The sequence below is a fragment of the Micromonospora sp. NPDC023737 genome (genome assembly GCF_040639715.1).
Classification (GTDB): domain Bacteria; phylum Actinomycetota; class Actinomycetes; order Mycobacteriales; family Micromonosporaceae; genus Micromonospora.
The window spans coordinates 508,580-566,250 of the sequence record NZ_JBFAAL010000003.1; the positions used below are offsets into that span (position 1 = coordinate 508,580).

The window sequence follows — 57,671 nt, forward strand, 5'->3', positions numbered from 1 at the left end:
CCGTAGCTGAGGCCTTCCTTCTGCGGGTAGCGCAACATCACGGCGAGACTCCACTTGCCGGTGACGGCGAGACAGTTGACGTGCCAGTTGCCGTCGTAGTTGAGCGGGGTCCAACCGTTCTTGATGCTGACCGGACCCTGCGACTTGATCGACGCGGGCAGGCCGTCGATGATCCCCCACTTGCCGCCGCCGGACTTCTCCTGCTGGTCCTTCACGCTGCCGCGGACCTTGCTCATCTCGGTGAGCACCCACTTGGTCCACTGCGGGCCGGCCGCCTTGCCGTCGGCGATGCAGTCGCCGAGCCGGACGGCGTCCCGCGGCGACATCCGGGTGAAGCTCCACCAGCCTTCCCAGGGCGGCACGTTGCCGCGCTTGGTGTCGGTGAGGCCGCAGATGCTGATCGCCCGCTTGATCACCGGGCTCGGCTGGCCGTTCGGCAGCTTCTGATACGAGCCGCCGGCGGCGTAGTAGACCTTGTTGGCCGCGTCGTCGTTGCTGTCCCGGATGGCGAGGCTGGCCGCCTTCAGCATGTCGGTCGGAGGCTTCTCGTCATCGAGCTGGCGCAGGTAGTCGCTGACGATCCAGGCTTTGATCATCGACTCGGTCGAGCTGGTCGAGGCCATGTTCTTCGACCCGGAGATCTTGCCGGTCTTCCGGTCCATGAGGGCCCACGAGAAGAACTCGCCGTCGAAGTCCACCGTGACCGGGCCGGCGGCCAGGGTCGGCGGTGGCGGTGGAGTGGGTGCGGGCGCGGCGACACTGGCCCCGCCACCCCCACCGCTGCTGCCGCCGTCGCCGCTGGAAAGGCGGGCGTAGGCGGTCGGAACGATCAAGGCGCTACCGAGGAGGACTGCCGCGACGGCGAGCACCATGGTCACGCGGGAACGCATGAGTGGGTGAACTCCAGATGTAGGGGCCGGGGGGACCGGCTTTCTGTCAGGACGGACCGGTTGATCGCCCAGGCCGGGGAGGGTCCACAGCCCGTGGGGACGGCGATCGTCGCCAGCCGATCGGTGTGACGTCGGAAGTCTACGTCCGCAACTGCGATATGCCAGAACCTGGCACCTGGCAAGTTGCCGTGAAGACGGGATATCGAACCGTTATGCGACTTGTGGGGGCATTCATGATTCTTTTGGAGGGCACGTTATCCCGACTGTCCGTAAAAGTTCCGTAAGTGGGGCGCGCCTCGACTGACGATCCGATTCGGAAGATGTGCTCGGATTCCTATTACACCCCCTGGTGTATCCGGTCGTGAGCTGTAACACTTGTCGTCATGTATGGCAACGACTTCGGCGCCCCGGAGGAGGCATCCGGCGGCGGCCTGCTCGGTGAGGTCGAGGCGGCCGAGGCCGCCCTGCGGGAGGCGGCGGCCCGACAGCGGCGGGGTGCGCCCGCGTCCGACGACGACCTGGCGGGGTTCTTCGCCGAGGTCGTCGAGGCGGACCAGAAGATCGAGCCACGCGACTGGATGCCGGAGGCGTACCGCAAGACGCTGATCCGGCAGATCGCCCAGCACGCCCACTCCGAGATCATCGGCATGCAGCCGGAAGGAAACTGGATCAGCCGGGCGCCGTCGCTCAAGCGCAAGGCCATCCTGCTTGCCAAGGTCCAGGACGAGGCCGGGCACGGGCTCTACCTCTACGCCGCCGCCGAGACCCTCGGGATCAGCCGCGACGAGCTGGTCGACCTGCTCCTGAACGGCCGGCAGAAGTACAGCTCGATCTTCAACTACCCCACCCTCACCTGGGCGGACGTCGGCGCCATCGGCTGGCTGGTCGACGGCGCTGCGATCGTCAACCAGGTGCCGCTGTGCCGGTGCTCCTACGGTCCGTACGCCCGCGCGATGATCCGCATCTGCAAGGAGGAGTCGTTCCACCAGCGGCAGGGTTACGAGATCCTGCACACACTTTCCCACGGCACCGCTGAACAGAAGGCGATGGCCCAGGACGCGCTGGACCGCTGGTGGTATCCGTCCCTGGCGATGTTCGGCCCGCCGGACGGCGAGTCGACGCACTCCACGCAGTCGATGGCCTGGAAGATCAAGCGCTTCTCGAACGACGAGCTGCGCCAGCGCTTCGTCGACATGTGCGTCCAGCAGGCCGAGATCCTCGGCCTGACCATTCCCGACCCCGACCTGCGCTGGAACGACGAACGGCAGGCGTACGACTACACCCAGCCCGACTACGACGAGCTGATGCGGGTCATCAAGGGCGACGGGCCGTGCAACCGGCAGCGGATGACCCACCGCCGCCAGGCCCACGCCGACGGCGCCTGGGTACGCGAGGCCGCCACGGCGTACGCCGCCAAGCGGGCGGCGGAGAACAAGGAGAAGGTGGCAGCGTGACCGATCCGTCGCCTCTGTGGGAGGTCTTCGTCCGGGCCCGGCGTGGGTTGTCGCACACCCACGTCGGCAGCCTGCACGCCCCGGACGCGGAGCTGGCCCTGCGCAACGCCCGCGACCTCTACACCCGACGGCAGGAGGGTGTGTCGATCTGGGTGGTGCCGGCGAGCGCGATCACCGCGTCGAGCCCGGACGAGAAGGACGCCTTCTTCGACCCGGCGGCCGACAAGGTCTACCGCCACCCCACCTTCTACGAGGTGCCGGACGGGGTGGCGCACCTGTGAACGGCCCCTTCGAATTCACCCTCGGCCTCGGCGACGACGCGCTGATCGCCGCGCAGCGGCTCGCCGAGTGGACCACCCGCGCCCCCGAGATGGAAGAGGACATCGCGCTGGCGAACATCGCCCTCGACCAGCTCGGCGCGGCCCGGCTGCTGCTGACGTACGCGGGTGAGCTGGAGGGCGCCGGCCGGGACGAGGACGCGCTCGCCTACCTGCGCGACGACCGGGAGTTCCGCAACTGCCTACTGGTCGAGCAGCCCAACGGCGACTTCGCGGTCACCATGGCGAAGCTGCTCTTCCTGTCGGCGTACCAGCTGCCGCTCTACACCGCGCTCGCGGAGTGCGCCGACGAGCGGCTCGCCGCCATCGGGTCCAAGACGCGCAAGGAGTCGGCGTACCACCTCGATCACGCCTCGCTCTGGGTGAAGCGGCTCGGTGACGGCACCGAGGAGTCGCACCGCCGGATGCAGGCGGCGGTCGACCAGGTCTGGCCGTACGTCGCGGAACTCTTCGCCGCCGCCCCCGGCGCGCCGGTCGACCCGGCCACCCTGCGGCCGGAGTTCGACGCGACCGTGGCGGCCGTGCTGACCGAGGCCACCCTGACCCGGCCGGAGACCGGCTGGGCGCCGGCCGGCGGGCGGGACGGCGTGCACACCGAGCACCTGTCGTACCTGCTCGCCGAGATGCAGGTGCTGCACCGTGCCCACCCGGGGGCGAAGTGGTGAACAGCCCCGCGGTCGTGGACGGAGGGTGGCGGCGGTGAATCCGAGGGAGGCCGCGGCAGCGGTGGTGGACCCGGAGATCCGGGTTCTCACCATCGACGAGCTGGGCATCCTGCGGTCGGTCGACGAGGACCCGGCGACCGGCCGAGTGGTCGTCACCATCACCCCCACGTACACGGGCTGCCCGGCGATGGACGTGATCCGCGCCGACATCCGCCGCGCGCTGACCGCTGCCGGCCATCCGGACGCCGAGGTCCGCACCGTCCACGCCCCGGCGTGGAGCACCGACTGGATCTCCGAGTCCGGCCGGGCGAAGCTGGCCGCCGCCGGCATCGCGCCGCCCCAGCCGGTGCGCGCGCCCGGCGTCGTACCGCTGACCCTCTCGGTGCGCTGCCCCCGCTGCGGCTCGCCGGAGACCGAACAGCTCAGCCACTTCGGCTCCACAGCGTGCAAATCGCTCTGGCGGTGCCGCTCCTGCTCCGAACCCTTCGACCACCTGAAGGCGCTGTGACAGTCACCATCACCCGGCCGGTCCGTCGCCGGCCCGTCTTCCACCCGCTTCCGGTCGCCGCCGTCGACCGGCTCACCGACGACGCCGTGGCGATCACCTTCGCCGTGCCCGAGGAGCTGCGGGACACGTTCGCGTTCCGCGCCGGGCAGCACCTGACCGTCCGGCGTGCCGCCGAGGACGGCACCGACGTGCGCCGGTCGTACTCGATCTGCTCCACCCCGGACGACCTGGTTCGGCACGGCCGGCTGCGGATCGGCGTGCGGGAGGTGCCCGGTGGCGCATTCTCCACGTTCGCCTGCGGAGTGCTGCGTGGCGGCGAGACCGTCGACGTGCTGCCCCCGCTCGGCCACTTCACGTCCGCGTTCGACCCGGGCCGCGCCCGCCACTACGGCGCGATCGTGGCCGGCTCCGGCATCACCCCGGTGCTCGCGCTGGTCTCGACCGCGCTCGCCGTGGAGCCGGCCAGCACCTTCACCCTGGTGTACGGCAACCGACGCACGAACACCGTGATGTTCGCCGAGGAACTGGCCGACCTGAAGGACCGGTACCCCACCCGGCTGCACCTGGTGCACGTGCTCTCCCGGGAACAGGGCGAATCGCCGCTGCTCTCCGGACGGATCGACGCCGACCGGATGGTCCGCCTGCTGGAGACGATCGTGCCGGGCGAGCGCGTCGAGGAGTGGTTCCTCTGCGGCCCGTACGGCATGGTGGTCGACGTCCGGGAGACGCTCGCCGCGCGTGGCGTTCCGGAGTCGGCGGTGCACACGGAACTGTTCCACGTCGACGGCCCGCCGGAGCCGCCGCGCCGGCCGGTGGACGAGGCCGGGGCCGGGACGGAGGTGACGATCGTGCTGGACGGCCGCTCGTCGAGCCTCACCATGCGTCGGGACGAGCGGGTGCTGGACGCGGCGCTGAAGGTCCGCGGCGAGCTGCCGTACGCCTGCAAGGGCGGGGTCTGCTCGACCTGCAAGGCGAAGGTGGTGGAGGGCGAGGTCGAGATGGCCCGCAACTACGCCCTGGAGCCCGACGAGATCGCCGCCGGCTACGTCCTGACCTGCCAGTCGAGTCCGGTCACCGACAAGCTGGTCGTCGACTACGACGCGTGAGGGCGACCTCTCGTCCCGTGGGTCGCGTCGGCGACCGACCCGCCGGCCCCGAGACGCGTCGCGGGCCGGAACGCCCGTCCAGAGCGCTCTGCGCCGGTCGGCGTAGGCTCGGGGTGTGATGGTGAGGGAGATCGACGACATCCTGCAGCGTGGCGCGGACGGCGGGCGGATCACGCCCGAGGAGGCTCTGCTTCTCTACACCGACGCGCCCTTCCACGCCCTCGGCGAGGCAGCCGACGCGGTGCGCCGCCGGCGCTACCCGGACAACATCGTCACGTACCTGATCGATCGCAACATCAACTACACGAACGTCTGCGTGACGGCGTGCAAGTTCTGCGCCTTCTACCGGGCGCCGAAGCACAGCGAGGGCTGGACCCACTCGACCGAGGAGATCCTGCGTCGCTGCGGCGAGGCGGTCGACCTGGGCGCCACCCAGGTGATGCTCCAGGGCGGGCACCACCCGGAGTACGGCGTGGAGTACTACGAGGAGCTCTTCTCCGCGGTCAAGCAGGCGTACCCCCAGCTGGCGATCCACTCGATCGGTCCGAGCGAGATCCTGCACATGGCCAAGGTCTCCGGAGTGAGCCTGGACGAGGCGATCGCCCGGATCAAGGCGGCGGGGCTCGACTCGATCGCGGGCGCCGGGGCGGAGATGCTGCCCGAGCGGCCGCGCAAGGCCATCGCCCCGCTGAAGGAGTCCGGCGAGCGCTGGCTGGAGGTCATGGAGCTGGCGCACCGGCAGGGCCTCGAGTCCACCGCGACGATGATGATGGGCACCGGCGAGACCAACGCCGAGCGGATCGAGCACCTGCGGATGATCCGCGACGTGCAGGACCGCACCGGTGGCTTCCGCGCGTTCATCCCGTGGACGTACCAGCCGGAGAACAACCACCTGAAGGGGCGTACCCAGGCGACCACGCTGGAGTACCTGCGCCTGATCGCGGTGGCCCGGCTCTTCTTCGAGACCGTGCCGCACCTGCAGGCGTCCTGGCTGACCACCGGCAAGGACGTCGGCCAGCTCTCGCTGCACATGGGAGTGGACGACCTCGGCTCGATCATGCTGGAGGAGAACGTCATCTCCTCGGCCGGGGCCCGGCACCGGTCCAACCTGCACGAGCTGATCTCGATGATCCGTACGGCCGGTCGGATCCCGGCCCAGCGGGACACTCTCTACCACCGGCTCGCCGTGCACTGGACTCCGGCGGACGACCCGACCGACGACCGGGTGGTGTCGCACTTCTCCTCGATCGCCCTCCCGGGTGGGGGTGTCGGGAAGTCCCTACCGCTGGTCCAGGCCAACTGAGGCGTGCTGCCCGCCCCGTCCATGTCGGCCGGTCCGGGGTGAACGAATTCCCGCGAGTTTTCCGGCGGCCCGGGGCCGCCGATCGCGGATGATGCCGAAGCGAGTGGGTGCGGGCGGGATGGTTGACCATTCCCGCCCGCACCGTTCATCCGACCCTGGACGGACGGATGAATTCGCAGCGTGGGCGCTGGCGCGACACATCGGCGTTCGATAACGTCCGCTCGGGTTCGTGAAGCACTTCTTCGATTTCTCTCCTCACCCCCGGGGGACCGATGAGACAGTTCCACCGATCCGCGTTCGCGCGCATCGGCACCGTGGCCATGGTCGTGGCCGGTGGCCTCGCCACCGTCGCCACCCAGGCGCACGCCGCCGACCAGGCGGAGCTGCAGCTGATTCCGTTGAGCTACGAGCTGGCCAAGGGCGTCAAGGAAGCCAAGGCCAAGCCGTTCAAGTTTCAGGTCAACAACACGAGCACGGTCGACGCCAAGGACGTCCGGGTCACCGTCGACATGAAGAAGCTCAAGGAGCACAAGGTCGGCGTCGTGATGCCTCCCGGGTGCGACGCGACGGGCGAGAACGTGTTCAGCTGCCCCCTCGGTGACGTCCCCGCGGGCACCACCGAGGACTTCGGCATCCCGCTCTTCTCGACCGGGGCTCGCGGGGCGGCCGGCAACCTACGCGTGACCATCACGGCCGCCAATTCGGACGGGGACGAGATCGCGCACCGGATCACCGTCGCCAAGCCCGGCTACGACCTGACCTCCTGGGTGCAGGACGTCCAGGCGAACGTCGTGGTCAACGGCGCGGTTCGGGATGAGCCGGACCTGAAGCCGGTGCCGCGTGGTGAGACGGTGCCGCTGGACTGGGCCGTCTACAACGACGGGAGTCGCAAGGCGACCAGCATCGCCTACGGCATCGCGCTGCCGCTCGGCGTGACGTTCGCGCAGCTGCCGGAGAGCTGCGAGGTCGCCGACCCGGAACTCGTCGGTGGTGGCGCGCAGGCGTACTGCGAGGACTCCGGCGCGGTGCTGGCACCGGGGCAGTACTACACCGCTGATGTCCGGGTGAAGGTCGGCGAGGACGTCACCGAGGCGCTGCTCCGCCCGGGCATCCTCTGGGCCGAGGGCGGGGTCGACGGCACCGAGGGGCAGCCGGAGGAGACGCCGCAGATCGCGAGCGAGACGCAGCGCAAGGCGTTCACCGAGACCGATCAGGGCGACAACACGGCACTGTTCGACGTCTTCGTGGATCTGTCGGCCCAGCCCACGCCGACCCCTTCGTCCACCGTCACGCCGACCCCTTCGCCCACCGTCACGCCGAGCGGCGAGCCGACGGCGACCCCGAGCCCGGGCAGCACGGCGACCACCACGCCGGCACCGGGCGCCGGCGGTGCCGGCGGTGGTGGTGCTGACGGCGGCCTGCCGGTGACCGGCGTGCAGGTCAGCCTGATCGGTGGCATCGGCGGGGCGATCCTGCTGACCGGTGGCGCGCTGCTGCTGATGTCGCGGCGGCGCCGGGTCGTGCTGGTGACGCCGGGCGACGAGAAGTCGACCGACTGACGCGTACCGCTGGAAGGGGCGGGGTGACGCACGTCACCCCGCCCCTTCGCGTACGTCGAACCCACCGGCGCTCCGGCGAAGGGCGGCTGGCAGAGTGGAGGGGTGAGTCGCACCCCTTACGGCCAGCGCGCCAGCCTGGACAAGCAGCCGCACGAGGTCGCCGCGATGTTTGACGGCGTGGCGGCGCGTTACGACCTGACGAACACGGTCCTCTCCTTCGGGCAGGACCGGTCCTGGCGGCGGGCCACCCGGGCCGCGCTCGGGCTGCGCCCCGGTGAGCGGGTGCTCGACGTGGGCGCCGGCACCGGGGTCTCGACCGAGGAACTGGCCCAGTCCGGGGCGTACGCGGTCGGTGCGGACCTCTCCCTCGGCATGCTGTACGCCGGCAAGCACAGCCGGCCCAGTGTGCCGCTGCTGGCCGGGGACGCGCTGCGGCTGCCGTTCGCCGCCGCCAGCTTCGACGCGGTGACCATCTCCTTCGCGCTGCGCAACGTCGCTGACGCCGATGCCGCGCTGCGTGAACTGGCCCGGGTCACCCGGCCTGGTGGCCGGCTGGTGGTGTGCGAGTTCAGCACCCCGGTCAACCCGGCTTTCCGTACCGTCTACCTCTCCTACCTGATGCGCTCGCTGCCGGCGGTCGCCCGTACGGTCTCCAGCAACCCCGACGCGTACGTCTACCTCGCCGAGTCGATCCGCGCCTGGCCCGATCAGCCGGCGCTCGCCACCCGGGTCGGCGCGGCCGGTTGGCGGAAGGTGGCCTGGCGCAATCTGACCGGTGGGATCGTCGCTCTGCACCGGGCCGTCCGCGAGTAGTCACACAGCCGCGGCCACCCAGTCACTTTTCTGCGAATATCCGTCTTTAGTCCACTTTGCGTCGTAAGCTCGCCCCCATGACGGGACCAGAGCCGGCGGACCGGGTGGACGCCACCGACGACGACGCGGCCGAACTCATCGCGCAGCTGCGGGAGCTGGCCGGCGCCGACCCGGCCGACGTCCGTCAGGTGGTCGCCGAGGTGCTCGCCGCGTTGGATCGCGCGGCCGGCGGTGCGCTGCGCGACCATCTCCCCGAAACGATCCGGGTCGACGCGGGCCTCGACGCCCCCAGCCGGGCCTGAGGGCGCGTCGAAGAAGCCTGACACCGACTGCTCTCGATGCGCTCGAAGGTGTCACATCGGTAACTTAGGCCCCCCTGGTCAAGCGGGGATGAGACGTCGGTCATAGACTCCCAGCGGTTGGCTTGTGAAGCATTTCACGAGCAGGCGGGAGGAGGCGCGGATGTCCGCGGTGGAGCATGACGCCGACGTGATCGTCGTGGGCGCCGGTCCCGGTGGCTCGGCTACGGCATACCACCTGGCCCAGCACGGGGTACGGGTGTTGTTGCTGGAGAAGACCGAGTTCCCGCGGGAGAAGGTCTGTGGCGACGGGTTGACCCCGCGCGCGGTGCGCCAGTTGATCCGGATGGGTGTGGACACCTCACCCGAGGCGGGGTGGCTGCACAACCGGGGGCTGCGGGTGATCGGCGGCGGTGTCCGGCTGGAACTGGACTGGCCCGACCTCGCGAGCTTCCCCAACTACGGCCTGGTCCGTACCCGGATGGACTTCGACCAACTGCTCTCCGAGCGAGCTGTCGCCGCCGGTGCCACGCTGCGCACGAACACCAACGTCGTCGGCCCGGTGCTCGACGCCGACGGCCGCGTGATCGGCGTGCAGGCCGAGGTCGGACCGGACAAGGCCCCCGCCACCTTCCACGCCCCGCTGGTGGTCGCGGCCGACGGCGTCTCCGGCCGCTTCCCGCTCGCGCTCGGGCTGGCCAAGCGCGAGGACCGGCCGATCGGGGTGGCCGTGCGCCGCTACTACCGCTCCCCGGCGAAGCACGACGACGACTACCTGGAGTCCTGGCTCGAACTGCGCAGCAAGGAGAGCGGCGACAACCTGCTGCCCGGCTACGGCTGGATCTTCGGCCTCGGTGACGGTCGGGTCAACGTGGGACTCGGGGTACTCAACTCGTCCTCCGCGTTCGGGAAGACCAACTACCGGCGGCTGCTCACGGACTGGCTGGCGAACACCCCCGAGGACTGGGGGATGACCGACGAGACCAATGCGGACGGTCCGATCCTCGGCGCCGCGCTGCCGATGGGCTTCAACCGCGTCCCGCACTACACCCGCGGGGTGCTGCTGGTCGGTGACTCCGGCGGCATGGTGAACCCGTTCAACGGCGAGGGCATCGCGTACGCCATGGAGTCCGGCGAGCTGGCCGCGGAGGTCGTCGTGCAGGCGTTGTCCCGACCGGCCGGCGTCGAGCGCGAGCGGGCTTTGCAGGCGTACCCGGCCGAGCTCAAGGCCCGCTTCGGCGGCTACTACCGGCTCGGCGGCGTGTTCGTGAAGCTCATCGGCCGCCCCGAGGTGATGCGGATGGCGACGAAGCACGGCATGCCGCACCCGACGCTGATGCGCTTCGTACTGAAGCTGTTGGCCAACCTGACCGACCCGCGTGGCGGGGACGCGATGGACCGGGTCATCAATGCGATGACGCGGGTTGCGCCGGCGGTATGACATAGACCCCCGGTGACCTGCGAAGGGACCGGACCGGTCGGACAGACCCGCCCCCCGGCGGCGAACACTTCGGGGGACGTGAATAGTGTGATTCTCGTCAACGAGGGCAGGGAAGGACGAGCAGGAGAAGAAGATGTCGCTCTCGCCTTACGCACCCATCATCGGGCTGTTCGCCCTCGCCGCGGCGTTCGCGCTGTTCTCCGTGGCCGCCGCCCGCTTCGCCGGTCCCCGGCGATACAACAAGGCCAAACTCGAGGCGTACGAGTGCGGCATCGAGCCCAGCCCGCAGCCGGTGGGCGGCGGGCGTTTCCCGATCAAGTTCTACCTGACGGCGATGCTCTTCATCGTCTTCGACATCGAGATCATCTTCCTCTACCCGTGGGCGGTCTCGTTCGACGCCCTGCCGATCTTCGGCTTCGTGGAGATGGTCCTGTTCATCGTCGCGGTCTTCGTCGCGTACGCCTACGTGTGGCGGCGTGGCGGCCTGGACTGGGACTGAGGAAGGAACGTCAGATGGGCATCGAGGAGAAGCTCCCCGCCGGCATCCTGCTGACCTCGGTGGAGAAGCTCGTCAACTGGTCCCGGAAGTCGTCCGTGTGGGGCGCCACGTTCGGTCTGGCGTGCTGCGCCATCGAGATGATGGCGGCCGGCGGCCCGCACTACGACATGGGTCGCTGGGGCATGGAGGTGTTCCGCGCCTCGCCCCGCCAGGCGGATCTGATGATCGTGGCCGGTCGGGTCAGCCAGAAGATGGCCCCGGTGCTGCGCCAGATCTACGACCAGATGGCGGAGCCGCGCTGGGTGCTCTCGATGGGCGTCTGCGCCAGCAGCGGCGGCATGTTCAACAACTACGCGATCGTGCAGGGCGTCGACCACGTGGTGCCCGTCGACATGTACCTGCCCGGCTGCCCGCCCCGGCCGGAGATGCTCATCGACGCGATCCTCAAGCTCCGCGAAAAGATCATGCACGAGCCGCTCGGCCCGACCGGACGCAAGATGCTCGAGGCGCGCAAGGAACGCGGCGACGTCCCGGTCGTCCCCTACGGCTCGATGCCGTCGTCGTACCGCAGCGACAAGGACCGCCGTGCCGAGTGGACGAAGGCGGTCCGCGAAGGCCGCGAGGAGCAGCTGCGGATCGAGAACTGGATGAAGGCCCAGAACCATCTTCAGCAGTACGGGGGCATGAAGAAGTGACCTCACCTCACGACAAGCCGAACGACGGCGGGGTGCCGGTACCGGTGACCCCGGCCGGGGCCACCAGTGGCGCTCCCGCCGAGCACCCGCCGTCCAGCCCGGCCGGTCGCGGCATGTTCGGCAACCAGGGCTCCGGCGACGTCTCCGGCTTCGGCGGCCTGGTCCGCCCGCGTCGGCCGATCGCCGGAGCGGCGCGGCCGTTCGGAAGCTACTTCGACGAGGTCTACGACGCGCTGGAGGAGGCCTACCCGGGCTTCGCGGACGCGATCGAGAAGGTCGTGGTCGACCGGGGCGAGCTGACCCTGCACATCCGGCCCGAGCGGATCGCCGAGGTCTGCCAGGTGATGCGCGACGACCTGGCGCTCCGCTTCGAACTCTGCTCGTCGGTGTCCGGGGTGGACTACCTCGGTGCGGACGAGCGCCGGCTGCACGTGGTCTACCAGCTCACCTCGATGACGTACCGCCGTCGGGTCCGGCTGGAGGCCGCCGTCCCCGCCGAGAATCCGCACCTGCCCAGTGTCACCTCGGTCTACCCGACGGCGGACTGGCAGGAACGCGAGGCCTACGACATGTTCGGGATCGTCTTCGACGGTCACCCCAACCTGACCCGGATCCTCATGCCGGACGACTGGGAGGGGCACCCGCAGCGCAAGGACTACCCGCTCGGCGGTGTGCCGGTCGAGTACAAGGGCGCCGAGATTCCACCGCCGGACAAGCGGAGGTCGTACCAGTGACGGGCGCCGAGATTCGCGGTACCGCTAGCGGCCCGGACAAGCGGAGGTCGTACCAGTGACCACTTCGAACTACGCGACCGAGCGGGAGACCACCGAGGGCAGGGTCTTCACCGTCACCGGTGGGGACTGGGACTCGGTCGTCTCCGGCACCGACCCGATCAACGACGAGCGGATCGTCGTCAACATGGGCCCGCAGCACCCGTCCACGCACGGCGTGCTGCGGCTGATCCTGGAGCTGGAGGGCGAGACGGTCCGCGAGGCCCGCTCGGTCATCGGCTACCTGCACACCGGGATCGAGAAGAACCTCGAGTACCGCACCTGGGTCCAGGGCAGCACGTTCGTGACCCGGATGGACTACCTCTCCCCGCTGTTCAACGAGACCGCGTACTCGCTGGCGGTGGAGAAGCTGCTCGGCATCACCGACGAGGTGACCGAGCGGGCCAACACGATCCGGGTGCTCATGATGGAGCTCAACCGGATCTCCTCGCACCTGGTCTGGCTGGCCACCACGGGCATGGAACTCGGCGCGATCTCGATCATGCTGTACGGCTTCCGGGAGCGGGAGTACATCCTCGAGATCTTCGAGCTCATCACCGGCCTGCGGATGAACCACGCGTACGTCCGTCCCGGCGGTGTGGCGCAGGACGTGCCGGACGACGCGATCATCAAGATCCGCGATTTCCTCAAGCTGCTGCCCAAGCGGCTCAAGGAGTACGAGGACCTCCTCTCCGGCCAGCCGATCTGGACCGAGCGTACGAAGAACGTGGCCGTGCTCGACGCGACCGGCTGCCTGGCGCTCGGCGTGACCGGGCCGGTGCTGCGTTCCGCCGGTCTCGCCTGGGACCTGCGCAAGACGATGCCGTACTGCGGCTACGAGACGTACGAGTTCGGCGTCCCGACGCACACCGACGGTGACGTGTGGGGTCGTTACCAGGTTCGCCTCGCCGAGATCCGCGAGTCACTGAAGATCGTCGAGCAGGCGGTGGACCGGCTGGCCAAGCCGGGCCCGGTGATGGTCGCCGACCGGAAGATCGCCTGGCCGGCCCAGCTGGCCATCGGCGTCGACGGCATGGGCAACTCGCTCGAGCACGTCGCCAAGATCATGGGTCAGTCGATGGAGTCGCTGATCCACCACTTCAAGCTGGTCACCGAGGGCTTCCGTGTCCCGCCCGGCCAGGTGTACGTCGGCATCGAGTCGCCCCGCGGCGAGCTGGGCGTGCACGCGGTCTCCGACGGTGGGACCCGGCCGTACCGGGTGCACTACCGGGAGCCGAGCTTCGTCAACCTCCAGGCACTCCCGGCGATGGCCGAGGGCGGCCTGATCGCCGATGTGATCGCAGGTGGCGCCTCGCTGGACCCGGTAATGGGAGGTTGTGACCGGTGAGCGCCAGGAGTGAGCTTGCGAGCCTCGCAGTCGCGAACGAAGGGCGGCGCTGATGACTGTCTTCACCGAACAGACCCGTGAGCGGGCGCGGGAGATCATCTCCCGCTATCCGGCGGACCGGTCCCGCTCGGCGCTGCTGCCGCTGCTGCACCTGGTGCAGGCCGAGGAGGGTTACGTCTCCCCGGCCGGTGTGGAGTTCTGCGCCGAGGTGCTGGGCCTCAACAAGGCCCAGGTCGGCGCCGTGGCCACCTTCTACACCATGTACAAGCGCAAGCCGACCGGTGACTACCTGGTCAGCGTCTGCACCAACACCATGTGCAACGTGCTCGGCGGCCAGGAGGTCTACGACACCCTCGCCGAACACCTCGGCGTCGGGCACGACGAGACCACCGCCGACGGAAAGATCACCCTCGAACACGCCGAGTGCCTGGCCGCCTGCGACTACGGCCCGGTCATGACGGTCAACTACGACTTCTTCGACAACGTCGACCCGCAGGCCGCGGTCGGTGTGGTGGACGAGCTGCGGGCCGGTGGCCGGCCGATGCCGACCCGGGGCGCCCGGCTCTGCACGCTCAAGGAGATGGCCGTCCAGCTCGCCGGCTTCGCCGACGAGCGGGAGGGCGCGGTCGCCGACGGCGGCCCGGGCGAATCGAGCCTGCGTGGGCTGCGCCTCGCCCAGCAGCACGGCATCTCGGTTCCGGGCTTCGACCCGAACACGCCGATCCGGAGCAAGGCGGAGGCCGACCGGGCCGCCGCGGAGGCGAAGGCCAGGGCCGACGCGGAGAAGGCGAAGGCGGAGGCCGCGGAGAAGGCGAAGGCCGACGCCGCCGCGAAGTCGGCACCCACCGCTCCCGTCAAGGGTGGCGACGGCGCGTCCGCCCCGACCGGGGTCGAGGTGGCGGAGCCGGAGCAGGCGACCGGCAGCACCGCGCCGGACGTGCGGGCGCCGGACGACAAGTCGCCGCAGGTGCGTACCGCCGAGACCCGGCAGCCGGACGCGGCCACGGCCGTCCCGGACGCGCCCGGCACCAAGGTTCCGTCGGACTCGGTGCCGCCGGCACCACGCGACGCGCAGGAGGCGGAGGCCGCCGGTGTGGCGGCCAACCCGCCGGCCGGTGACGGCAAGCCCGCCGGTGACGACGCCGGTGCGCGGGAGCGCAATCTCAACGAAGCGGAGGCCGGGGCGGGCGGCGACGGCGCAGGCCCGGCGGTCGCGAGCGAAACGGGGGTCCAGAAGTGACCACTCCTCGGCCGGAGACGCTGGCCAAGCTCACCCCGGTCCTGACCAAGCGCTGGCTGTCGCCGGACGCCTGGCGGATCGGCACCTACGAGAAGCTGGACGGCTACGCCGCCCTGCGCAAGGCGCTCAAGGCCCACCCGGACGACCTCATCCAACTGGTCAAGGACTCCGGACTGCGCGGCCGGGGCGGTGCGGGCTTCCCGACCGGCCTCAAGTGGGGGTTCATCCCGCAGGGCGACGGCAAGCCGCACTACCTGGTGGTCAACGCCGACGAGGGCGAGCCGGGCACGTGCAAGGACCTGCCGCTGATGACGCACGACCCGCACTCGCTGGTCGAGGGCGTCATCATCGCCTCGTACGCGATCCGCGCCAACCGCGCCTACATCTACATCCGGGGTGAGGCGGTGCACGCCGCGCGGCGGCTGCGCAACGCGGTGCAGGAGGCGTACGCCAAGGGCTACCTCGGCCGGAACATCCTCGGCACCGGCTTCGACCTGGAACTGGTGGTGCACTCCGGCGCCGGGGCGTACATCTGCGGTGAGGAGACCGCGCTGCTGGACTCGCTGGAGGGCTTCCGGGGCCAGCCCCGGCTCCGCCCGCCGTTCCCGGCGACCCACGGCCTGTACGCGAGCCCGACCGTCGTCAACAACGTCGGCACCATCGCGAGCGTGCCGTACATCGTGCTCGGCGGTGCCGCCTGGTGGAAGACGATGGGCACGGAGAAGTCCTCCGGACCGATGATCTACTCGCTCTCCGGCCGGATCGCCAACCCGGGCCAGTTCGAGTGCTCGATGGGCGTCACGCTGCGGGAGCTGCTCGAACTGGCCGGTGGGATGCAGCCCGGGCACAACCTGAAGTTCTGGACCCCGGGCGGCTCGTCGACCCCGCTGCTCACCGCCGAACACCTGGACGTGCCGCTGGACTTCGAGTCGGTGGCCGCGGCCGGCTCGATCCTCGGCACCACGGCCACCCAGATCTTCTCCGACCAGGACTGCCCGGTCTACGCGACGTACCGGTGGCTGGAGTTCTACCACCACGAGTCGTGCGGCAAGTGCACCCCGTGCCGCGAGGGCAACTACTGGATGGTCCGGGTGTACCGGCGGATCCTCTCCGGCCAGGGCACCCACGAGGACCTGGACACCCTGCTCGACACCTGCGACAACATCCTGGGCCGGTCGTTCTGCGGTCTGGGTGACGGCGCGACCAGCTCGGTGACCTCCTCACTGCAGTACTTCAAGCAGGACTACCTCGACTACATCGAGGGACGCACCGCGCCGAAGCTGTCCGACAAGCAGCTGGTCGGGGCCCACTGATGCGAGCGCGAGGAGTGGGCGGAGCGAGCCCCGCAGTCGCGAGTGAAAGGCCGACACATGACTGACGTCGTCAAGGCCCCGGAAACCGTCACCCTCACCATCGACGGGGTCGAGGTCACCGCTCCCAAGGGGGCGCTGCTGATCCGGGTCGCCGAGCAGATGGGCACCGAGATCCCCCGGTTCTGCGACCACCCGCTGCTGGCCCCGGCCGGCGCGTGCCGGCAGTGCCTGGTCGAGGTGGAGGGGCAGCGCAAGCCGGTCGCCTCGTGCACCCAGACCGTCGCCGACGGGATGGTGGTCCGTACCCAGCTCAGCTCCCCGGTCGCCAAGAAGGCGCAGGAGGGGGTCATGGAGCTGCTGCTGCTCAACCACCCCCTCGACTGCCCGATGTGCGACAAGGGCGGCGAGTGCCCCCTGCAGAACCAGGCGATGTCCACCGGCCGGACGGACTCGCGGTTCCACGAGCACAAGCGGGAGTACCCGAAGCCACTGCCGATCAGCAGCCAGGTGCTGCTCGACCGGGAGCGTTGTGTGCTCTGCCAGCGGTGCACCCGGTTCTCCGAGGAGATCGCCGGCGACAAGTTCATCGACCTGATGAACCGGTCGTCCGCGGAGGAGATCAACATCTACCGCGACGACGCGTACGGCGCGGAGGGCGACGCGGGCGACGTCCCGTTCAACTCCTACTTCTCCGGCAACACCGTGCAGATCTGCCCGGTCGGCGCGCTCACCGGCACGCAGTACCGGTTCCGGGCCCGCCCGTTCGACCTGGTCTCCACCCCGAGCGTGTGCGAGCACTGTTCGGCCGGCTGCGCGCAGCGTACGGACTGGCGACGGGGCCGGGTGCTGCGGCGGCTGGCCGGCGACGACCCGGCGGTGAACGAGGAGTGGAACTGCGACAAGGGCCGGTGGGGCTTCCAGTACACCCGGGCGCACGACCGGCTCACCAACCCGCTGGTCCGCGACGAACGCACCGGTGAGCTGCGGGAGGCGTCCTGGAGCGAGGCGCTCACCGTGGCCGCCGAAGGGCTGCGGGCCGCCCGGGACTCCGGGCAGGGTGCCGGGGTGCTCACCGGTGGTCGGCTGACCGTCGAGGACGCCTACGCGTACGCGAAGTTCGCCCGGGTCGCCTTGAACACCAACGACATCGACTTCCGGGCCCGGCCGGTCTCCCGGGAGGAGGCCGACTTCCTGGCCAGCTCGGTCGCCGGCGTCACCGACGTGACGTACGCCGACGTCGAGAAGGCGCCGGCCGTGGTGCTGGTCGGGATCGAGCCGGAGGAGGAGTGCCCGGTCCTCTTCCTGCGGCTGCGCAAGGCGTACACCAAGCGCGGCCTCCGGGTGTACGCGATCGCTCCGTTCGCCACCCGTGGCCTGGAGAAGCTCGGTGCCAAGCTGGCCCGAGTGGTGCCGGGTGAGGAGGCGAGCGTCCTCGCCGAGCACGCCACGGTCACCGAGGCGCTGAGCACCGAGGGCGCCATCCTGATCGTCGGTGAGCGGCTCGGCGAGGTGCCCGGTGGGCTCTCCGCCGCCGCGGACGTGGCCCGGCGTACCGGCGCCAAGCTGGCCTGGGTGCCGCGGCGCGCGGGTGACCGCGGCGCGGTCGACGCCGGTTGCCTGCCGAACCTGCTTCCCGGCGGTCGTCTGGTCACCGAGCCGGGCGCCCGCGCCGAACTGGGCGAGGCCTGGGACATCGCGGCCGGGGTGATCCCGAGCCAGGCCGGCCGGGACACCGACGGCATCCTCACGGCGGCCGCCAACGGTCGGCTCGGTGCCCTGGTCGTGGCCGGGGTCGACCCGGCCGACCTGGCCGACCCGCGCCTGGCCGAGCAGGCCCTGGAGAACGTGCCGTTCCTGGTGAGCCTGGAGCTCCGCAACAGCGCGGTGACCCGGCGTGCCGACGTGGTCTTCCCCGTCGCCCCGGTGGACGAGAAGGCGGGCAGCTTCGTCGACTGGGAGGGCCGCCTGCGCACCTTCGAGGCGGTGCTGCAGACGGCCGCGATGACCGACGGCCGGGTGCTGGACGCGCTCGCCGCTCAGCTCGACGTGCGGCTGGGCACCGGCGATGTGCCCAGCATCCGCCGCGAGCTGGGCTCACTGCCGCCCACCCGGACCACCCGTCCCGTCGCCCCGTCGGTGGACCCGGCGGCCGTGCCGCAGCCGGGTGCCGGGGAGGCGGTGCTCGCCACCTGGCACCAGCTGATCGACCTGGGCAGCCTCCTCGACGGCGACGAGCACCTGGCCGGCACCGCCCGCCCGCCGGTGGTGCGGGTCGGCAAGGGCACCGCCGAGGCGCTGGGCGTCGCGGACGGCGACGCGGTGACGGTCGGGACCGACCGGGGCGCGGTGACGCTGCCGGCCGCCATCACCGAGATGCCGGACGGTGTGGTCTGGCTGCCCACCAACTCGCCCGGCGCGACCGTCCGGCGCAGCCTCGGTGCGACGTCCGGCACGGTGGTCCGGATCTCCGTTCCCGCCCCGACCGCGTCCGTGCCGGCCGGCCGGGTGGCGGCGGACGAGGCCGGCCTCCCGGGTCCGCTGCTCAACTCCGGGGGTGCGTCCCAGTGAGCGCGAGGAGTGCGCGAGTGAGCCCCGCAGTCGTGAACGAGAGGTGGGCACGATGAACGCGGTCTACCTGGCCCAGGACCCGACCCTGGCCGACTTCGGCAAGGATCCGTGGTGGCTGGTCCTGATCAAGGTCGCCTTCGCCTTCGTCTTCGCGGTCCTGGCCACCCTGCTCGGTGTCTGGTTCGAACGGCGTGTCGTGGGCTACATGCAGGTGCGGCCCGGCCCCAATCAGGTCGGCCCGCTCGGTCTGCTGCAGACCCTGGCCGACGGTCTGAAGATGGCCTTCAAGGAGGACATCCTCCCGCGGGCAGCCGACAAGGTCGTCTACTTCTTCGCCCCGACCATCTCGGTGATCTGCGCGGTCACCGCGCTGTCGGTGGTGCCGTTCGGTCCGATGGTGAGCATCTTCGGCCACTGGACTCCGTTGCAGGTCACCGACGTGTCGGTGGCGGTGCTGGTGCTGCTGGCCTGCTCGTCGATGGGCATCTACGGCATCGTGCTCGGCGGCTGGGCCTCCGGATCCACCTACCCGCTGCTCGGCGGCCTGCGCTCCAGCGCCCAAATGATCTCGTACGAGGTCGCGATGGGGCTGAGCATCGTGGCGGTGTTCATGACCGCCGGCACGATGAGCACCAGCGGGATCGTCGCGAAGCAGGGTGACGCCACCCAGCTCAGTCTCTTCGGCACCCAGATCCCGGCCCCCGGCTGGTACGCGATCCTGCTGCTGCCGAGCTTCGTCATCTTCTTCATCGCCACCGTCGGCGAGACCAACCGGGCGCCGTTCGACCTGCCCGAGGCGGAGTCCGAGCTGGTGGCCGGCTTCATGACCGAGTACAGCTCGCTGAAGTTCGCGCTCTTCATGCTCTCCGAGTACGTCTCGATGGTGACGATGTCCGCGGTCACCACGACGCTCTTCTTCGGCGGCTGGCGAGCCCCCTGGCCGATCACCCTCTGGGAGGGCGCCAACTCCGGTTGGTGGCCGATGATCTGGTTCTTCGGCAAGGTCATCGCCCTGGTCTTCGTCTTCGTGTGGCTGCGCGGCACGCTGCCCCGGCTGCGCTACGACCAGTTCATGCGGTTCGGCTGGAAGGTGCTGCTGCCGATCAACCTGGTCTGGATCCTGGTGCTCAGCGGCCTGCGGTCGATCGAGGACTGGGACACCCAGGGCAAGCTGATCGCGGTCGGCGTCCCGGCCGGCGTGCTGCTCCTGCTCACGCTCCTCTGGCCGAGCCGCAAGCCGCAGCCGAAGGAAACCGTCCAGGAGCAGGTCAACAACCGTCCGCACGGCAGCTTCCCGCTGCCGCCGATGGACCTTCAGGTCCCACCGAGCCCGCGCACCAGGCGCGTGGTCGCCGAGCGGGAGCCGGCCAACGTCACCGCCGGCTCGGAGTCCAGGGAGGTGTGACGTGGGCGCGATCACCGGAACGTTCAAGGGCTTCGGGGTCACCTTTTCGCACATGTTCAGGAAGGTGGTCACGACCGACTACCCGTTCAAGCCGCCGGTCTCCGCGCCGCGCTACCACGGGCGGCACATCCTCAACCGGCACCCGGACGGGCTGGAGAAGTGCATCGGGTGCGAGCTGTGCGCCTGGGCCTGCCCGGCCGACGCGATCTACGTGGAGGGTGGCGACAACACCGAGGAGCAGCGCTTCTCCCCGGGTGAGCGGTACGCCAGCATCTACCAGATCAACTACGCGCGGTGCATCTTCTGCGGGCTCTGCATCGAGGCCTGCCCGACTCGTTCGCTGACCATGAGCAACGAGTACGAGCTGGCCCGGGACAACCGGCAGGACCTGATCTTCACGAAGGAGCAGTTGCTCGCGCCGCTGCTGCCGGGCATGGAGCAGCCGCCGCACCCGATGCGGCTCGGCGACAGCGAGAAGGACTACTACGTCGGCGGGCTGACCAACCCGGGCACCTCGGCCGGAGCTGAGCACGCGGCCAACAGCCCGGGCCGGTACCAGGTGGAGGAACACCCCGGTGTCACCTTCCCGGGCACCGAGCAGCACGCCCAGCGGGCCGCCGCGGGCAAGGGGGGCAAGGCATGACCACGCAGACGGTGCTCGCCGCCGCGGGCGGGGTGTCCGGCGGTGAGGAGGTCACCTTCTGGATCCTCGCCCCGCTCGCGCTGATCGGCGCGATCGGGACGGTGGCCGCCCGCAACGCGGTGCACTCCGCGCTCTGGCTGGTGCTGTCCATGCTCTGCCTGGGCGTGTTCTACGTGCTCCAGGCCGGACCGTTCATCGGCATGGTGCAGATCATCGTCTACACCGGCGCGATCATGATGCTCTTCCTGTTCGTGCTCATGCTGGTCGGACGGGACGCGTCCGACTCGCTCATCGAGACGCTGCGCGGGCAGCGGACCGCCGCGATCCTGCTCGGCCTCGGATTCGCCGGCCTGGTCGGCGGCGGCATCTACCGGGCGCTGGAGGGCACCACGGCGGCCGGCCTGACGCAGGCGAACGCCGAGGGGAACGTCCAAGGCATCGCGCGACTGCTCTTCACCAAGTACGTCTTCGCCTTCGAGCTGACCTCGGCGCTGCTGATCACGGCGGCGGTCGGCGCGATGGTGCTGGCGCACATCGAGCGGCGCAAGCAGGACAAGATGGACCAGATCGCCACCATGAAGGCCCGCTTCCGGCCCGGCAACTACCCCGGCCCGAAGCCCGGCCCGGGTGTCTTCGCCACCTCCAGCTCGGTCGCCACGCCCGCCCGGCTGCCGGACGGTCGACTCACCGAGCGGAGCACGCCGGACATCCTGCCGGTCCGCGAGCTGACCGCGCAGGAGACCTCGCTGAAGGGCACAGAAAAGTGACTCCTGACTACTACCTCGTGCTCGCGGCGATCCTCTTCACCATCGGCGCCGCCGGGGTGCTCATCCGCCGCAACGCGATCGTGCTGTTCATGTGCGTCGAGCTGATGCTCAACGCGGCCAACCTGACGCTGGTCACCTTCAGCCGGATCAACGGTGACCTCAACGGCCAGATCATGGCGTTCTTCGTGATGGTGGTGGCCGCGGCGGAGGTCGTGGTCGGCCTCGCGATCATCATGGCGATCTTCCGGACCCGGCGCTCGGCGAGCGTCGACGACGCCAACCTGCTCAAGTACTAGAGGGGCCTGCGGTGGGAGAGATTCTGACGAACGCCCCGGCGGAGCCGGCGGGGGCCGTCACCTACGCGACGGCGGACGGCCTGCTCGGCGGCGTCTGGCTGCTGGTGGCGATCCCGCTGGTCAGCGCGGCGATCCTGCTGCTGCTCGGCCGGCGCGCCGACCGGTGGGGGCACTGGCTCGGGGTGACCGCCATCGGCGCGTCGTTCGTGCTCGGCCTCACCTCGTTCTTCCAGCTGCGTGGTCTGGAGAACAAGTCCGTCGAGCTGAGCCTCTGGGACTTCATCTCGGTCGGCGGCCTGCACGTGGACTTCGGTCTGCTCTTCGACCCGCTGGCCGCGGTCTTCGTACTGCTGATCACCGGGGTGGGCTTCCTGATCCACCTCTACGCGGTCGAGTACATGGCGCACGACGAAGGCCGGCGGCGGTTCTTCGCGTACTTCAACCTGTTCGTCGCGGCCATGCTGCTGCTGGTGCTCGGCAACAACTACGTGATGCTCTACTTCGGCTGGGAGGGCGTCGGTCTGGCGTCGTACCTGCTGATCTCCTTCTGGTACGGGCGGCCGAGCGCGGCCACGGCCGGCAAGAAGGCGTTCCTGATGAACCGGGTCGGTGACGCCGGCCTGGCCATCGGCATCTTCATCATGTTCGCCACCCTCGGCACCACCCAGTACGACGAGGTCTTCTCGAACGTCGGTGCGCTGACCGGCGGCACCGTGCTCGTGCTCGGCCTGCTGCTGCTGCTCGGTGCGACCGGCAAGTCCGGCCAGTTCCCGCTCCAGGCGTGGCTGCCGGACGCGATGGAGGGCCCGACTCCGGTGTCGGCGCTCATCCACGCGGCCACCATGGTCACCGCCGGTGTCTACCTGATCGCCCGGTCCAACCCGGTCTTCTCGGCCAACACCACGCTCCAGCTGGTGGTGGTGAGTGTCGGCGCGCTGACCCTGCTGCTGGGCTGCATCATCGGTGCGGCGAAGGACGACATCAAGCGGGTGCTGGCGTGGTCGACGGTCAGCCAGATCGGCTACATGTTCCTCGGTGTCGGCCTCGGCGGCGGCGCGTACGCGCTGGCCATCATCCACCTGCTGGCGCACGGCTTCTTCAAGGCCAACATGTTCCTCGGGGCCGGGTCCGTGATGCACGGGATGAAGGACCAGGTTGACATCCGCCGCTTCGGCGGGCTGGCCAAGCACATGCGGATCACCTGGATCACGTTCATGATGGGCTGGCTGGCCATCATCGGCATCCCGCCGCTGTCGGGCTACTTCTCGAAGGAGCCGATCATCGTGGCCGCCTTCGAGCGGGAGGACTGGACGGCCTGGCTCTTCGGCGGGGCGGCGCTGCTCGGCGCGGGGTTGACCGCGTTCTACATGACCCGGCTCTTCGTGCTCACCTTCCACGGGCCGAAGCGCTGGACCGAGGAGATCGAGCACCCGCACGAGTCGCCGAAGCTGATGACCGTTCCGCTGATCCTGCTGGCGATCGGCTCGATCGGCGCGGGTTTCCTGCTCTCCACCTCGGTGCCCGACTGGCTGACCGCCACGGCGGGCCTCGGCGGGGAGCACGCGGAGCACGAGCCGGTCCTGTCGCACATCGTGATCACCATCCTCTCGCTGTTGGTGACCGTGCTGGGGGCCGGGCTGGCCTGGTTCCTGTTCCGCAGCGGCACGGCCACCGCGCCGCAGCCGGCCGGGGTGCTGGTGACCGCCGCCCGCCGCAACCTCTACACGGACGCCTTCAACGAAGCGGTCTTCGAGAAGCCGGGCATCTTCCTCACCCGGGCGCTGGTCTTCCTCGACAACCGGGGCGTGGACGGGTTGGTCAACGGCCTCGCCGCCGCCGTCGGCGGAGGATCGGGCCGGCTCCGGCGGCTGCAGACCGGCTTCGTCCGGTCGTACGCGACCTCGATCCTGACCGGCGCGCTGCTGGTGGTGGCGGCGTTCCTGGCCGTACAGGCGGGGTGGCTGGCGTGATCGACCTCTTCCCGGCCGCCCCCGCCGGCGGACCACGCAGTGACGACGGAGGTAAGGCCGCATAATGTCCAACTTCCCGTTCCTCTCGGTGCTGACCGTGGCGCCGCTGGTGGGTGCCCTGGTGGTGGCTCTCCTGCCGCGGCGGCGGCCGGAACTGGCCAAGCAGGTGGCGTTCGTCTGGTCGCTGCTCGTGCTGGTGCTCTCGGTCCTGATGTGGATCGCCTTCAAGATCGACGGTGACCGCTTCCAGTTCCGCGAGTCGTACCCGTGGATCCCGAACTGGGGCGTCCACTTCACGTTCGCCGCCGACGGCATCGCGCTGGTCATGCTGATGCTGATCGCCGTGCTGGTGCCGCTGGTGATCCTGGCGTCGTGGCACGACGCTGATTCCTCTCGGCGGTCGGTACCGGTCTACTTCGCGCTGCTGCTCGTCCTCGAGTGCACGATGATCGGCGTCTTCGCGGCCGCCGACGTCTTCCTCTTCTACGTGTTCTTCGAGGTCATGCTGGTGCCGATGTACTTCCTCATCGGCAGCTACGGCGGCCACCAGCGGCAGTACGCGGCCGTCAAGTTCTTCCTCTACTCGCTGGTCGGCGGCCTGTTCATGCTCGCCGCGGTGATCGGCCTCTGGGTGGTCGGCGGTAAGACCTTCGACTGGCAGGCGCTGTCGCAGGTGGACATCTCCACCGGCACCGAGCGCTGGCTCTTCCTCGGCTTCTTCCTCGCGTTCGCGATCAAGGCGCCGTTCTTCCCGTTCCACACCTGGCTGCCGGACGCCGGTGGCGCGGCGCCGGCCGGTGCGGCGGCGCTGCTGGTCGGCGTGCTCGACAAGGTCGGCACCTTCGGCATCCTGCGGTACTGCCTGCCGCTCTTCCCGGACGCGGCGAAGTGGTTCGCGCCGTGGGCGCTCGCGCTCGCGCTGATCGGCATCATCTACGCCGCGCTCCTCGCCGTCGGGCAGAACGACCTGAAGCGGCTGGTGTCCTACACCTCCATCGCGCACTTCGGCTTCATCGGCGTGGGCATCTTCGCCTTCACCACCCAGGCCGGCACCGGCGCGGTGCTCTACATGGTCAACCACGGCCTCGCGACCGGTCTGCTCTTCCTGGTGGTGGGGATGCTGATCGCGCGCCGCGGCTCGGCGCTGATCAGCGACTTCGGCGGTGCCGGCAAGCTCGTTCCGGTGCTGGCCGGGGTGCTCTTCTTCGCCGGTCTGGCCTCGCTCGCGCTGCCCGGCACCGCGCCCTTCGTCTCCGAGTTCCTGGTGCTGATCGGCTCGTTCACGGTGAACAAGCCGGTCGCGGTGATCGCCACCCTCGGCATCATCCTGGCGGCGGCGTACGTGTTGTGGATGGTGCAGCGCACCACGCAGGGCACCCTCAACCCGGCGTTGACCGAGATCGACGGGATGCGGCGTGACCTCAACCTGCGCGAGAAGGTCGTGATCGCGCCCCTGGTCGCGTTGATCGTGCTGCTGGGCTTCTACCCGAAGCCGGTCACCGATGTGATCAACCCGGCCGTGCAGGCGACCATGAACGACATCGGCAAGACCGACCCCGCCCCGTCACCGGGCACGAGCGTCCAGGAGGCGAGCCGGTGAGCGCGGGGAGTGAACGAGCGACAGTGAGCGAGTCCACCCACGGGCACGCGGAGCGCGCTCCGCAGTCGCGAGCAAACAGCGACCCAGTCGCGAACGGAAGGTTGGCCCAGTGAGTGAACTGAAGCTGCCGTCGATCGACTACGCGGCGCTCGCCCCGATCCTGATCATGTTGGGGGCCGCACTGGTCGGTGTCCTGGTCGAGGCGTTCGTGCCGCGGCACAGGCGGCACCTGGTGCAGCTGTCGGTGGGGCTGCTCGCGGTGCTCGCCGCGTTGACCATGGTGGTGCTCAACGCCGACGACCGGCTGATCACCGCTGGCTCGGCAATCGCGGTGGACGGGCCCACCCTCTTCCTCCAGGGCGCGATCCTGGTGCTCGCCGCGATGGCGCTGCTGCTGATCGGTGAGCGCGCGGTGGAGCGCGGCGGAGCGTTCGTCGCGCACGCCGCGATCACCGCCGAGTCGGCAGAGGACCGGCGGCAGGCCGAGAGCGCCGGCGGTACCACCGAGGTGTATCCGCTCGCCACGTTCGCCATCGGCGGCATGCTGATCTTCGTGGCGGCGAACGACCTGCTGACCATGTTCATCGCGCTCGAGGTCTTCTCGCTGCCGCTCTACCTGCTCTGCGCGCTGGCCCGTCGCCGGCGGCTGCTCAGCCAGGAGGCGGCCCTGAAGTACTTCATGCTCGGCGCGTACGCCTCGGCGTTCTTCCTCTTCGGCGTCGCGTTGATCTACGGCTTCACCTCCGGCATCCCGGGCCGGTCGGCCGGGGTCGACTTCGCCACCATCAACGCGGCGGTGAACGAGTCGCCGGCCAGCCGGGTGCTGCTCTTCGCCGGGATGGCGCTGCTCGCCATCGGCCTGCTGTTCAAGGCGGCCGCGGCGCCGTTCCACGTCTGGACGCCGGACGTCTACCAGGGCGCGCCGACGCCGGTCACCGCGTTCATGGCCGCCTGCACGAAGGTCGCCGCGTTCGGCGCCCTGCTGCGGGTCTTCCACGTGGCGTTCGCCGGCGCCAGCTGGGACTTCACGCCGGTGCTCGGGGTCGTGGCGGTGCTGACCATGCTGGTCGGCGCGGTGCTCGCGGTGACCCAGACCGACATCAAGCGGCTGCTGGCGTACTCCTCGATCGCCAACGCCGGCTACCTGCTGGTGGGAGTGCTCGCCCCGTCGAAGGACGGGCTCTCCGGCACCATGTTCTACCTGGTCGCGTACGGCTTCTCGGTGCTCGCCGCGTTCGCCGTGGTGACCCTGGTGCGTGACGGTGACGGGGAGGCCACCCACCTGTCCCGCTGGGCCGGGCTGGGGCGCCGCTCACCGTTCTTCGCCAGCGTGTTCACGTTCATCCTGCTCGCTTTCGCCGGTATCCCGTTGACGAGCGGCTTCACCAGCAAGTTCGCGGTCTTCGGGCCGGCGTTGGCCGAGGGCCGGGCGTGGCTCGTGGTCGCCGGTGTGCTGACCAGCATGGTGCTGGCCTTCCCGTACCTGCGGGTCGTGGTGATGATGTGGCTGTCCGAGCCGGGCGAGTCCACGCCGACCGTCGCGGTGCCGGGCGGGCTCACCTCGGCGGCGCTGATGATCGGCGTGGTGGCCACCCTGGTTCTCGGTGTCGCTCCGGCGCCGCTGCTCGATCTGGCCACAGGGGCCGCCGAATTCGTCAGATGACGATCCGCTCCGCCCGAAGGCCGGTACGCCGACGCGTACCGGCCTTCGCGTGTCCGCATGGCCTCCCGCGAGTACGATCGCGGCCGCCGTCGCACGCATCCCCCGCCCGGGGCTGGTCGAACGCGTGTGGCATGGTTGAGGCGTGGTGAAACCGGCTGGCGAGGGTACAGGTGCCACCGGTTCCGGCGGCCGCCGGAACCGGCATGGCGCGGGTCAGTTCGGGGCGCTCGGCCTCTATCTCGCCGATCCCCGCCTCGAGGAGTCCGTGCTGGCCGTCCTGGAAGCCGTCGAGGTCGAGCTGCGGGCGAGTGTGGCCAGCGCCGACCCGTTCGTCACGGAGGCCGCCCGGCATCTGGTCGAGGCCGGTGGCAAGCGGTTCCGGCCGCTGCTGGTCGCCCTCGGCGCCCAGTTCGGTGACCCGTGTGCCGCGCCGGTCGTACCGGCCGCGGTGGTGATGGAGCTCACCCACCTGGCAACGCTCTACCACGACGACGTGATGGACGAGGCGGTCGTGCGCCGGGGTGCGCCCAGTGCCAACTCCCGGTGGACCAACTCGGTGGCGATCCTGGTCGGTGACTACCTCTTCGCCCGGGCGGCCGACGTCGCCGCCGACCTGGGCACCGAAGCGGTACGTCTGCAGGCGCGCACCTTCTCGCAACTGGTGCACGGCCAGATCGCCGAGACCGTCGGGCCGCGCACCGGTGAGGACCCGGTGGCGCACTACCTCGAGGTGATCGCCGGGAAGACCGGTTCACTGATCGCCACCTCGGCCCGGTTCGGCGGCCTGTTCGGCGGTGCGTCGCCGGAGCACGTCGAGGCGCTGGCCGGCTATGGCGAGACGATCGGCGTCGCCTTCCAGCTCTCCGACGACCTGCTCGACATCGCGTCCGAGTCGGTCCAGTCGGGTAAGACCCCCGGCACCGACCTGCGTGAGGGCGTACCGACCCTGCCGGTGCTGTACGCCCGGTCGGGCGACGACTCCGACGCCGCCTCCGTTCGGCTGCGCGAGATCCTCTCCGCCGGTGCGGTCACCGACGACGATCTGCACGCCGAGGCGCTCGGTCTGCTGCGGGAGAGCCCCGCGCTGAAGCGGGCCCGGGAGACCGTCCGCAGCTATGCGGAGGACGCCCGCTCGAAGCTTGCCCCGCTGCCCGACAACCCGGCCCGGCGCGCCCTCGAGTCCCTCTGCGACTTCGTGGCCGACCGCACCAGCTGACCCCCCGAGACCTCCCTCGGTGATCATGAGGTTGCCGGGCGTTCTGATCGTTCCCGCCGCCACCCCGATGATCGACGCGCCTCAGGGGCGGGTCAGGAGGCGGCTGCCGGTGAGCATGAGGGCGGCGGCGGCGAGCATCGACAGCGCAGCCGTGCCCCACATGGCGGAATAGCCGATCCGGGCGGCCACCGCACCGAGGCCGAGCGGGCCGAGGCAGCCGCCCGCGTACACCCCGGTCTGCGTGATCGAGGTGGCGGCGGCCGGTGCCTGCGGGTGCAGCCGGACCACCGCGAAGTTCATCAGCCCGGGCCACGCCCAGCCGAGCCCGAAGCCGAGTACGACGCCCGCCACCAACGGCACTGCCCCGGCCGTCGCGAGCAGACCGAGCCCGCCCGCGCCCACCAGCAGCATGGCGGCGATGACGACGACGTGCCCACCGGACCGGCGGTCGGCCAGCCACCCGGAGCCGATCCGCGCGACGACGCAGACCGCGCTGCCGAGCGTGAGCGTCAGCCCGGCCAGTCCCGGAGCCAGTCCGCGTGCGGCGGCGGAGTCGACCACGAAGGTGCCCAGCGCGTTGGCGGCCGCCGCGGCAAGCGTCGCGGCGACCCCGATGACCACGAGAGCGCCGGTGCCTCGACCGGCCCGTGCGCGGCCCGTCCGCCGCGCCGCCCGGCCCTCACGGGCGGGTACGGCCGCCAGGGCGGCCAGCGCGGCCGCGCCCGCGGCGACGAACGCCCACCGCCAGCCGGCGGTGAGCGCGATCGTCGGGACCGCCGCCCCGGCCAGCAGTGTGGAGACCGGGATGGCCGCCTGCTTGACTCCGAACGAGAGCCCCTGCCGGTGCGGCGGAACGTGCCGGGCGAGCGCGACGTTGCTGGCGAGCTGACCGAGCGCGTTGGCGACGCCGCTGACCGCCAGCAGCCCGAGCAGGACCGCGTACGAGTGAGCCAGCGCGGCCACAGCCAGCAGGCAGGTGGCCGAGAGCAGGATGCCGGCGCGGGCGACCACCGCCGGTCCGTACCGTTCGGCGAGAGCGCCGGACGGCACCGACGCGAGCGCGCCCACCCCGAAGTAGACGGAGACCACGAGGCCGAGCCCGGCCGGGGAGAAGTTCAGGTCCTCGCCCAGCTGCACGGCGAGACCGCCGACCAGGAAGACGGGCAGGACACAGGCGATGGTGACGGCGATGGCACTCGCGCTGGCCCGCACAGGGCGGGTCGGAGCGGTGCCGGTGAGCGGGGTGGCGGCAGTCTCGGTCATCGTCTGGCAAACCTACGTCAGGCCTTCACGGACCACGGATCGTGTCCGCGAGTACACAGACCGTTGATGAGGATCTGGCATCCTCGACCCGAACAGTCGTTTCGCGGCGGCTCCGAATTTCATATGGTGTAAGTCCCCGGCGGCGGAGGTGGTTGTGCGCGACCCCCTGGCGGAACCTTCGGATCTCATCCGCAGCGTCTCCCGCGCGCTACGAGTGCTCGAGTCGGTCGGTCGTGCGCCCAGAGGACTGACCGTCAAACAGATCGCCCGGCGGTGCGAGTTGACCGTCGCCACGACGTACCACCTTGTCCGCACACTGGCGTACGAGGGCTACGTCATCCGTCGTGAGGACGGCACGTACATCGTGGGGCTGGAGGTCGCCGACCGTTACCGGGAACTGGTGGCGGCGTTTCGCGGGCCGCCGGCGGTCGGCGAGACCCTCCGACGCGCCGCCACGGAGACCGGGTACAGCCACTACCTCGGCCGGTTCGTCGGCGGTCAGGTGGCGGTCAGCGCGGTCGCCGAGGGGCCCCGCTCCCCGTACCTGGAGGACCTGGTCCCCGGCTTCGACGAGGGAGCGCACGCCACCGCGCTCGGCAAGGCGCTGCTCGCCACGCTCACCGCCGAGCAGCGGTTCCGCTACCTACGCGAGTACGGCATGCGTCCGTTCACCAGCGCCACACTCACCACCTCGGAGACGTTCGAGGCCGATCTCGCCGCCGGTGACCGGCGCGGCATGCAGCTGGAGCTCGGGCAATTCCGCCACGGGGTGGCCTGCGCCGCGGTGCTGGTCAGCCCGGACAAGGACATGGAACGGCGGGTCGTGCTCGCCTGTGCGCTGCCGGCGAACGAGATGATGACCTCCGCCCGGATGGTCCGGGCCAAGCTGCTCACCACGGCCCGGACCGTCGCCGACAGCATCGCGGCCGATCAGCACTGACCCGGCACGCGACAGGCCGCTCGCCACGGCTGGGAGCGGGCCCCGCGGTGCGCGTCCACCGCGATGGGCGTCGTGGAAGCCGCGCGAGCTCGGCTGAACCGTTCCGGGCCACCGCCCGTATTTCGAAGCGAACGCATCGCCGTGCTCGCGACGAGAGCGAGGAGACCGCCATCAGCGACCACGACGCCCACCTGCTTCGCGCGCTGCACGACGAGCACGCGGAGGCGCTGTACGCGCACGCCGTGCGGCTGGTCAACGGCGATCGGCAGCGCGCCGAGGACCTGGTGCAGGAGACCCTGCTGAGGGCCTGGCGGCATCCCGAGGCCCTCGATCCGCATCGCGGCTCGGTCCGTGCCTGGCTCTTCACCACCGCACGCAACCTGGCCATCGACGCCTGGCGGCGGCGGGGCAACCGGGTCGGGGAGGTCTACACCGATGAACTGCCCGAACCGCCGGAGGCGGTGGACGAGGCCGAGCGCGCGGTGGAGGCGTGGACCGTCGCCGAGGCGTTGAACCGGCTCAGCCCCACCCATCGGGAAGTGCTCGTCGAGTGCTTCTACCAGGGACGGTCGGTGGCGGAGGCGGCATCACGGCTGGGGGTGCCACCGGGCACGATCAAGTCGCGCACGCACTACGCCCTGCGCTCACTACGGTTGGTCCTGGCTGAGATGGGGGTGACCGAATGAGCCGCTGCGAGTTCACACAGGACGACGGCGCGTACGTGCTGGGCGCCCTCGCCCCCGCCGAGCGGGCCGCGTACGAGCGGCACCTGGCCGGGTGCGCCGAGTGCCGCGAGGCGGTGGCCGAACTCGCCGTACTGCCCGGGCTGCTCGGCCGGCTCGACCCGGCTGGACTGGAGCAGTTCCTGCAGCCCACGTCGGGTCCGTCGCTGCCGGCACTGCTCGACGAGGCCCGGACCCGTCGGCGCCGCGAGCGGGCGGCCGGCCGGCGGCGGTACGCGCTGACCGCGCTCGTGGCGGCAGCGTTGGCCCTGATCGTCGGGGTCGGCGTGGCCCTCGTGCTGCCCCGGCGGACCGCCCCGTCCGCCGAAGAGCTGCGGATGGTGGCCATGCAGCCGGTGGCCGGCGGCGTGCCGGTGCACGCGGAGCTCGCCCTGACCGCCACCGGATGGGGCACGGAGGTGACCATGCGCTGCGGGTACGACCGGCGTCCCGGCTACGGCAAGGCGTACACCTTCCGGCTGGTGGCGCGCGGCCCGGACGGGGCGACCGAGCAGGTCGGGTCCTGGCTGGCCGCGCCCGGCGACAGCGTACGGTTCACCGGCGTCACCCGGTTCACCGGCGCGGAGCTGGTGCGCCTGGAGCTGCTGCGCGCCGACGACACCCCGGTGCTCGGCTACGACGTCCACTGATCGCCGACCGTCGACGGCCCAGGCGCGAGAGCGTCAGCGCGCCATGCCCCGGCTGCCGCCGAGGTCGAGCGCGGGGCCGAGCCCGACGTTCGTCCACGGTGCCCTCCGTCCGGTGGCCGTCGGTACTCAGCGGACGGCGGCGGCGGGAGCGGGCGCGCTGGTACGAGCGGCGAGCCGAGTGCGCCGGGCGTTGCGTACCGCGTCGGCCGTGAAGACGATCAACGCGAGCCAGACCAGCGCGAAACCGGCCAGCCGGGCCGGCGGCATCGGCTCGTGGAAGATCAGCACACCGCACGCGAGCTGGAGGATCGGCGCGAGGTACTGGATCATGCCGAGGTTGGTGAGCGGTAGCCGGTTGGCCGCGCCGGCGAAGAGCAGCAGCGGGATCGCGGTGGCCGCGCCGGCCAACACCAGCAGCGCGGTGTGCGCCGCCGAGACGTGGCCGAACGTGACATCGCCGGTCGAGGCCAGCCAGCCGAGGTAGCCCAGCGCGGGCAGGGCCAGTACCGCCGACTCGACGAAGAGCCCCTCCGCCGCGGGCAGCCCGAGCCGCTTCTTGACCAGGCTGTACCCGCCGAAGCTGAGGGCGAGGGTGAGCGCGAGGTACGGCACGTGGCCGTAGTCGACGGTCAACACGGCGACGGCCAGCCCGCCGACGCCGAGCGCCACCCACTGTGCCCGGCGGAGCTGTTCGCGCAGCACAGCCACGCCGAGCAGCACGACCACCAGCGGGTTGATGAAGTAACCGAGCGCGGTCTCCACCACCCGGTCGGAGTTCACGCCGTAGATGTAGGTGCCCCAGTTCACCGCGATCAGCGCCGCGGCGACGCTGATCGCCACGAGCGCTCGCGGGCGACGTGCGAGCGCCCGCAGGAACGCGATGTTGCGCAGCGCGGCGAGCAGCAGCGCCACGAACGCCACCGACCAGACGATCCGGTGCGCCAGGATCTCGAGCGGCCCGGTCGGCCGCAGCAGCTTGAGGTAGAGCGGGAAGAAACCCCAGAGCAGGTACGCGCCGAAGCCGTAGAGGTATCCCAGTCGCAGCGGTGTCACGCCTCAACCGTAAGGGGTGGCGGGCCTCCGGGTTCCTTTCGGGTGGCCCGGGTCACCGGCGTTTCGCCGACCGCGGTCACCGCTACCTCACCGCCCGGCGTCACCGGCCCACCGCGCTGGTCCAGCTGCAGGTAATGGTCCGGGCCGACCGGTGCGAAGCCGACCTTCGCGTACACCCCGTGCGCGTCCAGCGTGGCCAGCAGGATCCGCCGTACGCCGAGCTCGGCCAGGTGGTCCCGGACCGCACCGGCCAGCCAGGTGCCCAACCCGTGCCCCCGCTCACCCGGGTCCACGTAGACGTCGCAGAGCCAGGCGAACGTGGCCCCATCGGTGACCGCCCGGGCCACGGCCACCTGCCGGCCGTCGCCCGGGCGGTAGACGCCGAACGCGACCGAGCCGGCGAAGGCCCGCTCCATGGTCCCGCGGTCGAGGCCGAGCGCCCAGTACGCGTCGGTGCTGAGCCAGTGGTGCACCCGATCCAGGTCGAGTCGACCGGGATCGGTGCTGAGCAGGTAACCGTCGTCGCGGATCAGGGTGAACACCCCTGGGACGCTAACCCCACGATCCCATCGTGGCACCTGCCAATTCCCGCATTCTGGCCGCTCTCAGCGGCCCGCGAGATGGGTCAGTCGCGGTCGAGGATGGCGCCCAGCACCCAGGTCACGATGCCGACGAAGAGAGCGCCCAGCACCGCCGACGGCCAGAATCCGTCGACGTGGAACGGCAGGCCGGCCTCACCGGCGATCCAGCTGGTGAGCAGGAAGAGCAGGCCGTTGACCACGAGCGCGATCAGCCCGAGGGTCAGCAGGTAGAAGCCGCAGCCAACGGTCTTGATGATCGGCTGGAGCACCGCGTTGACCACGCCGAAGATCGCCGCCACCAGGATCAGTGTGGTGACCGTGGTGACAGCCGAATCCGAGTCGAGCGTGATGCCGGGAATGAACAGGGTGGCCAGCCAGAAGGCGAATGCCGTGGTGACCAGCCGGATCAGCAGGCCTTTCAGAAAATCCATGGCGGCGATGGTGCCATGCGGCGACCAGCGGCGGAACCCGTGCCGGTCCACCAACCTGTTCCGGCCGTCCCTCGGCTCTGGTGCCGGCGAGCCGTGGCCGGCCCACCTCAGCGCCGCGCCGGCCAGGGCGGCCTCGTCGGCGTCGAGAGGTTGCCGCACCACCAGGTCGACGCGGCCGAGCATGTCCACGTCCGAAGGGGTCAGCTCTTCGCCTGCGCCCAGGGCGGGCCGCCACCGCGGGCCGGGCTGTGGATCGTCCGACGCCGGACCGCTCTCCGTCACCAGCAGCAACGGGTGGAGCGGGGTGCCCGCCCCGGCGGGAAGCGGCCGGCCGGGCGGAAGCAACAGTATCGTCCGCGATGCCGCACATGGAGAGCCAATCGCTCGTCGTGCGTTGTCCACAGGGGAGCGGAGCGGGGTAGCAGGAGAGCTACCGGACGACTACCGTCAGCCACGAATTCCGCTGACCCCGTGCCTGCCGTCCGCGACTTTTCCGGGTGCGAGAGGCGCGCCTCCGCGCGCACCCACGGCCGGCCGAGGCCGATGAGACGAGGTGAGGTCCGAAAGTGTCCCAGACCCAGGCGGAAGCTGCGGTGATGCAGCAGACCGCGGCCAGGTTCGAGCAGGTGGACCAGTCCCTGCAGTCGATGCTCAGCGGCCTGCTGGCCGAACTGGGCGTGTTGCAGCAGGCCTGGCGAGGTGCCGGTGGTCGGTCGTTCGAGCAGGTGAAGCAGCAGTGGGCGCAGGATCAGGCCGCGTTGCAGCGGGCCCTGCGCGAGACGGCCGGCGCGATCCGTACGGCCGGGCAGCAGTACGACGTCTCGGACAGCGAGGCCGCCGGCCGTATCGCCGGCACCAACCGCGGCGGCATCCAGCTGCCGCTCTGACAGATTCCGATCCAGGGAGAGGGATTCCACAAATGGACAACGGCGTACTCGTCGTCAACTTCGCCGCGCTGCAACAGGCCAGCGCGGACATCCAGAAGGCGTTGAACACGCTCGACTCGCAGCTCGGTCAGCTCGAGCGCGACGCCGCCCCGTTGGTGTCCGGCTGGACGGGCGAGGCCCAGCAGGCGTACGAGCAGCGGCAGGCCCGTTGGCGTGCCGCCTCGCAGGACCTCCAGGCCATGCTGCGCGACATCAAACTCGCGGTGGACGATTCCGCCACCGACTATCTGGACACCGAGAAGAAGAACGTCGGCCTGTTCCAGTGACTCCGGTGCCGGGAGCTGCCCCAGGGCCTTCCGGCGCGACGGATCACCGCATCGACGGTGGTGCCGGCCCGCTCCGGGCCCGCACCATCGGTCGTTCAGGCGCGGTCGGCCGGGCGCCAGCGGCGGCGAGCGCCACGCGGCAGCAGGTACGCGAGTAGGGCGACGACGGCGGCCGCCCCACCGAGGGCGGCCGCCACCGCCAGGGCCCGGTCGCGGGCTACCTCCCGCCGGGCCTGCTGCGCCTGTCGTGCCGGGTCGGCCCGGTCGTCGGCCAGTGCGGCCACCGGCCGGGGTCCAGCAGCCGGGCCACCCGTGGTCTCGGTGACCGCCCGGTACGGGTTGAGCACCCCGGCCCCGTACCCGCCGTCCGGCGCCGGGTCGGTGCTGGCGACGATCCGCTGGGCCACCTGGGCGGCGCTCAGCCGGGGCTGGTACTCGCGCAGCAGTGCCGCGGTCGCGGCGACGAACGGGGCCGCGTAACTGGTGCCCTCGGCCCGATGGTGGCCCCGACCGGGCGCGGCCGTCAGCACGTCGCTGCCGGGGGCGACCAGGTCGACGTACGGCCCGGTCTGGGAGAAGGGCGCGCGCGAGCCGTCCGCTCCGATCGCGCCAACCCCCAGCACCCCGTCGTAGGCCGCCGGGTAGGGCGGGGGATCGCCGGCCTCGTGCAGGTTCCCGGCGGCGGCGACCACGACCACGTCACGTTTCAGCGCGTAGTCGACCGCGGCACGTACGGCCGGATCGTCCGTGTAGAGCACGACCGAAAGGTTCAGCACGTCCGCGCCGTGGTCCACCGCCCACCGGATGGCCCGGGCGAACTCGCCGGCGCCGACCGTACGCCCCGATTCCCGCCCCTCCACCACCTGCTGCTCGCTGACCCGCACCGGGAGGATCCGGGCGCCCGGCGCCAGGCCGCGGAACGCTACGCCGGGCCGGGGCGCGGCGGCGATGAGGCTCGCCACTCCGGTGCCGTGGCCGGCACAGTCACGGGTACCGTCGCCGCCCTCGTCGAGCAGGTCCGTGCCGTCGAGCACCCGGCCGGTGAGCTGGTCATGCTCCCGATCCACCCCGGAGTCGACGACCGCCACCGTCACCCCTTCCCCGGTGGCGAGCGGAGCCAGCCGTTCGGGGACGTACCGCTGCTGTGGCCACGGTGTGGCGGTGACCGTCCCGACGGGAGCCGGCGGTGTGGCGCAACGCGGCGCGGCTCGACGTCCCTCCGTCGCAGCTGGAAGGAGTACCGTCCGGGCCGCGTGGCGAAGCCGAGCCGATTGCGCGGCCACCGATCCCGGCGCACTGGCCACCGGATCGGTGACTCCGGCGGCCGGGACCGGACTCGACGCCGCGGCGGGCCGGGCGGGAGCGACGGCCGGAACACCGGCCAGCAGCGCGGCGGCCAGCGCCGCCATGACCGGGCGCCCCATCGACCGGGACATCGGGTCGCCTCCGCATCGTGTCGGCTCCGGTACGGGATGTTATCGCCTCTGTGGCATCCCGGCGCACCACCGGCGGGCTGGCATTGTGATCTTGTTACCACCTTGTAGGTTGTAGGCGATGCCTATGGCCTGTTCTCGGGAGGAGAGGTGGCCGTGACCGAATGGGAACCGGCCACGGAGGCCGAGGCGGCGTTGCGGGACGCGCTACGCGCCAACGACCAGGAGCGCTACTTCCAGATCCTGGCTCGGACCGATCTCCTCCTTCCGACGACGCAGGCGACGGCCGGCCAGACCAAGCCGGGGTGGGGCACCTGGACCAGCGGCGGCCGCACCCACGTCCTCGCGTTCACCTCCGCCACCGCCCTGCGGTCGTGCCTCGGTGACAACGCGAGCGCCAGCCGCCGCACCGCGTTCGCGGACCTTGCCGCCGGATGGCCCAATCCCGAGTGGTGGCTGGCCATCAACCCCGGTCTGCCCGTCGAGGGATACCTGCCCGCGTGGTACGTCGCCCAGCTCTCCCGCGGCGAGGTACGGCTGCCCGGTCGTACCCTCGGCGCCCGGGCGCGGCTCGAACGGGCCGAGTCGATGGCCCGCGCCCGTGCCACCGACGCCGGTCGGGACGCGGCGGCGGCACCGGCCGCCGGCACCCCGGCCGGGCCGGCGGGGCGAACCCCGTTCCGCGGCGCCGGGCTGGCGGTGGGCGCCGAGACCGCCGGGCGGGTGCCGCCGGCTTCCGTGGCGTTGCCGCGACGATCGGCCGAGTCGGCACCAGGTGCCGAAACCGACCCGGCCCGTTCGAGGGGTGCGGAGCAGGGCGCGGGCGGACGGGCCGCGCCGTTCACTCCGCCCGCTGCCGACCGGTCCACCTCCCTCGGCAGCCGAACTCCGTCGGCGCGTACCGAGACAGCGGCGGGCAACGGGCGGACCGCCTCGGGTGACGGCACCGATGCGCCGCGTCGGTCCTTCTTCGAGCCGGCATCACGTGGGTCGGCGTCCCGCGAACCCCTCCGCCCCGGAGACCGGGCAGCGCCGCCCTCCCGGTTCGGCCGTAGTGACCAGCCGTTCCCCCGGCGCGGTCCGATAGACGGGCCGAAGGACGCCGAGGCGACCCAGGCCTTCTTCGCCGCCACCCGGGAAACGACCCCGCCGCCGCGCCCGTCTAAGGACACGGACTGGACGGCCGGAGTCCCGACAACCGGGACGGAGGCGACGCAGCCCCTGCCGCCCCACCGGCCGGATCCGCAGGCAGAGGAGCCCACCCGCGCCTTCGGTGTGTTCGGCGCACCGATCCGGCCACCGGCCTCGACCGGCCGGCCCGGTGCCGACCCGGGTGGCGAACGGACTCAGCCGCTGCCGCCGCGCCCCCGCTCCGAGCCCGGCGGTACGGAGCCCGTGGAGGAACTGCCACCGTCCATGGCGGAGCCGGTTTCCGGCCCACCGGCACCCCGCCGAGGCTTCACGCCCATCGTCATCGAGGGCACCATCATCGAATCCCGGGACCTCGACCCACCGGGAAGGGGCTCGACCGGTCCGGTGGATCCGACCGGTCCGGCCACCGGATGGGCGCATCCGGGCGCTACCGCCCCGAACGACGCCGACTCCCGGGGGCCTCGGACGGGCGCCAACGGTGGCGAGGACCTCTGGTCTCCGTCCCGGCCGGGTGGCTCGCCGCAGGACACGCCGCGCGCCGAGCCGAACCAGCTCTCAGCCGGTGTGGGGGTGGGTGACGACCCGTGGACTCCCCGCTCGGGCAGCGCCTGGATGCAGCCGAAGGTGACCGGTGGTCCGCGTCCCGGCGACCTGCCCGTCGACTCTGCGGCCGACCCGACGCTCGACCTGCGCCGGACCGGCTCCTCGGCCCCGGCCCGGCGCGTCGAGGACGCTCCCGTGGACCTCTGGGCACCTCGTTCGGACCGGCAGGCCGCCGCCGGTGCGGCACCTCCGGCGGGGTCCACCGACGACATCGCGCCCACGACGGGCGGGGAACATGCCACGGCCGGCACCCCGGACACCGGATCGGCACCTGATGGCGAACCCACCACCGCGTTCGCGGCGCCGCCCAGTGCCGACACAGGCGACCCGACCATCCGTGTCGAGGAGCCGGCGGTCGAGTTCCAGCCGGCCAACGCGGTCGAGGAGGAACTGCTCGCTGCGGCGGGGGCGGGGAGCACCGACACCTTCCTCTCCACCCTGCTGCTCGCGCGGGTGCTCCTGCCGGTGGCGGCCGAGTCGGCGCCCGGTAGCCGGCCCGGTGAACCCGGCTTCGTGTGGCGTACGGAGGAGTTGGACGCGGACACCTTCGTCGTGGTGTACACCTCGCCGGAGCGGCTGGCCGAGCGTGTCGGCGACGACGTGGAGACCGCCCAGTTCAAGTTCGTGCAGCTCATCCGGCGCTGGCCGGACGAGGCATGGTCGTTCGCGGTCAACCCGGGCACACCGGTCGGCGCGAAGTTGCCCGGTGAGCAGATCATCGCGTTGGCCAACTGGGCCGCGGAGGTCGGCCTCGGCGACGACGTGGAGGCGGAGGAGCCCGCCGCCCCGGCCGAGCCGGCCACCGGACCACGTACGACGCCGAAGCCGGTCGACCCGTCGCGGCCGGTCATGATGCAGAAGGCGGTCGCCCCCAGCCAGGTCGCCTACTACCTGGAGCGTGGCTACGACCGGGTGTCCGGCTTCGTGCACCGGGCCAACGAACTAGCCCACCTGAACACCCCCGCGCAGCTGTACGACGCGCTCGGTCTGAACTACGCCGAGTCGCCGTTCTCCCGCGACGCCGAGGAGATCTACGTGCTGCGCTGGCCGGCGTACCGCCCGAGCCTCTACCGGATCCCCTACGGCGGCCAGAACGAGGCGGCCATGCGCGCCATGGAGGGCTGGGTCATCGAGCGGCCGCCGTTCCGCGGCAACGGGTTCGCGCCCGGTGAGAGCAGTGACGTGGTGGCCGAGTTCAAGGTGGACAGCGCCCGGCTGCCGCACGGCGCTCAGCTCTGGCGGATCGGTTCGGACGGCACTGAGCGGGTCGTCGCGATTCTGGACAGCGACGCGCTGCGCTGGCGGGAGGTGGATGCGGCGTGATCAGGGACGGCTACGTGGCCCGCTGGCGGGGCCGCGAGTACCAGGCCAGCCCGGACGGCGACGACGTGCGCCTCTACCAGCCGGAGGCGGGCGAGGGTTTCGAGGAGGTCCGGCCCGGCCGGTACGTGCGGGTGCTCCCGGCGACCGAGGTCGAGGATCTGGCGTACGTGCGTACCACCTGCCGGTGGCAGGGGCAGCCGTTCATCGTGCTCGGCGAACACGACGGCTGGCTGCGGGTCGAGTACACCGGTGGCCGGTGGCCGGTGGCCCAGGCGATGCGGCTCGAGGTCTTCGAGTTCGGCGTCTACCAGGGCTGGGCGCCCGCCGCCGAGGTGACCGACCTGCGTGAGCAGCGGATCTGACCGCCTGTCGCGTCAGGATTTCGTCCAGCGCAGGATCTCACCGAGCACCACGTCCGGCGCCTCCAGGTGCGGGAAGTGCCCCACCCCGTCGAGGAGCCGCCACTCGTACGGGGCGACCACGTAGCGGCCCGAACCCTGAGCGGTACGCGGCAGCGCGGCGACGTCGGCCGCGCCGTGCAGTTGCAGGGTCGGGGTGACCAGCGGCCGCTGCATCAGCTTGACGAAGCGGTAGCCGTGCAGCCGCAACACCGAGCGGAACGCCCACCGGTAGCCTTCCATGGCGCAGAACGCGGCCTGCGGGATCCGCATCGCCTCCCGGCAGCGCTCGGCGTACGCGGCGAAACCCGGGCCGGCCACCCACTCCGGCCCGCCCCACCGGCGCAACAACTCCTCCACGATCGCCCCGCCGTCGCGGGTCAGCACGTGCTCGTAACGGGGTAGCTGGAACTTCAGGGCCGGTGTGGAGGCGGCGAACTGCCCGCGTGGATCGGCGAAGATGGCGGCGCGCAGCCGCAGCGGGTGTGGCGCGCCGAGCACCACGAGCCGGCGTACCAGTGCCGGGTGGAACGAGGCGGCGGTCCAGGCGACCATGCCCCCCGCACCGGTGCCGACCAGGGTGGCGGAACGCTCACCCAGGGCCCGGATCAGCCCAGCGGTGTCGGCGGCGAGCGTGTAGCCGTCGTACCCCCGGGGTGGTTTGTCGCTGGCACCGTAGCCGCGCAGGTCCACGGCGACCGCCCGGAACCCGGCGTCGGCGACGGCCGGGAGCATCTCGTGCCAGGCCCACCAGTGTTCGGGGAAGCCGTGCAGGAAAAGCACCATCGGCCCGGTGCCCGCCTCGACCACGTGGAACCGGCTGCCGTTCGCGCTGACGAATCGATGTGTCCAGGGACCCTCGGTGAGGACGCAGGACTCGTCGACGGGCCCGCCGTACTGGTCGGTCATGAGCCCAGCCTAGGTGCCCGGGACCGGGCGATGCCCCCGTGCCCGGCCGGGGCGTGCGCGAGGCCGGTGCCGCGATGGCCGACAGTCGACCTCCGCGGCTGCGCGCCGGCGACGGACGAAGGAGGCTGGCCGACCTCGTCGGCTACGCGTCGCCGGCCGGAGAAAGAGCGACGCCCGGGCAGGTGACCTGCCCGGGCATCGCGTGGTGGTGCGGGGATCAGCGGATCAGGAGATCCGGATCTTCATCGACGTGCCGTCCTGCTCCAGCACCTTGATCTTGACACCGGTGGCGGGGAGCTTGACGCCGTGGTTCGGCAGCTCCTCGTAGAAGTACTTCTTGGTGTCGTCGAACAGCGGCTCCGCGGCCTGGCCGCGGATGTACTGGGGCTGGCTGTTCAGGTGCAGCGTGAACGAGTCCGCCTTCTTCAGGCTGAACGTCGCGTCGTACACCTGGACCCGGGCCCGCCACGCCTCGCCGGTCAGGTTGTAGATCGGCCGCGGGTGAGCGTCGATGATCATGTTACGACCCTCGCCCGGGTGCTCCAGGGTGTCGTTGTCCTCGTACCGGGTGTTCCAGTACGAGATCAGCAGACCCTCCTGGTACGCGTAGTGGTCCACCCAGTCCGGCCGGGTGTTCGTGTACCCGAAGAAGTACGGGCCGGTCTTCAGGTACTTGTCGTACGAGACGTACGACCGGTTGCCGGCGATGTAGAAGTTGTCGAACAGGCGGGTGTACGACGCCTCGGCGATCTCGAAGCCCCCGGCGAGCGTCCAGCCAGCGGCACCGGCCTCGGCACCATCGCTGAGCAGGGTCTGCCCGTCGGCGGTCACGGTGATGGCGTCACCGTAGAAGCCACCCTCGGACACACCGCCGTCGGTCTGGTAGCGCAGCCGGAACTGCACGTTCTGACCGGCGTAGGCGTCCAGCGGGATGTTGATGTCCACCCACTGCCCGTTGCTGGAGCCGTCCAGGGCGTACCGTCCGGTGGAGATCTCCTTCAGCGGCGCACCGTTGGCCGTGCCCGGCAGCGGCGTCCAGGACTGGCCGTCGGTCGACGCCTCGAAGAAGAGGTAGTCGAAGTCGGCCTCGATGCTGTAGCGACCCTTCATGCTGAACGCGGCACTGGTCTTGCCGGTGAGGTCCAGCGTCCGGGTCATCGTGCTGTTCAGGTCGTCCCGGTTGCCCGAGAAGAACTGCTTCGCGCCGGCGAACGGCGCGCCGTGATCGAAGGTGTACTCCCGCTGCGGGAGGACCACCACGGCACCCTGCGCCTTGTCGGAGTTGTACTCCTGCGGGCCCAGTTCGAGGGTCCGCTTCTGCCCGGCGACGACCACCTCGTAGTCGAGCCAGCCGAGCTGGAGCTTGTTCCAGGCGCCCAGGTCGCCACCGCGGTCGCCGATGCCCTCGTCGTTCTTGGCGCCGAGCCGGCTCTGGGCCATCAGGGTCCAGTGCTCGTTGTTGTTGTCGCCGCCGTTGATGCTGTTGTAGTCGTCCGGCAGACCGAGGTCGTGGCCGTACTCGTGGTAGAAGACGCTCCGGCCACCGTTCTCCGGCTGGATGGTGTAGTCACCGATCCAGATGCCGGTGTTGCCGATCTGGGCGCCACCGGCCGGGAAGTTCGGCGGACCGGTGCGACCCTGGTCGGACGCGAAGGCGTACCAGCGGTGGCTCCAGATGGCGTCCTCGCCCTGGTGCGGGTCACCGTCGGCCTCGTCACCGCCGGAGTGGACGATCTGGAAGTGGTCGATGTAGCCGTCCGGCTCGTTGAAGTTGCCGTCACCGTCGTGGTCGTACCGGTCCCACTGGTCCATGGACTGGACGTCCGCGGCGATCTCCGCGTCAGTCTTGCCCGCGGCCTTCTGGTCGGCGACCCACTGGTTGGCGGCGTCGGCGACCAGGTCCCAGGTGTTGTTGCAGACGTTCGAGGCGCAGGGGTAGCCGCCGGAACGGCCGTAGCGGGCCTCGTTGTACGGCACCTTGACCCAGTCGGTGACCTCGCCCTCGACGCTGTAGCGGCCCGAGGACTGCGCCTCGTAGTACTGCTTCAGCGACTCGTCGCCCGGGTCGGTGCCGAAGTACATCTGCCGGTAGTGGTCGGCGCTGAAGTCCGGCTGCCAGACCGTCGAGTTGTCCACCGCCCGGTTGGGCTGTGGGATCTCGTTGTGCAGCGGCCCGTCGAAGCGGGCCGGGCCCGCCGTGTTCGGGTCGGTGTCCTGGTCCGGGTAGTCCGGGTGCCGCTGGTTGCCGAACTCGGCGAGGATCACGAAGATCTTGTCCGTCGTCTCGCGGCCGAGCTCGACGTACTGGTCCTTAGTCGCGCCCTTGCCGGCCTTGGTGGCCTTGGCGGACCGGTTCGCCGCGCCCCCGACGGCCGCGGTCTCGCCGACCTTGACGACGGTGCTGCCGTTGATCTTCTGGGGCTTGGCCCGGCCAGTGAGGACGTCGCTCAGACCCTCCTGGCGCATCGCCCGCCGCTTGTCCTCAAGCGGGTTGGGCAGGTCATGGTCCACCTGGGCGGGTTCGGCCACCGACGGAGCGGCGGCCGGCAGCTTCGGCGCCGCACTGGCAGAGGTGCCAGCCACCAGTCCCGTCGCCGTCAGCGAAAGCCCGAGCAGACCCACTGCGACTTTGCGCACGTGGTACCTCCGATGTGAGGGAACCGGCCCCCCGGGGTTGCGGGCCGGCTGTGACGGCCCCTGGGGGGCCACTGGTGAACATAGACACTGCTGCGTCGAGTGGGAAGACAGCCACGTCGATTTGTTGCAAAGTTTTGTTGGCTCTGCCTTCGGCCGTCATACTCCTGCGGGTCGATCAATGGACATGAGCAGGTCGGATCCAGTGCGAGTAGCAGCCAGCGGCGTATTTCGATCAATGCGATCGAAGGTACGAAAAAGGGGCCGGCGACGTTTCCGCCACCGGCCCCGAAGATGATCGATGGATCAGTTGCTAACGCGCACGACCATCTTGTCGGTCGGCTTGTTGCCCTGCTTCACGATCTCGATGCGGGTGCCCGTTCCGGCCACCTTCACCGAGTTCTGCTCGTTCTGCGCCGACCAGTAACGGTCCACCACGCTGTCGTCGAAGACCGGGTTGGCCTTCAGCTTCGGCAGGGTGACCGGCACCCCGTTGAGGTGGAAGGTCTGCGCCGGCTTCTGCTTCGTGCTGAAGGTCGCGTCGAAGCCGTTGCGCCGGTTGGTGATGTCGCCCTGGCCCGGGACCGTGATGGGGCCCGGCCGCACGTCGACCGGCAGGTCCAGGCCGTAGCCGGGGTGCTCCGACGTGTTGTTGTCACCGTAGGCGTAGTTCACGTACCAGACCAGCATGCCGGGCTGGTTGGCGTACCGCTCGACCCAGTTGGGACGGGTGTCGCTGTAGCCGTAGTTGTAGCCGCCGGTCTCCAGCGTCTCGTCGTAACCGAAGTAGGTCCGGTTCTCGGCGATGTAGAAGCGGGGGTACTCGGCGGTCACCTCGCCGCTCATCCGGGTGAAGCCCCGGGCGGTCCACTCGGCGGCCGGCGTCTCGGCGTCGTCGGTCCAGGCGGCGGCGCCGTCCTTGACGAGCGAGATGTCGTCCAGGAACGCGCCGGCGAGGTGCAGGCCGCCGTCGCTCTGGTAGCGGTAGCGGAACTGGACGACCTTGCCGGCGTACGCCGACAGGTCGTAGTTCAGGTCCACCCAGTCGCCGTTGGACGAGCCGTCGACCCCGGTCTCCGAGGCCTCGATCAGCGGGTTGCCCAGCTGCGTCCAGCTCGCGCCGTCGTCGGTCGACACCTCGGCGTAGAGGTAGTCGAAGTCCTCCTCGATCTCGTACCAGGCCTTGGCGTTGATCGAGGCGGACGAGGCGCCGGTCAGGTCGAGCTGCCGGGTCAGCGTCGTGTTCAGGTCGTCGGCGCTGCCGCCCCACCACTCGTACGACCCGCCGAACGGCGTGTTGTAGGCGGTGGTCTGCTCCTGCGGCGGCAGGTTCACGACGACGGCCTGGGCGAGCGGGCCGTTGCTGTCGCCGGCCGGGCCGAGCGTGACCTCGCTGGTGCCCTTGCCGTACTCGACGGTGGAGTAGTTCAGCCAGCCGAGGAAGAGCTTCGACCACGGGTCCATGTAGCCCGGGGTCGAGCCGATGTCCTGCTTGCCGTGGCTCAGCCACGAGCCGGCCGACATGAGGCTCCAGAAGCCGACGCCGTTGTCGCCGCCGACGGTGTCGTAGAGGTCGGGCAGACCGAGGTCGTGGCCGTACTCGTGGGAGAAGACACCGACGCCGCCGTTCTCCGGCTCCGTGGTGTAGTCGCGGATCCACATGCCGGTGTCACCGATCTGCACGCCACCGGCCTTGTTGCCCTCCGGACCGGCGGTGCCGGCCAGGTTGGTGAACGCGCCCCAGCGGTGCGACCAGATGGCGTCTTCGCCCTCGGCGCCGCCGCCGGCCTCCTCACCGATGCCGGCGTGCACGGCCTGGAAGTGGTCGATGTAGCCGTCGGGCTCGTTGAAGTCGCCGTCCTGGTCGAAGTCGTACCGGTCCCAGACGTCGAACTGGGCCAGGTAGTCCTTGATCTGCTCCGGCGTCTTGCCGGCGGCGACCTGGGAGTCGTACCAGGAGGTGGCGGTGTCCTTGATGAAGTTCCAGGATCCGTCCGACTCGGGGATGGCGTTGCTGCCGTACCGGGCCTCGTTGTAAGGGACGGTGACCCAGTCGCTGACGTCGCCGCCGATGGTGTACCGGCCGCCGGACTGCGCCAGGTAGAAGTCGCGCATCGACTCGCCGCTACCGTAGAACATGTCGAGGTAGTGCTGGCGGTCGTAGTTCGCCGACCACGTGGTGCTGTTGTCGTCGGTCGCGCCGCCGTCGTACTTCCGGTCGGGCTCCGGGATCTGGTTCACCACTGGGCCGGCCGAGCCGCCGGTCCGCGGGTCGACCTTGTCGCCGAAGTTGACCAGCATGGTGAAGATCGGGTCGACCTTCGGCGGCTGCTGGTACTCGACGAACTTGTCCTTGATCTTGATGACCTTCGAACCGTGCCGGGTCTCCAGCTTGGCCTTGCCGCTGAGCAGGTCGCCGATGGCCTGCTTGCGGAGCTCGCGCTGCTGGTCCGCCTTCGGATCGGGCAGGTTGTCCGGGCCATGCTCGGTCCGGTCGGATGAGGGGGTCGGGCTCGCCGCGGGGGCGCCGGAGGCCGGCGTAGCCACGACTCCCGCCGCCAGCAGCGCGGCCGCGGCAGTCGCCAGGCCGGCTGTGACTCGTCTCCTCAAAGGAGCCTCCTTTGTGGATCTGTTACATGACGGACCACGCTCACGCACGGACTGTCATGAATTGCGCCAACCACCCTTACAGAGGAGCGAGGGTGTGTCACGAGCTTCCCGAGAGAGACGATCTTCCAACTTGTTCTAATTTGTCAGGGGCAAACGCACTCAATACATCCGTAGCCCGAAGCAACTTTCAACATTACGTTTTAATTACGAGCGCGCGATCCGGCGGTGATTATGCGGTGCCCCGATGGGAAGCGCCGGGGCCCGTGAAAGCGTTACTCCGGTCGTTCATCGATGGCTGGGTGACGTAACAAGCGGGACCGGAGACGAAGCGGCCCGCCCGGAGCCGAGCTCCGGACGGGCCGCGACGAGATCGGTCAGGTCACTGCTTGGCCGGAGTCACGTGGACCCGGGCGCTCGAGTTGTCCTTCGCGCTCTTCTCGATGGTGATCGAAACGCCGTAGTTGACGCGCAGGTCACCGGGGTTGCCGGTGCCCAGCGTGATGGCGCCACCGCCCAACGTCGTGCCGTAGAACTCCCGCGCCGGCTTCCCGTCCGGGTAGGTCACCCGGGTGGTGTACGGAGCGTTGTCCCGCGACGGCAGGACCACCGAGGCGTCGCTGTCCCGGGCGTACGCGGCCCCGTCACGCATTTCGATGCCCGGGTACCAGCCCTTGGCGTCGGTGAACTTCTTCACCGGCGGCTGCGCCCCGAACTTCGTGCAGTACGCGCTGTACGGCTCGCCTGCGGCCTCCAGGCACTCCTGGAAGGGGTACGTCGGCTTCAGCGAGAACGCGGCGTTCGACGACTGCGGACGGCTGGGCAGGTTGTCCGTCACCGACGGGTCCTTGACGGCCGCCGTGCCCTTGCGCCGCAACGGGTCGAAGTGCGAGTCGACGATGAGCAACCCGCCCTTCGCGCCGTAGCTGGGCAGCGAGGTGAGCTGCCCGGTGACGTGGTTGACGTCGCCGAGCGCGGTGTCCCGGTACCAGACCAGCATGCCCGGCGCGTTGTACGAGACTCGGTCGACCTTCCACGCGTCGCGCGAGTAGATCGTGTCGTAGGTGTACTTCAGGCCCTCGTCGAAGCCGTCGAAGTTGCGCCACTCGGCCAGGTAGTAGTGCGCCTGGACCATGGTGCCGCTGTCGATGTTCCAGCCCTCGCCCGTGGTGTCGACCCAGGTGCCGACCGTCGGCGTCCAGCCGTTGGCGCCACTCTCGACGTCGTCACTCCAGGTGGTGGCCCCGCCGCCGGTGACCGAGAAGTCGTCGGCGAACCAGCCCCGCTCCTCGAAGGCCTCGTCGGTGGCCTGGCGCAGCCGCAGGTGGACGGTCGTGCCCGCGTACGACGACAGGTCGACGTAGTCGTGCCGCCAGCCCTCGGTGCTCCCGGTCAGGCCGTACTTCTTGCCACCGAAGTCGTTCATCCGGCCGTTCGGGTCCGGGTAGTTGTCCGGGGTGGTGACCACGTTGCCGGCCTCGTCGTACACCTTCTGCTCGGTCCAGGTTGCGCCGCCGTCGGTCGAGACCTCGACGAAGCCGTAGTCCCAGTCCGCCTCGATGACGTAGTTGTTCCACATCCAGAACTTCGCGTCGGCCGCCGCCGGAACCGCGACCGAACGGGTCAGCCTGACGTCGGCCCACTCCTGGTCGTTGCCGCTGTGCCACATGTTCGCGCCACTGTGCGGCTCGGCCATCGTGATGACCTTGTCCGGCAGGTCGATCTTGATGCCGTCCTCGGTGCCCACCGGGGTACGTGAGGTCTGCCCGAGCTCGACGTCACGCGGCCGGGAGCCGGGCGCGACGGTGAGCGGATCGGCCCAGCCGAGCACCCACTTGTCCCAGATGCCCATGTGGGTGGGGAGCGCCTGGAAGATCTCGCCGGAGTGCGAACCCGAAGCCATCAGGTCCCAGAAGTCGACGTCCGAGTCGGCGTTGCCGGAGGTGTCGTAGAGGTCCGGCAGGCCGAGGTCGTGGCCGAACTCGTGCGCGAAGACGCCCACGCCGGCGTCCTCCGGCTGGACGATGTAGTTCGACACCTGGAGGTTGGTGCCCGGAATGGTGTAGCCGCCCGGCACCGAGGAGGAGTGTGCCCAGACCGCGTAGACGCCCTGCGCGCCACCGCCGGAGGACTTGCCCTTGCCGGCGTGCACCAGCACCAGGTGGTCGATCACGCCGTCGGGCTCGAAGAAGTTGCCGTCACCGTCCCGGTCGGCCTGGTCCTCGATGTCGTAGTCGGCCCACGGGAAGTCCGGGTCCTGCGTCGCCAGCGTGGAGATCGCGTCGGTGGCGAGCCGACCGGCGCCGGCCGGGTTGTCCGGGTGACCGTTCATCGACTGCTCACGCCCGGCGACCCAGTTGCCGTTCTCGTCCTGGAAGCAGCGGTTCGCGGCGTACCAGGCCTCCGAGTGCGGCACGGTGATCCACGGGCTGGCCTGCCCGTCCACCGTGTACGCGCCCTTCGACATCTCCAGGTACATGTTGTGCATGGTGCGGCCGGACAGGTCGATGCCGCGCTTGCCGTCCGGGCCCTTCAGGTCCTTGCGCACCCGCTCGGTGATGCCGTTCTTGGTGTACAGCATCTTGTCGAAGTGCTCGGGCGAGAAGTCCGGCACCCACATCGAGTTGTTGTCCTCGTACGGCAGCCCGGCCGGATCCGGGATGTTGTTGTGCTTCGGCCCGTTCTGCACCGTGCCGGGAACGCAGGTACGGTCCTCGAACACCGTCTGCGGCACCATGACGTCGGTGAAGTCGTCGTTGGCCTGATCGTTGAACTCCACGAGCAGCGTCAGCAGCTTCGCCGTCTGGGTGCTCGGCGCCTGCTTGATCTGGCGCGGGTTCTTGCCGGTCTTGATCGACTTGGCTTCGACCTTGGCCAGCTCGCGCGCGGTGACCGGGTTGCCCCGGGCGTGCTTGCGGTCGAACTCACGGACCTTCTCGTGGGCCGGGGCGTACACACCGTCCTTGCCCTTGACCTCGCGGCCGGCCGTGTCCGGCTGCACCTCCGGCTCGGCGTAGTTGATGTAGTACTCGTCGGATCCGATCACCGCGCGTGGCGTCGAGGTGGTCTCGGCCGCCGCGCTGCTGGTCACCGTCAGTGACGTGGCCGCGAGGGCGATGGCGGGCAGCGCGACGAGTAGCCGTCGACGCCCGCTGGACTGGGGTCTTCTGTTCATGCCGCTCCGATCTCGGGCATGGGATGGCAGGACTTCGGCCGGGCCCCTCGTCGATGTGACGGTCGTCGAAGTTGCACGGCCGGCGTGAACCTAAATCACCGGGGCACTGGAGCGACAGGGGTCGGAGCGTCCCTGTGTCCGTTCAGCTTTCTCCGGTTCACCCGACCGACCGATGTGACACCCCGTATCAGGAGATGCTGCTTCCCGTAAGAAATGACAGAGGGTGGCGGCCCCGCGGGCCGCCACCCTCCATTCGGTACGTCGGTCGTCAGTCCTCGTCGGACTTTCCGCCGCCCATGCCGGCGGCGATGAGTTCCATGACCGAGGAGTCCTGGAGCGTGGTGACGTCACCCAGGGACCGGTTCTCCGCCACGTCGCGCAGCAGGCGGCGCATGATCTTGCCGGAGCGGGTCTTCGGCAACTCGGGCACCAGCATGATCTGCCGCGGCTTGGCGATCGGGCCGAGCGTCTTCGCCACGTGGTTGCGCAGGTCGGCAATGAGCTGCTCGCCCGCTTCGCCCCCGGTCTCCGCGCTACCCCGGGGGATGGCGAACGCCACGATCGCCTGCCCCGTGGTCGGGTCGGTGGCGCCGACCACCGCCGCCTCGGCCACCGACGGGTGGGAGACGAGCGCCGACTCCACCTCCGTGGTCGAGATGTTGTGCCCGGACACCAGCATCACGTCGTCGACCCGGCCGAGCAGCCAGACGTGCCCGTCGTCGTCCTTCTTCGCGCCGTCACCGGCGAAGTAGACCCAGTCGCCGCCCGACCCGCTGCCCGCGCCGGCCCCGAACCGAGACCAGTACGTCTCCAGGAAGCGGTTGTCGTCGCCCCAGATGGTGCGCAGCATCGACGGCCACGGCTCGGTGAGCACCAGGTAGCCGCCACCGCCGTTGGGCACCGACCGGCCCTGATCGTCGACCACGTCGGCGGCGACACCCGGCAGCGGACTCATGGCGCTGCCCGGCTTCGCCGCGGTCACCCCGGGCAGCGGCGAGATCATGATCGCGCCGGTCTCGGTCTGCCACCAGGTGTCCACCACCGGCAGCTCACCGTGGCCGACATGCTGCCGGTACCAGATCCACGCCTCCGGGTTGATCGGCTCACCGACGCTGCCCAGCAGCCGGAGCGAGGAGAGGTCGTACCCGGCCGGAATGTCCTCGCCCCACTTCATCATGGTGCGGATCAGCGTCGGCGCGGTGTAGAGGATCGTCACCTTGTACTTGTCGACGATCTCCCAGAACCGGCCCCGGTGCGGGGTGTCCGGCGTGCCCTCGTACATCACCTGGGTGGCGCCGTTGGAGAGCGGCCCGTACACGATGTACGAGTGCCCGGTGACCCAGCCGATGTCGGCCGTGCACCAGTAGACGTCGCTCTCCGGCTTCAGGTCGAAGACCGCGTGCGTGGTGTACGAGGTCTGGGTCAGGTAGCCGCCGGTGGTGTGCAGGATGCCCTTCGGGCGAGCCGTGGTGCCGCTGGTGTAGAGGATGAACAGCGGGTGCTCGGCGTCGAACGGCTGCGCGACGTGCTCCGGCGAGGCGGTCTCCACCGTCTCGTGCCACCAGCGGTCCTTCTCCGACCAGGCGACGTCCCCACCGGTGCGGCGGACCACCAGCACGTGCTCTACCGACGGGCACTTCGCCACCGCCTCGTCCACGGTCGGCTTGAGCGCCGACGGCTTGCCCCGCCGGTAGCCGCCGTCCGCCGTGATGACCACCTTGGCGCTGGCGTCCTGAATGCGGTTGGTCAGCGCGTCCGCGGAGAAGCCGCCGAAGACCACGCTGTGCGTGGCCCCGATCCGGGCGCAGGCGAGCATCGCGGCCGCCGCCTCCGGAATCATCGGGAGGTAGATCGCCACCCGGTCGCCGACCGTCACACCCAGGTCGGTCAGCGCGTTCGCCGCCTGGCAGGTGAGCTTGTGCAGATCGGCGTAGGTGAGGGTGCGGGTGTCACCGGGCTCGCCCTCCCAGTGGATCGCCACCTTGTCGCCCAGGCCGGCCTCCACGTGCCGATCCAGGCAGTTGTACGCCACATTGAGCTGACCGCCCACGAACCACTTCGCGAACGGTGGGTTCGACCAGTCGAGCGTCTGCTCCCACTGCTTCGACCAGGCCAGCCGCCCGGCCTGCCGCTCCCAGAAAGCCAACCGGTCGGTCGCCGCCTCGTCGTACGCGTCGGCCTTCACGTTGGCGTTCGCGGCGAGTTCGGCCGGCGGCGGGAACTGGCGCGTCTCATTCAGCAAGTTGGCCAATGCCTCGCTCATCCGTGCTCCTCGTCGCTCGGGGTGACCTGCGCCTCGTCTGGGGGAGAGGTTAGTCCGGCCGGCCATTCGAGGCGACTGCCGGTCGTTCCCCTACGCGCCCAACGGCCCACGCCACGCGCCCAACTGCAAGCAGGGCAGCGGCAACGCGTGCCCCCTGGAATCGGCTGCGGTGGTTGGTCGCCGCCGCCCCCGCACGGGTCGCTAGCGTGACGGGATGACCACCGACCCGCTCGCCCCGCTGCTCGAACTCGCCGATGTCGCCCCCGCCGCGCAGCAGGCGCGGGAACGGTTCGACGAGGCGCTCGGGCATCGCGCGCTGCGCCGGCACGGGGGACAGGTCGCCGCCGAGGTGAGCCTCCGGTCCGCGGTGGCCAGCGCCGCGCTCGAGGGGTACACGTACGACCGCGAGGCGGTCCGAGCCGGCACCGTCACCGACCCGGTGCTCCAGGGCGCGCTGCGGGTCGCTGGGGCGCTGCCCGGGCTGATCGAGCTCTGGCCGAAGGCACCCCGGCAGGCGCTGGCCAGGCTGCACGTGCTCGCCGCCCGGGACGTCGTACCCGAGCCGGAGCTGGGGCGGCCGATCGCCGACCCGGTGGTCGGCGCCCGCCTGGACAACCTCGCCGCGCTCGTGGCCGGCGGCACCCGGGTGTCGCCGCTGGTGCTCGCGGCCGTGGTGCACGGCGAGCTGTTGGCGCTGCGGCCGTTCGCCGGCCCGTCCGGCGTGGTGGCCCGCGGCGCGGCCCGACTGGTGCTGCTGGCCAGCGGCACCGACCCGCGCGGCCTGCTCCCGGTGGACGTCGGCCACCACGAGCGGGAACCCGAGTACGTCGGTGCGGCCGGGGCCTTCGCCACCGGCACCCCGGACGGGCTCCGCTCCTGGCTGCGGCACTACATGAGCGCGGTCGAGGTGGGCGCGGCCGAACTCACCCGGATCGGCGACGAGGTGCTGGCCGCGTCCTGACGAGTCGGAACACCGCGCCACACGGCTGACCGCGGCAACTCCGGGAACCTGTTCCCTTCCGGTGCCGGACCCTAGTGCCAGGCGGCCACCGCGTGGCACCGTCAGCTTCGGCGTACCGCCTTGGTGATCCTGCTTTGGAGCGCGCGCCGCGCGATGGGTCCGAGGTCGTCCACGACCTCGATGAGCACGGCGAGTTGGTCGAGGGCGGACAGTGCCTGCTCGGTGCCGGCCCGATCCACCCCGTCGTAGAGCTCGAGACCGATGAACGCGGCGGAGACGGCCCGGGCGAGGCCCGGCACGTCGGTGACCTCGGCGACCGGCGACCCGGCGAGCAACCGGTTCAGGACGCTCTCGATCTCGTTCGCCCAGAGCTGGAGAGCGGCGGCCGTGGGCGGAGCGAGCCGCTCGTCACCCTGTGCGCCGGCGAGAAGCTGGGCCAGGATCGAGACATTGCCCAGTTCCCGTTCCTGTTCGTGCAGCGCGCGCCCGACACTGAGCAGCTCGCGCAGGGAGCCGGCCTCCCGAAGGCGGGCCGACCAGTGCGCGACGCGCTCGGCGGTGCTCGCCTGGCAGGCTGCCGCGAGCAGGTCGTCGACCGTGCCGAAGTGGTAGAAGACGAGGGCCTGGTTCACTCCGGCGGCGGCGGCGATGGTACGGGCCGAGACACCGGCGATGCCGTGAAGGCGGATTGCCGCGATCGTTCCGTCGAGCAGCCGTTGCTTGGTGTCGGACATGCCTCTCCTCGCCGATCCACTGAGTGGGGCGGTGCGATCATCGCATCGGTGACCAGTTGCGCCGCCCAGGTCACCCCGGGCACGCGCAGGAACCAGCCCAGCCAGGCCCAGCCGAGATCGACGTGTTCGAGTGCGCGGGCGACGGCGGCCACCCCCCGTTCCGTGTGGCCGTCGTCGCCCGTGTACTCGGCGCGCCACAGCATCCTGGGATGTTCCGAAGCGGGCGCGATGGTGAGGTTCACCGGACGTCGGCGCTCGAGGAACTGCCAGACGGCCGCGCACGGCCCGCAGTCGACGTCGAGCCAGAGGACCGCGGGCGCCCCGGTGGCGTACGGGCGTCGGCGAGGCCGCCAGTCGCGCACTTCCCGCCGGTAGTCCCGCCACCGCTGCCCGTACCGGCCGTCGAGGTCGTGCTCCTCGTGCGGGCGGGCCACGGCCGCGCCGAAGGCGACCGCCGCCGCACCGGCGGCCGCGAGCGTCGCGCTGCGGCTCGCCGCGGCGACGAGCAGCAGTAGCGCCACGGCACTGAACTGCATCGGGTTGGCCAGGTAGGCGTAAGGGCCGGTGGCGACGAGGCGACGCGGCGGGTCCCACGGGTAGGGCGTCCCCTCGCCACTGAGCACGAACTCGCGTACCGCCGCGAGCGCCGGTGCGGCGACCAGCAGGCCCACCTGCGCGACGACCAGCAGCAGCGGCGCGGGCAGGCCGGTGAGCGCGCCCCACGAGCTGTCGCCCAGTTCGAAGGCGACGGTGGGTACGAGCCACAGCAGCGTTGCGGTGAAGACTGCGAGCTGGAGCAGCACCCGGGTACGCAGGTGCCGGCGATCGGCGCTCAACCGGCCGAGCAGCTGCGCCGGCAGGGCGACGACGAGCAGCCCGAGCACCTCGCCGACCAGCCAGTGTGGCCCGAGGTGAACCAGCGGGTGCAGCTCGGGCATCGCCAGGGCGTCGAGCCAGAGCAGCAGGCCCAGAGCCACCGGCGTCGGAAGCGCCCGGCGCAGCAGGACCGGCAGCGCCCCCCACAGCGCAGCCCAGCCGAGCCACAGGTCCACCGGCAGCCCCCGGAACGAGCCGGGCACCGGCGCGAAGGAGAACCAACCGGCGAGCCGAGCCACCTCGTTGAGGGCTGCCACCCCGACCGCGCAGGCCACGAACGCCAGCAGCGCGGCGGCCCGCGCGTCCCGGCCCCGCTCCAGCCGTGCCGCGGCGAGCACCGCGAGCACGGGCAGGCCCAGGCTGAGGTAGCGAGCGGCGGTCATCGCCAGCCGCCGGATGTGGTGCCGCCCAATGCGGCGGCACCGGCAGTGTCGTGTCCGGCAGTGTCGTGGTCGGTCGTGTCGCTGTCGGTCGTGTCGTTGTCGGTTGTGCCGTGTCCGGCAGTGCCGTTGTCGGGCCGATCGCCGGGCTGCAGCGCCATCATGTCGAGCAGATGCTCCACGCCCTCGGTGAGCAGCACGTCCTGCAACGGGCCGAAGTACCAGGACGGGTCGAGGCCGCGCCGGTACGTCACCGAGACCTGGACCCGGGTCCGACCGAGGGTCACCGGGTGCCAGCGCACGTCGGCGTGCTGCCAGGTGAACCAGCGGTGGGTGATCGAGGTGTCCTCGGCGAACCGGAAGCTCAGGTGCCCCGGCTCGTTGGCCTCGACCTCGGCCAGCAGGTGGCCGCCGGGGCCGTGAGAGCTGCCGTGGTAGCCGAACACCCAGCGGTCGCCCGGCTCGATGCCGTCACCGTCGACCCGGTCCGGAGTGGGCACGCCCAGCAGCCGCAGCGGTACGGACCGTACGCTCGCCGGTCGCGGTCCGGCGGCCAGGCGGGCGGCCACCTCGTCGGCCGGGATCGCGAGGACGCGGGTCACCTCGACGGACTGGTCGGGGTCGACCCGGGGAGCGATGCCGCTGCCCTCGAGACCCGGCAGCAGCAGCAGCGGCACCGCGATCACCGCGTACGTCCGGGAGGAACGGGAGAGCAGTCGGATCAGCGCCACCGTGCCGTGGGCGACCGCGTAGACGAGCGGCGCGGCCAGCACCACGCAAATCGCGCCCTCGTGCAGCGCAACCGCCGCGAGCAGCAGAGCGATGGTGGTGACGCTGAAGACCCGGCCGTGCGTGGTGCGGGCCGGCGTGACGGCGAGCAGCGCCGCCAGGAGCACCGGGAGCGCCACGAACAGCAGCGCACTGTTCGCCTGGTCCTCCCGTACCGCGATCGTGAAGACCACCAGCCCGAAGGACGCGATCAGCCCCGACAGGACCCAGTTGGCGACCGTTGGGCGTGGGCGCGGGTCCTGCTGCTCGGACATGGTTCCTCCCCGTCTTGAGCGTTCGCTCAAAACGGAGCTTAGGCTGGTTTGAGCGATCGCTCAAGAGTCGGATGTGCGGCACCGCCGGGGTGGACGGGAGTCACGCGGAGTCCCCGCGAGGCGTGCCGGTTAGGCGCAGCGGTCGGCGTCAGGCCGATGGCGCCAACCGCGCAAACGGATGGCGTAGGTGCCACATGCGTCATCGCCCCCGGTCCGGACCGGTCATGCCACCGGGTTCGGGTGCTTGGTGCCGCATGGGCGGAGCGATCTACGGCGGTGCGCCGCGGCGTTCACGGACGAGGGCGCGAACGGCCTCGTCCGGATGAACCGACGATCAGGCGGGCGTGGAGGTCGTCCGGGTACGCCGGTGGCGGCCGTACCAGGCGATGCCGATCGCCACCCCGACGCCGACCGCGGCCGCGGCGGCGGCCACCGGCACGGCCGGCCGCTCGCGCAGCCGCCGGCCCAGCGGGATCGGGTGACGGAACTCCAGCACCGGCCAGGCGTTCTCGGTGGCGAGCTTGCGCAGCTGCCGGTCCGGGTTCACCACGGTGGGATGGCCGACGCACTCCAGCAGCGGGCGGTCGCTGTACGAGTCGGAGTAGGCGTACGAGTCGGCGAGGTCGTAGTCGCGCTCCTCGGCGAGCCGGGTCACCGCCTCGACCTTGCTCGGGCCGGCCGCGTAGAACTCCACCTCGCCGCTGTACCGGCCGTCCTCGACCGCCATCCGGGTGGCGATCACGTCGGTGACCCCGAGCAGTTCGCCGATCGGACGGACCATCTCCTCACCGGAGGCGGAGACCAGCACCACGTCCCGGCCGGCCGCCTGGTGCTCCTCGATGAGCGCGGCGGCCTCGGCGTACACGTACGGATTGATCAGCTCGTGCAGTGTCTCCGCGACGATCTGGCGGACCTGCTCCACCTGCCAGCCCTTGCACAGTGTCGCCAGGTAGTCCCGCGTGCGGGCCATGGTCTGCTCGTCGGTGCCGCCCAGCCGGAACATCAGCTGCGCGTACGCCGACTTGACCACGTCACGACGTGTGATCAACCCGTCCCGGTAGAACGGCCGGCCGAACGCCAGGGCGCTCGACTTGGCGATGACGGTCTTGTCCAGATCGAAAAAAGCGGCACCTCGGCCCACGGCGCGAAAGTCTAGCCCGATGGTCTATGGTCGGCGGGTGCCCGGGGTCCGATGATCTCCAGATCGGCGGCCGGACGCCCTCACCTCAGCGCACAGTGATCGCGATCACACTCTGCGAAAACAAATTCGCAGGGAGTGGAGTGAACACCACTCGACGTAACAGGTCCGCTCAGGCAGACTTGTCCGCACGACGAGTGCTCATATCCGACAGTAGGCAGACCCTCAGCGGTTGCACCCCCCGTGACCGCTGAGTTGGTTCGGCTCGACCCCCCCGGAGCCGAACCTCCCGACGACCCCCGTCTCCCCCCGACGGGGGTCGTCCCTTTGCGCATCGAGCGCTGCGGCCCAGGTCACAGCCCCTCCTCGTCTCCGTCCTTGACGCACTCCCGGTCGGGCCAGACCACGCGGCACCGGTGCGGACCGACGGTGACGACCCGGCTGAGCAGGCCGGCGCGGACAAGCGAGGGCAGGCAGACCCGACGGTGAAGGTTCGATCACCGCAACGGGCGCCCGACCCGGTCACGGGTTCTCGGGTCCGATTCGCCGGCTTCGGTGAGCAGCTGGCGCAGCGCGGCGAGAAGGAAACCAGGCAGCGGCGGCACGGCCTGCACTCCCGGTCGGCTCTTCGGATACGGCTACAGCACCATCCCGCCGTGGGTTTCCCCGGCCACCTGGACGACACGCACCAAGGCCCGGTCCAGGTCCACCGAGGACCGCGTCAGCCCCGCGCACTCACCCCAGCGCAGACCGTCCCCCGGCGACGGCGGACACGATCGCCCGGTGGCGTGGCCGAACGGCCGGGAGCAGCCGGCCAAAG

The 57,671-nt window shown here is 70.6% G+C and carries 46 protein-coding genes and 2 pseudogenes (1 of these 48 cut by a window edge); 33 read left to right on the plus strand and 15 right to left on the minus strand.

Annotated features, from left to right (window positions below; genetic code table 11):
* On the minus strand, positions 1–890 hold the 5' portion of the coding sequence (locus AB0F98_RS11200) for a hypothetical protein (protein ID WP_357732283.1). The gene continues 94 nt to the left of window position 1, outside the view; 890 of the gene's 984 nt are visible here — the first part of the coding sequence; it begins with the start codon at positions 888–890; its stop codon lies beyond the left edge, outside the window.
* 383 nt (positions 891–1,273) lie between these two features.
* Here AB0F98_RS11200 and paaA point away from each other — a divergent pair, with 383 nt between their 5' ends.
* The 25 genes and pseudogenes from paaA (at position 1,274) to AB0F98_RS11325 (ending at position 28,369) form a co-directional block, all read left to right on the plus strand.
* Positions 1,274–2,344, plus strand: a complete 1,071-nt coding sequence (gene paaA / locus AB0F98_RS11205; RefSeq protein ID WP_357732286.1) for a 1,2-phenylacetyl-CoA epoxidase subunit PaaA — start codon at positions 1,274–1,276, stop codon at positions 2,342–2,344.
* A complete protein-coding gene (paaB, locus tag AB0F98_RS11210; RefSeq protein WP_076469106.1) occupies positions 2,341–2,625 on the plus strand; it encodes a 1,2-phenylacetyl-CoA epoxidase subunit PaaB in 285 nt (94 codons plus the stop codon). Before paaA ends, paaB begins: the two co-directional genes overlap by 4 nt.
* Complete coding sequence (gene paaC, locus AB0F98_RS11215; RefSeq protein ID WP_357732289.1) at positions 2,622–3,347, plus strand: 1,2-phenylacetyl-CoA epoxidase subunit PaaC; 726 nt, start codon at positions 2,622–2,624, stop codon at positions 3,345–3,347. The genes paaB and paaC overlap by 4 nt, the downstream gene beginning before the upstream one ends.
* Before the next feature lie 34 nt (positions 3,348–3,381).
* The gene (gene paaD / locus AB0F98_RS11220) at positions 3,382–3,855 is read left to right on the plus strand and encodes a 1,2-phenylacetyl-CoA epoxidase subunit PaaD (protein WP_357732292.1); all 474 of its coding nucleotides are present in this window, start codon (positions 3,382–3,384) and stop codon (positions 3,853–3,855) included.
* Positions 3,852–4,961, plus strand: coding sequence for a 1,2-phenylacetyl-CoA epoxidase subunit PaaE (gene paaE, locus AB0F98_RS11225; RefSeq protein ID WP_357732295.1), 1,110 nt, complete (start codon positions 3,852–3,854; stop codon positions 4,959–4,961). The genes paaD and paaE overlap by 4 nt, the downstream gene beginning before the upstream one ends.
* Positions 4,962–5,079: 118 nt before the next feature.
* On the plus strand, positions 5,080–6,264 hold the full coding sequence (mqnC, locus tag AB0F98_RS11230) for a cyclic dehypoxanthinyl futalosine synthase (protein ID WP_357732500.1): 1,185 nt from the start codon (positions 5,080–5,082) through the stop codon (positions 6,262–6,264).
* A 272-nt stretch (positions 6,265–6,536) separates the two neighbouring features.
* Positions 6,537–7,823, plus strand: a complete 1,287-nt coding sequence (locus AB0F98_RS11235; RefSeq protein WP_357732297.1) for an LPXTG cell wall anchor domain-containing protein — start codon at positions 6,537–6,539, stop codon at positions 7,821–7,823.
* A 102-nt stretch (positions 7,824–7,925) separates the two neighbouring features.
* Positions 7,926–8,636 (plus strand): demethylmenaquinone methyltransferase, encoded by a 711-nt coding sequence (locus AB0F98_RS11240; RefSeq protein ID WP_357732300.1) that lies wholly within the window; start codon positions 7,926–7,928, stop codon positions 8,634–8,636.
* Positions 8,637–8,713: 77 nt separating this feature from the next.
* Positions 8,714–8,938 (plus strand): hypothetical protein, encoded by a 225-nt coding sequence (locus tag AB0F98_RS11245; protein WP_076469124.1) that lies wholly within the window; start codon positions 8,714–8,716, stop codon positions 8,936–8,938.
* A 160-nt stretch (positions 8,939–9,098) separates the two neighbouring features.
* Positions 9,099–10,376 carry a geranylgeranyl reductase family protein gene (locus tag AB0F98_RS11250; protein ID WP_357732305.1) on the plus strand — a complete coding sequence of 426 codons (1,278 nt, stop codon included), beginning with the start codon at positions 9,099–9,101 and terminating at the stop codon, positions 10,374–10,376.
* A gap of 133 nt (positions 10,377–10,509) precedes the next feature.
* Positions 10,510–10,875 carry an NADH-quinone oxidoreductase subunit A gene (locus AB0F98_RS11255; protein ID WP_076469129.1) on the plus strand — a complete coding sequence of 122 codons (366 nt, stop codon included), beginning with the start codon at positions 10,510–10,512 and terminating at the stop codon, positions 10,873–10,875.
* 14 nt (positions 10,876–10,889) lie between these two features.
* Positions 10,890–11,570, plus strand: coding sequence for an NADH-quinone oxidoreductase subunit B (locus AB0F98_RS11260; protein ID WP_076469131.1), 681 nt, complete (start codon positions 10,890–10,892; stop codon positions 11,568–11,570).
* On the plus strand, positions 11,567–12,304 hold the full coding sequence (locus tag AB0F98_RS11265; protein ID WP_357732310.1) for an NADH-quinone oxidoreductase subunit C: 738 nt from the start codon (positions 11,567–11,569) through the stop codon (positions 12,302–12,304). The genes AB0F98_RS11260 and AB0F98_RS11265 overlap by 4 nt, the downstream gene beginning before the upstream one ends.
* A gap of 55 nt (positions 12,305–12,359) precedes the next feature.
* Positions 12,360–13,688: an NADH-quinone oxidoreductase subunit D gene (locus AB0F98_RS11270; protein WP_357732313.1), complete on the plus strand. Its 1,329-nt coding sequence runs from the start codon at positions 12,360–12,362 to the stop codon at positions 13,686–13,688.
* Positions 13,689–13,740: 52 nt separating this feature from the next.
* Positions 13,741–14,508: pseudogene (gene nuoE, locus AB0F98_RS11275) on the plus strand (NADH-quinone oxidoreductase subunit NuoE); the annotation flags it as partial.
* Between the two features lie 416 nt (positions 14,509–14,924).
* Positions 14,925–16,241 (plus strand): NADH-quinone oxidoreductase subunit NuoF, encoded by a 1,317-nt coding sequence (gene nuoF / locus AB0F98_RS11280; protein ID WP_357732317.1) that lies wholly within the window; start codon positions 14,925–14,927, stop codon positions 16,239–16,241.
* 57 nt (positions 16,242–16,298) lie between these two features.
* Positions 16,299–18,809, plus strand: coding sequence for an NADH-quinone oxidoreductase subunit G (locus tag AB0F98_RS11285; protein WP_357732320.1), 2,511 nt, complete (start codon positions 16,299–16,301; stop codon positions 18,807–18,809).
* 52 nt (positions 18,810–18,861) lie between these two features.
* Positions 18,862–20,214, plus strand: coding sequence for an NADH-quinone oxidoreductase subunit NuoH (nuoH, locus tag AB0F98_RS11290; protein WP_357732323.1), 1,353 nt, complete (start codon positions 18,862–18,864; stop codon positions 20,212–20,214).
* A 1-nt stretch (position 20,215) separates the two neighbouring features.
* Positions 20,216–20,857: an NADH-quinone oxidoreductase subunit NuoI gene (gene nuoI / locus AB0F98_RS11295; protein WP_357732326.1), complete on the plus strand. Its 642-nt coding sequence runs from the start codon at positions 20,216–20,218 to the stop codon at positions 20,855–20,857.
* A complete protein-coding gene (locus tag AB0F98_RS11300; RefSeq protein WP_076469147.1) occupies positions 20,854–21,624 on the plus strand; it encodes an NADH-quinone oxidoreductase subunit J in 771 nt (256 codons plus the stop codon). Before nuoI ends, AB0F98_RS11300 begins: the two co-directional genes overlap by 4 nt.
* Complete coding sequence (gene nuoK, locus AB0F98_RS11305) at positions 21,621–21,920, plus strand: NADH-quinone oxidoreductase subunit NuoK (protein WP_076469149.1); 300 nt, start codon at positions 21,621–21,623, stop codon at positions 21,918–21,920. Before AB0F98_RS11300 ends, nuoK begins: the two co-directional genes overlap by 4 nt.
* 11 nt (positions 21,921–21,931) lie before the next feature.
* The gene (gene nuoL, locus AB0F98_RS11310) at positions 21,932–23,890 is read left to right on the plus strand and encodes an NADH-quinone oxidoreductase subunit L (RefSeq protein ID WP_357732330.1); all 1,959 of its coding nucleotides are present in this window, start codon (positions 21,932–21,934) and stop codon (positions 23,888–23,890) included.
* 64 nt (positions 23,891–23,954) lie between these two features.
* Positions 23,955–25,490 (plus strand): NADH-quinone oxidoreductase subunit M, encoded by a 1,536-nt coding sequence (locus AB0F98_RS11315; protein WP_357732334.1) that lies wholly within the window; start codon positions 23,955–23,957, stop codon positions 25,488–25,490.
* A gap of 109 nt (positions 25,491–25,599) precedes the next feature.
* On the plus strand, positions 25,600–27,153 hold the full coding sequence (gene nuoN / locus AB0F98_RS11320) for an NADH-quinone oxidoreductase subunit NuoN (protein ID WP_357732337.1): 1,554 nt from the start codon (positions 25,600–25,602) through the stop codon (positions 27,151–27,153).
* Between the two features lie 142 nt (positions 27,154–27,295).
* Complete coding sequence (locus AB0F98_RS11325) at positions 27,296–28,369, plus strand: polyprenyl synthetase family protein (protein ID WP_357732340.1); 1,074 nt, start codon at positions 27,296–27,298, stop codon at positions 28,367–28,369.
* A gap of 81 nt (positions 28,370–28,450) precedes the next feature.
* Here the strand turns inward: AB0F98_RS11325 and AB0F98_RS11330 are convergent, their stop codons facing one another.
* Positions 28,451–29,632 (minus strand): MFS transporter, encoded by a 1,182-nt coding sequence (locus tag AB0F98_RS11330; protein WP_357732343.1) that lies wholly within the window; start codon positions 29,630–29,632, stop codon positions 28,451–28,453.
* A 154-nt stretch (positions 29,633–29,786) separates the two neighbouring features.
* Between AB0F98_RS11330 and AB0F98_RS11335 the strand changes: the two genes are divergently transcribed.
* From AB0F98_RS11335 to AB0F98_RS11345, 3 genes are all read left to right on the plus strand, one after another.
* On the plus strand, positions 29,787–30,572 hold the full coding sequence (locus AB0F98_RS11335) for an IclR family transcriptional regulator C-terminal domain-containing protein (RefSeq protein ID WP_357732346.1): 786 nt from the start codon (positions 29,787–29,789) through the stop codon (positions 30,570–30,572).
* A gap of 170 nt (positions 30,573–30,742) precedes the next feature.
* Positions 30,743–31,258: a sigma-70 family RNA polymerase sigma factor gene (locus AB0F98_RS11340; RefSeq protein ID WP_357732503.1), complete on the plus strand. Its 516-nt coding sequence runs from the start codon at positions 30,743–30,745 to the stop codon at positions 31,256–31,258.
* Positions 31,255–31,944 (plus strand): zf-HC2 domain-containing protein, encoded by a 690-nt coding sequence (locus AB0F98_RS11345; RefSeq protein ID WP_357732350.1) that lies wholly within the window; start codon positions 31,255–31,257, stop codon positions 31,942–31,944. Before AB0F98_RS11340 ends, AB0F98_RS11345 begins: the two co-directional genes overlap by 4 nt.
* Positions 31,945–32,070: 126 nt before the next feature.
* Here AB0F98_RS11345 and rarD read toward each other — a convergent pair whose 3' ends face one another.
* From rarD to AB0F98_RS11360, 3 genes are all read right to left on the minus strand, one after another.
* Positions 32,071–32,997, minus strand: coding sequence for an EamA family transporter RarD (rarD, locus tag AB0F98_RS11350; RefSeq protein ID WP_357732353.1), 927 nt, complete (start codon positions 32,995–32,997; stop codon positions 32,071–32,073).
* Entirely contained in the window at positions 32,994–33,539 is a 546-nt protein-coding gene (locus tag AB0F98_RS11355; RefSeq protein WP_357732356.1) for a GNAT family N-acetyltransferase, read from the minus strand. The genes rarD and AB0F98_RS11355 overlap by 4 nt, the downstream gene beginning before the upstream one ends.
* 83 nt (positions 33,540–33,622) lie before the next feature.
* Positions 33,623–34,009, minus strand: a complete 387-nt coding sequence (locus AB0F98_RS11360) for a phage holin family protein (protein ID WP_357732506.1) — start codon at positions 34,007–34,009, stop codon at positions 33,623–33,625.
* A 566-nt stretch (positions 34,010–34,575) separates the two neighbouring features.
* On the opposite strand from AB0F98_RS11360, the gene AB0F98_RS11365 reads away from it, so the two are divergent.
* Both AB0F98_RS11365 and AB0F98_RS11370 read left to right on the plus strand, forming a co-directional pair.
* Positions 34,576–34,896, plus strand: a complete 321-nt coding sequence (locus AB0F98_RS11365; RefSeq protein ID WP_357732358.1) for a WXG100 family type VII secretion target — start codon at positions 34,576–34,578, stop codon at positions 34,894–34,896.
* A 32-nt stretch (positions 34,897–34,928) separates the two neighbouring features.
* The gene (locus tag AB0F98_RS11370) at positions 34,929–35,222 is read left to right on the plus strand and encodes a WXG100 family type VII secretion target (RefSeq protein ID WP_350785167.1); all 294 of its coding nucleotides are present in this window, start codon (positions 34,929–34,931) and stop codon (positions 35,220–35,222) included.
* Positions 35,223–35,317: 95 nt separating this feature from the next.
* Here AB0F98_RS11370 and mycP read toward each other — a convergent pair whose 3' ends face one another.
* The gene (mycP, locus tag AB0F98_RS11375; RefSeq protein ID WP_357732362.1) at positions 35,318–36,658 is read right to left on the minus strand and encodes a type VII secretion-associated serine protease mycosin; all 1,341 of its coding nucleotides are present in this window, start codon (positions 36,656–36,658) and stop codon (positions 35,318–35,320) included.
* 153 nt (positions 36,659–36,811) lie between these two features.
* On the opposite strand from mycP, the gene AB0F98_RS11380 reads away from it, so the two are divergent.
* Entirely contained in the window at positions 36,812–39,733 is a 2,922-nt protein-coding gene (locus AB0F98_RS11380; protein ID WP_357732365.1) for an SseB family protein, read from the plus strand.
* The gene (locus AB0F98_RS11385) at positions 39,730–40,095 is read left to right on the plus strand and encodes a hypothetical protein (protein ID WP_350785162.1); all 366 of its coding nucleotides are present in this window, start codon (positions 39,730–39,732) and stop codon (positions 40,093–40,095) included. Before AB0F98_RS11380 ends, AB0F98_RS11385 begins: the two co-directional genes overlap by 4 nt.
* Positions 40,096–40,107: 12 nt before the next feature.
* On the opposite strand, the gene AB0F98_RS11390 is transcribed toward AB0F98_RS11385, so the two are convergent.
* The 5 genes from AB0F98_RS11390 to acs form a co-directional block, all read right to left on the minus strand.
* Complete coding sequence (locus AB0F98_RS11390; RefSeq protein ID WP_357732368.1) at positions 40,108–41,040, minus strand: alpha/beta hydrolase; 933 nt, start codon at positions 41,038–41,040, stop codon at positions 40,108–40,110.
* 225 nt (positions 41,041–41,265) lie between these two features.
* Positions 41,266–43,662, minus strand: coding sequence for an immune inhibitor A domain-containing protein (locus AB0F98_RS11395; RefSeq protein WP_357732509.1), 2,397 nt, complete (start codon positions 43,660–43,662; stop codon positions 41,266–41,268).
* A 318-nt stretch (positions 43,663–43,980) separates the two neighbouring features.
* A complete protein-coding gene (locus AB0F98_RS11400; RefSeq protein WP_357732371.1) occupies positions 43,981–46,284 on the minus strand; it encodes an immune inhibitor A domain-containing protein in 2,304 nt (767 codons plus the stop codon).
* Positions 46,285–46,663: 379 nt separating this feature from the next.
* Positions 46,664–49,456: an immune inhibitor A domain-containing protein gene (locus tag AB0F98_RS11405; RefSeq protein ID WP_357732374.1), complete on the minus strand. Its 2,793-nt coding sequence runs from the start codon at positions 49,454–49,456 to the stop codon at positions 46,664–46,666.
* 268 nt (positions 49,457–49,724) lie between these two features.
* Positions 49,725–51,719 (minus strand): acetate--CoA ligase, encoded by a 1,995-nt coding sequence (gene acs, locus AB0F98_RS11410; RefSeq protein WP_357732377.1) that lies wholly within the window; start codon positions 51,717–51,719, stop codon positions 49,725–49,727.
* Positions 51,720–51,933: 214 nt separating this feature from the next.
* Here acs and AB0F98_RS11415 point away from each other — a divergent pair, with 214 nt between their 5' ends.
* Positions 51,934–52,680 carry an oxidoreductase gene (locus AB0F98_RS11415; protein WP_357732380.1) on the plus strand — a complete coding sequence of 249 codons (747 nt, stop codon included), beginning with the start codon at positions 51,934–51,936 and terminating at the stop codon, positions 52,678–52,680.
* Positions 52,681–52,781: 101 nt separating this feature from the next.
* Here the strand turns inward: AB0F98_RS11415 and AB0F98_RS11420 are convergent, their stop codons facing one another.
* The 4 genes and pseudogenes from AB0F98_RS11420 to AB0F98_RS11435 form a co-directional block, all read right to left on the minus strand.
* Entirely contained in the window at positions 52,782–53,414 is a 633-nt protein-coding gene (locus AB0F98_RS11420; protein ID WP_357732383.1) for a TetR/AcrR family transcriptional regulator, read from the minus strand.
* Complete coding sequence (locus AB0F98_RS11425) at positions 53,309–54,673, minus strand: isoprenylcysteine carboxylmethyltransferase family protein (protein ID WP_357732386.1); 1,365 nt, start codon at positions 54,671–54,673, stop codon at positions 53,309–53,311. Before AB0F98_RS11425 ends, AB0F98_RS11420 begins: the two co-directional genes overlap by 106 nt.
* A 149-nt stretch (positions 54,674–54,822) precedes the next feature.
* A pseudogene (locus AB0F98_RS11430) lies at positions 54,823–55,713 on the minus strand (hypothetical protein); the annotation flags it as partial.
* 334 nt (positions 55,714–56,047) lie between these two features.
* Entirely contained in the window at positions 56,048–56,854 is an 807-nt protein-coding gene (locus tag AB0F98_RS11435) for an HAD-IB family hydrolase (RefSeq protein WP_357732389.1), read from the minus strand.
* Positions 56,855–57,671: the final 817 nt, after the last annotated feature.

What these genes read in the sequence shown, in the direction of transcription:
- paaA (WP_357732286.1), top strand. Translation starts at nt 1,274, where the DNA reads ATGTATGGCAACGACTTCGGCGCCCCGGAGGAGGCATCCGGCGGCGGC.
- mqnC (WP_357732500.1), top strand. Translation starts at nt 5,080, where the DNA reads ATGGTGAGGGAGATCGACGACATCCTGCAGCGTGGCGCGGACGGCGGG.
- AB0F98_RS11235 (WP_357732297.1), top strand. Translation starts at nt 6,537, where the DNA reads ATGAGACAGTTCCACCGATCCGCGTTCGCGCGCATCGGCACCGTGGCC.
- AB0F98_RS11245 (WP_076469124.1), top strand. Translation starts at nt 8,714, where the DNA reads ATGACGGGACCAGAGCCGGCGGACCGGGTGGACGCCACCGACGACGAC.
- AB0F98_RS11250 (WP_357732305.1), top strand. Translation starts at nt 9,099, where the DNA reads ATGTCCGCGGTGGAGCATGACGCCGACGTGATCGTCGTGGGCGCCGGT.
- AB0F98_RS11255 (WP_076469129.1), top strand. Translation starts at nt 10,510, where the DNA reads ATGTCGCTCTCGCCTTACGCACCCATCATCGGGCTGTTCGCCCTCGCC.
- AB0F98_RS11260 (WP_076469131.1), top strand. Translation starts at nt 10,890, where the DNA reads ATGGGCATCGAGGAGAAGCTCCCCGCCGGCATCCTGCTGACCTCGGTG.
- AB0F98_RS11285 (WP_357732320.1), top strand. Translation starts at nt 16,299, where the DNA reads ATGACTGACGTCGTCAAGGCCCCGGAAACCGTCACCCTCACCATCGAC.
- nuoH (WP_357732323.1), top strand. Translation starts at nt 18,862, where the DNA reads ATGAACGCGGTCTACCTGGCCCAGGACCCGACCCTGGCCGACTTCGGC.
- AB0F98_RS11300 (WP_076469147.1), top strand. Translation starts at nt 20,854, where the DNA reads ATGACCACGCAGACGGTGCTCGCCGCCGCGGGCGGGGTGTCCGGCGGT.
- AB0F98_RS11315 (WP_357732334.1), top strand. Translation starts at nt 23,955, where the DNA reads ATGTCCAACTTCCCGTTCCTCTCGGTGCTGACCGTGGCGCCGCTGGTG.
- AB0F98_RS11330 (WP_357732343.1), bottom strand. Translation starts at nt 29,632, where the DNA reads ATGACCGAGACTGCCGCCACCCCGCTCACCGGCACCGCTCCGACCCGC.
- AB0F98_RS11345 (WP_357732350.1), top strand. Translation starts at nt 31,255, where the DNA reads ATGAGCCGCTGCGAGTTCACACAGGACGACGGCGCGTACGTGCTGGGC.
- AB0F98_RS11360 (WP_357732506.1), bottom strand. Translation starts at nt 34,009, where the DNA reads ATGGATTTTCTGAAAGGCCTGCTGATCCGGCTGGTCACCACGGCATTC.
- AB0F98_RS11370 (WP_350785167.1), top strand. Translation starts at nt 34,929, where the DNA reads ATGGACAACGGCGTACTCGTCGTCAACTTCGCCGCGCTGCAACAGGCC.
- mycP (WP_357732362.1), bottom strand. Translation starts at nt 36,658, where the DNA reads ATGTCCCGGTCGATGGGGCGCCCGGTCATGGCGGCGCTGGCCGCCGCG.
- AB0F98_RS11390 (WP_357732368.1), bottom strand. Translation starts at nt 41,040, where the DNA reads ATGACCGACCAGTACGGCGGGCCCGTCGACGAGTCCTGCGTCCTCACC.
- AB0F98_RS11405 (WP_357732374.1), bottom strand. Translation starts at nt 49,456, where the DNA reads ATGAACAGAAGACCCCAGTCCAGCGGGCGTCGACGGCTACTCGTCGCG.
- acs (WP_357732377.1), bottom strand. Translation starts at nt 51,719, where the DNA reads ATGAGCGAGGCATTGGCCAACTTGCTGAATGAGACGCGCCAGTTCCCG.
- AB0F98_RS11415 (WP_357732380.1), top strand. Translation starts at nt 51,934, where the DNA reads ATGACCACCGACCCGCTCGCCCCGCTGCTCGAACTCGCCGATGTCGCC.
- AB0F98_RS11420 (WP_357732383.1), bottom strand. Translation starts at nt 53,414, where the DNA reads ATGTCCGACACCAAGCAACGGCTGCTCGACGGAACGATCGCGGCAATC.
- AB0F98_RS11425 (WP_357732386.1), bottom strand. Translation starts at nt 54,673, where the DNA reads ATGACCGCCGCTCGCTACCTCAGCCTGGGCCTGCCCGTGCTCGCGGTG.